General features: G+C 69.5%; 36 protein-coding genes (1 of these 36 only partly in view). 18 read left to right on the top strand and 18 right to left on the bottom strand.

The annotated features are described in order from the left end of the window. Window positions 1–177: 177 nt before the first annotated feature. The 5 genes from RN743_RS08895 to RN743_RS08875 all read right to left on the bottom strand — a co-directional run bounded on the left by RN743_RS08895 (window position 178) and on the right by RN743_RS08875 (window position 7,547). Window positions 178–1,509, bottom strand: a complete 1,332-nt coding sequence (locus RN743_RS08895; protein ID WP_310779095.1) for a TonB family protein — start codon at window positions 1,507–1,509, stop codon at window positions 178–180. A 4-nt stretch (window positions 1,510–1,513) separates the two neighbouring features. Further along, the gene (locus RN743_RS08890; protein WP_310779093.1) at window positions 1,514–3,466 is read right to left on the bottom strand and encodes a TonB family protein; all 1,953 of its coding nucleotides are present in this window, start codon (window positions 3,464–3,466) and stop codon (window positions 1,514–1,516) included. 4 nt (window positions 3,467–3,470) lie between these two features. Then, on the bottom strand, window positions 3,471–3,842 hold the full coding sequence (locus RN743_RS08885) for a BlaI/MecI/CopY family transcriptional regulator (RefSeq protein WP_310779090.1): 372 nt from the start codon (window positions 3,840–3,842) through the stop codon (window positions 3,471–3,473). Between the two features lie 234 nt (window positions 3,843–4,076). After that, window positions 4,077–7,085, bottom strand: coding sequence for a BTAD domain-containing putative transcriptional regulator (locus RN743_RS08880; RefSeq protein WP_310779087.1), 3,009 nt, complete (start codon window positions 7,083–7,085; stop codon window positions 4,077–4,079). A gap of 174 nt (window positions 7,086–7,259) precedes the next feature. Next, a complete protein-coding gene (locus RN743_RS08875; RefSeq protein WP_310779084.1) occupies window positions 7,260–7,547 on the bottom strand; it encodes a NifU N-terminal domain-containing protein in 288 nt (95 codons plus the stop codon). Window positions 7,548–7,679: 132 nt separating this feature from the next. Between RN743_RS08875 and RN743_RS08870 the strand changes: the two genes are divergently transcribed. Genes RN743_RS08870 through RN743_RS08860 form a run of 3 tightly spaced genes read left to right on the top strand, consistent with a single transcriptional unit; the run spans window position 7,680 to window position 13,629 of the window. Beyond that, window positions 7,680–10,457, top strand: a complete 2,778-nt coding sequence (locus RN743_RS08870; protein ID WP_310779081.1) for a PIG-L family deacetylase — start codon at window positions 7,680–7,682, stop codon at window positions 10,455–10,457. After that, window positions 10,448–12,253, top strand: coding sequence for a sodium:solute symporter family protein (locus RN743_RS08865; protein ID WP_310779077.1), 1,806 nt, complete (start codon window positions 10,448–10,450; stop codon window positions 12,251–12,253). Before RN743_RS08870 ends, RN743_RS08865 begins: the two co-directional genes overlap by 10 nt. Further along, a complete protein-coding gene (locus RN743_RS08860; protein WP_310779075.1) occupies window positions 12,250–13,629 on the top strand; it encodes a hypothetical protein in 1,380 nt (459 codons plus the stop codon). The genes RN743_RS08865 and RN743_RS08860 overlap by 4 nt, the downstream gene beginning before the upstream one ends. A 55-nt stretch (window positions 13,630–13,684) precedes the next feature. Here RN743_RS08860 and RN743_RS08855 read toward each other — a convergent pair whose 3' ends face one another. Genes RN743_RS08855 through RN743_RS08845 form a run of 3 tightly spaced genes read right to left on the bottom strand, consistent with a single transcriptional unit; the run spans window position 13,685 to window position 15,444 of the window. After that, a complete protein-coding gene (locus RN743_RS08855; protein ID WP_310779072.1) occupies window positions 13,685–14,332 on the bottom strand; it encodes a hypothetical protein in 648 nt (215 codons plus the stop codon). Between the two features lie 47 nt (window positions 14,333–14,379). After that, window positions 14,380–15,135, bottom strand: a complete 756-nt coding sequence (locus RN743_RS08850; RefSeq protein WP_310779069.1) for an ABC transporter ATP-binding protein — start codon at window positions 15,133–15,135, stop codon at window positions 14,380–14,382. A gap of 60 nt (window positions 15,136–15,195) precedes the next feature. Beyond that, entirely contained in the window at window positions 15,196–15,444 is a 249-nt protein-coding gene (locus RN743_RS08845; RefSeq protein ID WP_310779065.1) for a hypothetical protein, read from the bottom strand. On the opposite strand from RN743_RS08845, the gene RN743_RS08840 reads away from it, so the two are divergent. Next, window positions 15,443–16,684 carry an aminotransferase class V-fold PLP-dependent enzyme gene (locus RN743_RS08840; RefSeq protein ID WP_310779061.1) on the top strand — a complete coding sequence of 414 codons (1,242 nt, stop codon included), beginning with the start codon at window positions 15,443–15,445 and terminating at the stop codon, window positions 16,682–16,684. The two genes, RN743_RS08845 and RN743_RS08840, sit on opposite strands and share 2 nt — an antisense overlap. Window positions 16,685–16,779: 95 nt before the next feature. After that, window positions 16,780–17,172, top strand: coding sequence for a hypothetical protein (locus RN743_RS08835; RefSeq protein WP_310779058.1), 393 nt, complete (start codon window positions 16,780–16,782; stop codon window positions 17,170–17,172). 68 nt (window positions 17,173–17,240) lie between these two features. Here RN743_RS08835 and RN743_RS08830 read toward each other — a convergent pair whose 3' ends face one another. Both RN743_RS08830 and RN743_RS08825 read right to left on the bottom strand, forming a co-directional pair. Then, window positions 17,241–18,107: a MaoC family dehydratase N-terminal domain-containing protein gene (locus RN743_RS08830; RefSeq protein WP_310779055.1), complete on the bottom strand. Its 867-nt coding sequence runs from the start codon at window positions 18,105–18,107 to the stop codon at window positions 17,241–17,243. 34 nt (window positions 18,108–18,141) lie between these two features. Continuing rightward, complete coding sequence (locus RN743_RS08825) at window positions 18,142–19,305, bottom strand: acyl-CoA dehydrogenase family protein (protein ID WP_310779052.1); 1,164 nt, start codon at window positions 19,303–19,305, stop codon at window positions 18,142–18,144. A 160-nt stretch (window positions 19,306–19,465) separates the two neighbouring features. Between RN743_RS08825 and RN743_RS08820 the strand changes: the two genes are divergently transcribed. Together RN743_RS08820 and RN743_RS08815 are read left to right on the top strand one after the other, a co-directional pair. After that, window positions 19,466–20,083, top strand: coding sequence for a thiamine pyrophosphate-binding protein (locus RN743_RS08820; protein ID WP_310779048.1), 618 nt, complete (start codon window positions 19,466–19,468; stop codon window positions 20,081–20,083). Then, window positions 20,083–20,694, top strand: coding sequence for a thiamine pyrophosphate-dependent enzyme (locus RN743_RS08815; protein ID WP_310779045.1), 612 nt, complete (start codon window positions 20,083–20,085; stop codon window positions 20,692–20,694). Before RN743_RS08820 ends, RN743_RS08815 begins: the two co-directional genes overlap by 1 nt. A 15-nt stretch (window positions 20,695–20,709) precedes the next feature. Here the strand turns inward: RN743_RS08815 and RN743_RS08810 are convergent, their stop codons facing one another. After that, window positions 20,710–21,963 carry a 4-hydroxy-3-methylbut-2-enyl diphosphate reductase gene (locus tag RN743_RS08810; RefSeq protein WP_310779042.1) on the bottom strand — a complete coding sequence of 418 codons (1,254 nt, stop codon included), beginning with the start codon at window positions 21,961–21,963 and terminating at the stop codon, window positions 20,710–20,712. Between the two features lie 264 nt (window positions 21,964–22,227). Between RN743_RS08810 and lon the strand changes: the two genes are divergently transcribed. Then, window positions 22,228–24,939, top strand: a complete 2,712-nt coding sequence (gene lon / locus RN743_RS08805; protein ID WP_310779040.1) for an endopeptidase La — start codon at window positions 22,228–22,230, stop codon at window positions 24,937–24,939. Here lon and RN743_RS08800 read toward each other — a convergent pair. Continuing rightward, the gene (locus RN743_RS08800; protein ID WP_310779037.1) at window positions 24,936–25,610 is read right to left on the bottom strand and encodes an HAD-IA family hydrolase; all 675 of its coding nucleotides are present in this window, start codon (window positions 25,608–25,610) and stop codon (window positions 24,936–24,938) included. The two genes, lon and RN743_RS08800, sit on opposite strands and share 4 nt — an antisense overlap. 137 nt (window positions 25,611–25,747) lie before the next feature. Between RN743_RS08800 and RN743_RS08795 the strand changes: the two genes are divergently transcribed. Beyond that, complete coding sequence (locus RN743_RS08795) at window positions 25,748–26,872, top strand: ATP-dependent 6-phosphofructokinase (protein WP_310779034.1); 1,125 nt, start codon at window positions 25,748–25,750, stop codon at window positions 26,870–26,872. A 31-nt stretch (window positions 26,873–26,903) separates the two neighbouring features. Here RN743_RS08795 and RN743_RS08790 read toward each other — a convergent pair whose 3' ends face one another. Then, on the bottom strand, window positions 26,904–27,515 hold the full coding sequence (locus RN743_RS08790; protein ID WP_310779031.1) for a superoxide dismutase: 612 nt from the start codon (window positions 27,513–27,515) through the stop codon (window positions 26,904–26,906). A gap of 236 nt (window positions 27,516–27,751) precedes the next feature. Here RN743_RS08790 and RN743_RS08785 point away from each other — a divergent pair, with 236 nt between their 5' ends. Continuing rightward, window positions 27,752–28,897 (top strand): hypothetical protein, encoded by a 1,146-nt coding sequence (locus tag RN743_RS08785; protein ID WP_310779028.1) that lies wholly within the window; start codon window positions 27,752–27,754, stop codon window positions 28,895–28,897. A 34-nt stretch (window positions 28,898–28,931) separates the two neighbouring features. Here the strand turns inward: RN743_RS08785 and RN743_RS08780 are convergent, their stop codons facing one another. Next, on the bottom strand, window positions 28,932–29,918 hold the full coding sequence (locus tag RN743_RS08780) for an FAD binding domain-containing protein (RefSeq protein ID WP_310779025.1): 987 nt from the start codon (window positions 29,916–29,918) through the stop codon (window positions 28,932–28,934). A gap of 89 nt (window positions 29,919–30,007) precedes the next feature. On the opposite strand from RN743_RS08780, the gene hisN reads away from it, so the two are divergent. Together hisN and RN743_RS08770 are read left to right on the top strand one after the other, a co-directional pair. Further along, entirely contained in the window at window positions 30,008–30,784 is a 777-nt protein-coding gene (hisN, locus tag RN743_RS08775; RefSeq protein ID WP_310779023.1) for a histidinol-phosphatase, read from the top strand. Next, the gene (locus tag RN743_RS08770) at window positions 30,781–32,037 is read left to right on the top strand and encodes an amidohydrolase family protein (RefSeq protein ID WP_310779020.1); all 1,257 of its coding nucleotides are present in this window, start codon (window positions 30,781–30,783) and stop codon (window positions 32,035–32,037) included. The genes hisN and RN743_RS08770 overlap by 4 nt, the downstream gene beginning before the upstream one ends. Window positions 32,038–32,106: 69 nt before the next feature. On the opposite strand, the gene RN743_RS08765 is transcribed toward RN743_RS08770, so the two are convergent. Further along, entirely contained in the window at window positions 32,107–33,603 is a 1,497-nt protein-coding gene (locus RN743_RS08765) for a CHAD domain-containing protein (RefSeq protein WP_310779017.1), read from the bottom strand. Between the two features lie 21 nt (window positions 33,604–33,624). Then, complete coding sequence (locus tag RN743_RS08760) at window positions 33,625–34,746, bottom strand: aminotransferase class I/II-fold pyridoxal phosphate-dependent enzyme (RefSeq protein ID WP_310779014.1); 1,122 nt, start codon at window positions 34,744–34,746, stop codon at window positions 33,625–33,627. Window positions 34,747–34,805: 59 nt separating this feature from the next. On the opposite strand from RN743_RS08760, the gene RN743_RS08755 reads away from it, so the two are divergent. The 3 genes from RN743_RS08755 (at window position 34,806) to RN743_RS08745 (ending at window position 37,141) form a co-directional block, all read left to right on the top strand. After that, window positions 34,806–35,228 (top strand): putative toxin-antitoxin system toxin component, PIN family, encoded by a 423-nt coding sequence (locus RN743_RS08755; protein WP_310779011.1) that lies wholly within the window; start codon window positions 34,806–34,808, stop codon window positions 35,226–35,228. After that, window positions 35,225–35,482, top strand: a complete 258-nt coding sequence (locus RN743_RS08750; RefSeq protein ID WP_310779008.1) for a hypothetical protein — start codon at window positions 35,225–35,227, stop codon at window positions 35,480–35,482. The genes RN743_RS08755 and RN743_RS08750 overlap by 4 nt, the downstream gene beginning before the upstream one ends. A gap of 129 nt (window positions 35,483–35,611) precedes the next feature. Then, on the top strand, window positions 35,612–37,141 hold the full coding sequence (locus RN743_RS08745) for an inorganic phosphate transporter (protein ID WP_310779005.1): 1,530 nt from the start codon (window positions 35,612–35,614) through the stop codon (window positions 37,139–37,141). A 54-nt stretch (window positions 37,142–37,195) separates the two neighbouring features. Here the strand turns inward: RN743_RS08745 and RN743_RS08740 are convergent, their stop codons facing one another. Then, a complete protein-coding gene (locus tag RN743_RS08740; protein WP_310779002.1) occupies window positions 37,196–37,603 on the bottom strand; it encodes a DoxX family membrane protein in 408 nt (135 codons plus the stop codon). Between the two features lie 247 nt (window positions 37,604–37,850). Here RN743_RS08740 and RN743_RS08735 point away from each other — a divergent pair, with 247 nt between their 5' ends. Then, window positions 37,851–39,704 (top strand): thioredoxin family protein, encoded by a 1,854-nt coding sequence (locus RN743_RS08735; RefSeq protein ID WP_310779000.1) that lies wholly within the window; start codon window positions 37,851–37,853, stop codon window positions 39,702–39,704. Between the two features lie 7 nt (window positions 39,705–39,711). Here RN743_RS08735 and RN743_RS08730 read toward each other — a convergent pair whose 3' ends face one another. After that, window positions 39,712–42,579 carry a YncE family protein gene (locus RN743_RS08730; RefSeq protein ID WP_310778998.1) on the bottom strand — a complete coding sequence of 956 codons (2,868 nt, stop codon included), beginning with the start codon at window positions 42,577–42,579 and terminating at the stop codon, window positions 39,712–39,714. 118 nt (window positions 42,580–42,697) lie between these two features. On the opposite strand from RN743_RS08730, the gene RN743_RS08725 reads away from it, so the two are divergent. Together RN743_RS08725 and ggt are read left to right on the top strand one after the other, a co-directional pair. After that, a complete protein-coding gene (locus RN743_RS08725) occupies window positions 42,698–43,600 on the top strand; it encodes a hypothetical protein (RefSeq protein WP_310778996.1) in 903 nt (300 codons plus the stop codon). Between the two features lie 70 nt (window positions 43,601–43,670). Further along, window positions 43,671–44,914: the 5' portion of a gamma-glutamyltransferase gene (gene ggt, locus RN743_RS08720; protein WP_310778994.1), read on the top strand. 469 nt of this gene lie beyond the right edge of the window; only the first 1,244 of its 1,713 coding nucleotides appear in the window; it begins with the start codon at window positions 43,671–43,673; its stop codon lies beyond the right edge, outside the window.

Raw genomic sequence — 44,914 nt, 5'->3', positions numbered from 1 at the left:
GTGATACATCTAACAATACATCAACAACTTGCGAGTTTGCGGACGAGAACTAGCTAGCTTCCGGTCTTCAGCCGGTGGTTGGTCGCTTTAGGGCTCAGTGGCCCTGTTTCGTCGAGGGAAGCTCTCGCCCCGGGGATGGTTGCGCAGCGGGGTCCGCGGGCCCCGCTGCCTGCCGGCTTAGATCACCCGGAAGGTCACCCACTGGGAGACCCAGACGGCGGTGGGTTCACCCCGGTTGCTCGCGGGGCGGAACCGCATTTGCGCGGCGACTTCCATGGCGGCCTGGTCCAGCGTGTCGTTGCCGCTGCTCGTCTTGATCTCCTGGTTGACCACGGCGCCGGACAGGTCGACGTACAGCCACATCTCGACCCGGCCGCCGATGCCCGCATTCTTCAGATTCAGCGGATAGGCTCTCTCGAGTATCTGCTGGATCTCGCCAACATTCTGCATAACCGGGGGCGTGTCGTACGCGACGAAGGTCGGCCGCTCGGCCGGCGCGGCTCCCTCGTCCGGGCGGACCAGCTGGTTCCCTTCGACCTCGTGACCCGGGGCGGCATCGGCCGCGGGCGCGGGCGCATCCATTGGCGCCTCGGGCTGGGGGGTGCCCAGGACGAGGATGATGGCGAGCGCCGCCACGCCCGTAGCTCCCAGCGTTCTCGGAATGCGGAGCCGGGCCAGCGGTTCGGTCATGCGGCGCAGCCGCTGTTCCACGGCCGGCTTGCGCTCGGCGAAGGCGGCCGCGGCCAGCAGGGGCGCGGAGACACGGCCACCCACCGTGATGAGTGCGTCCGCGTAGTCGCGCGGGGACTCGCCCCGCTCCAGGACGCGGCGGTCGCAGTCGAACTCGATTGCCAACCGCAGCCGGGACACCTGCCACCACAGGAAGAGGTTCCACGGCATCAGCACGAGGGCCGCGACGGCCACGGCGAACAGACGGTGGTCGCCAGCGCGCTGGTGTTCGCGCTCGTGCAGGAAGACCAGGCGCAACAGCCGGTCGTCGAGTTCGGGGATCCACCTCGGCATCACGACGACGGGGCGTCGGATTCCGACCACGGCGGGGCCCCGGCCGTCCGCGATCAAGACCGGCGATCCGAGGACGCGACCCGGCGTCCACGTGCGCATCTCCAGCCGCAGGCGCCGGTACGCCCGCCCGAGGTGGAAGAGCATCCCCGCCACGAGCAAGGCCCAGACCCCGCCCGCGAACACGCTAAGCGCGCCGGTGCCGAACCACGCCGTGGATTCCGCCGCCCCGGGCGCGGCCGGCGCGGAGGCCACGACGACCGCTTCACTCAACTCCACGAGAGGAGCCCACGGCGACGCGCCGAGGCCCGGGAGGAGGCCGGGAGCGAGTAACGCCGCAAACGGGAGCGCCACCGAGCCGACGACCGCCGCGAACCAGCCCCAGCGCACCGGCTTCCGGAAGTGACCCAGCGCCCGCTCGGTCGCGAAGGCGGCCAGGGCGAGGAGTCCCGAAATCAGCAGGCAGTATCCGATCCAAACGATGACCATGTCGCTACTCCTTCGAACCGCTGTCCCTCGCACCCGCTTTTGTCGTGATTTCGATCACGCCATGTCCGGCCTTCTCTCCGTACGTCTCATGGGCGCGCGCACCTCTCACGATCGTGACATGATCGATGTCGAGCGTACCGAGTTCCGAGAGCCCCGTGGCATCGGAAATCACGCCATCGATGACGATCAGCGGATCGGGCATGTTCTCCGGGCGGGGTACGATCCGGACCTCCAGCAGGCGATCCCCGTCGGCATCGTCGAGGACCCCCGTGCGAACGATGTCTTCGATCTCGAGGCCCCGGTCGGTCGGGGGTGGCGTTCTGGAGGGGGCCCCTTCCCTCATGCGGCTCCATATGAAGGATGGGCGGTCATCCACCGGAGCATCGCTGCCGGCGGCGCCGTCCTTGGTCGTGATTTCGATCACGCCGTTGCTGGCCCGCTCGCCGTACAACTCGATGGCCTTCGGACCCTTGATGATCTCGACATGGTCGATATCGAGGGCCTGGAGGTCTCCCAGACTCGTGCCCTCGGATTGGATGACGCCGTCGACGATGACGAGGGGAGCGCCCTCATCGCCTACGGAAATGCTACGAGCGGGGGGAGTGTCCGCGTCGGCCGCAATCTGGAAGGTGACCCACTGGGAGACCCAGACGTCGGTCGGCTGGTCGCGGTTCATCGCGGGCTCGAAGCGCATCGTCGCGACGACGCGCGCGGCGGCGTCGTCCAGGATGTCGCTGCCGCTGCTCGTCTTGAGTTCCGAGTTCCGGACCATGCCGGACGTGTCGACGTAGAGCCACATCTCGACCCGCCCGCCGATTCCCGCTTCCTTGAGGTTCTGCGGGTAGGCTTGCACCAGCGCGTCCCCCACTTCCGTCGCGTTCTGAAGCACCGGAGGCCTGTCGAACGCGATGAAGGACGGCCGGTCGCCGCGCCCGATGGCGTCCTCGCCGGGCACCACCGGGGGCACCCAATCACTGGCTTCTGAGGGCGGAGTCACCGTCGCGGTGGGCGCTTCCGGCGCGTTCACGCCGCTCTCGGGCCCGGGGCAGCCGAGGACGAAGAGGACCGCGACCATGGCCAGCCCCGAGGCGCCCAGCGTTCGGAGCAGACGCATGTTGGCGGGCGGCTCGGTCATGCGGCGCAGGCGCCGTTCCACGGCCGGCTTCCGTTCGGCGAAGGCGGCCGCGGCGAGCAGCGGCCCGGAGACGCGGCTCCCGACAGTGATGAGGGCGTCCGCGTAGTCACGCCGCGATTCCCCCCGACCGAGCACGCGGCGGTCGCAGTCGAACTCGATCGCGAGCCGCAGCCGGGACAGCTGCCACCACACGACCGGGTTCCAGGGCATCAGGACGAGCGCGGTGACCGCCGCCGCGAAGAGCCGATGGTCGCCGGCGCGCTGGTGCTCGCGCTCATGGAGGAAGACGAGGCGGAGCAGCCGGTCGTCGAGTTCGGGGATCCACTTCGGCATGACGACGACCGAGCGCCGGATCCCGACGACGGCCGGCCCCCGTTCGTCGGAAATCATGACCGCGGATCCCGCCACGCGGCCCGGCTTCCACGTCCGCATCTCCGCCCGCAGCCGGCCGTAGATGCGCCCGAGATAGCCGATCATGGCGGCGGCCAGGAGCAGCCAGCCCCACCCCAGCACCGTGCCGACCGCCGCCGCGTCGAAAGCTCCACCGGCCGACGCGGCCGTTGCGGGCACTTCCGGCGTCGCGGTTGCGACCGTCAGGCCGCTCAACCCGACCGCCGGGGCGGCGGATGACACCCCGAAACCGGGAAGGAGTCCGGGCGCGAAGAAGGCAACCACGGGCACCGTCACGGACCCGGCGATCGCACCGAACCACGCCCAGCGCACGGGCTTCCGGAAGTGCCCGAGCGCCCGCTCCGAGGCGAGGGCCGCCAGGGCGAGGAGTCCCGAAATCAACAGGCAGTATCCGATCCAGGCGATGACCATGTCCCTACTCCTTCGAGCTGAGGCGTTCGTCGACGAGACCGCGCAGGTTCTCGAGGTCCTCCTTCGAGAGCGCCCGGTCCGAGACGAGGTGCGTGAGCAGCAGTTCGGGCGACCCCTGGAACATCTTCTGAACCAGCCGGCGCACCGCGCTCGCGCCGGCGCAGTCGCGCCCCACGAGCGTGTGATAGCGGTAGGCTTTCCCCTCCTGGGTGTGCCCCACGTACCCCTTCTCCTCCAGCGTCCGGAGGATCGTGAGCACGGTGGTGTAGGCCAACTCGTCGCCGAGGCCTTCCTGCACCTCCGCGACGGTCGAGGCCCCTCTCTCCCACAGCACCGCCATGAGGTCGAGTTCCCGCGTGGTGAACTTGATCTCCACGAGTCTCGTCCTTTCCCTCCCGAACCATCAGCGTCACCTGCCCCGGCCGGCCGCCATCGAGACGCCGGCGGACCGGGCGGGGCGTCGTTCCCGATTCAGCGTAAACGCGCCGGGACGCCGCTGTCAACTAGGTACGTAGTAGCAACGCGCGAGGGACGCCGATTCGGACGCGGGCGGGAAGGTCCGGGGACGGGCGGCGGGAGGCCGGCGAGTACGCCGTGCGGCAAGCCGTCGTTACGCGCGCAGCCAGTTGTGTGCGAAGCGCACGAACCAGGAGGCGCCGGCCGACCGCAGGAAGCTGCAGGCCTCGCGTTGATCGCCGGGTCCGTTCGCCGGGGAATAGGTGCCGGCCAACACTCTCAGCTTCTCGGCGCTCAGCCGGTCGATTTCGGCGGTATGGTCTGCAGCATCGATGAGATTCGCGACGGTTTCCCGGCGGTCGCGAGTCCCCATCGCCGCGGCACGAAACCAGGTCACCAGGTAGAGGTCGTTCTCCCCGACGCCGTTGGAACCATCCCCCAAGAGCTCGAGGCAGGCCTCCACCTCCCGCTGATCGTCATCGGTCATGGCCAGAAGGCCGGAGAGTGCCCATGCCTGCGCCCCGAACGGATGCCGACCCGCGTGCCCGGGACGCCGGAGTAACGGCTCCATGTAGTCCCGGCACCGAGCGTAGTCCCCCTTGAAGAAGAAGCACTGCGCCTGATTCAGCAGGGCGTAGGCCCGGGCTTCGGGTGGAGTCTCAAGCGCCTCGTCCATTTCGCGGCTGCGGCCGAGTTCATCGAGCGCCCGCTCGAAGTTGCCGAGTTCGAGCAGGACGGCGCCCAGGTTGTTGAGGTTCGCGGACTCGTGCCGGTTCTCATTCAAGGTCTCGGAGGTGTCTTCGAGCAACTGGAGGGCGTCGTGAAGCCGTGCCCCTCGCATGGCCACCCAGAACTCCGCGGCGGTGGCGGCCCTGAGGCCCTCGTAGCCGAGCCGACCGAGCCCGTGACGGTAGGTCTCGAGCACCCCGCGAGCCTCCGCGAGACCGCCTCGACCTCCAACCCTCTGGAAGAGGAGCCGAAATGCGTCGCACCACACACCCCCGTAGGCGGCGTCCTCGCGGACGATCCCGCGAAGATGCGCGCGGATCCTCTCGAAACCGGGGTGCCCGTCGAGCAGGGACTCGGACTCCGTCGCCTCGAGCACGGCCATCTGCACGGTCAGCGCGCGAAGGAGCGCCGGGTCCGTCGCCTGGCTGCGAGCTTCCACCAGATTCTGTCGGTGCAACTCCACCGTGAGGCGATCGCCCGTCGCCACGTCCGCCCGCGCCAACGCAAGCTGGACACGGCTCAGATCGTTCCCGGTGTCGGCGACCGCGGCGATCTGGTGCAGCACGCTAGTGGCCCGCCGAAACCGTCCCCGCTGAAACTCGGCCTCCGAGAGGAGGAACCCGGAGCGCAGGCGATCGGTTCCGGCTGCGGCATGCTCGAACGCCAACGCGGCGGCCTGACCCGCGACCGGCGATCGCCCTTCCCTCAAGGCCTTCTTAGCCACCTCGCAGGCCAGGCCGAAAGCGCGAGAGGACTCTCCGGCCGCGGCGAACTCGGAGGCGGCCGCCGCACGCGCGGCGAGACCTGCGGCCTCAAGGGTTAGAGCCGCATCCAGGTGAACCTCCGTTCTCTCGTCCGACGGCAGATTCCACGCGAGCACGGCGCCGGCCAGGGGGCGGCTCACGGTCCACTGGCCGGTCTCGGAGTGTAACCAGCCCTTTTCCCGGAGCCCTTCAAGGGCATCCTGACTCGAATGTCCAGTCACGATCGATTCGGCGTGCGCGCGCGCAGGGTGCGTGAGCAACGCGAGCGTCGTCGCCAGCCGCTCCTCCGGGAGCGAGAGGGACTCCAGTTGACCGCCGACGAGCGACCGAACTTCGGCAGACCGCTCGTAGGCCAATCGCCCGCCCGATTCCCGGTCGCCGGCGGTCGCGGGGCTGAAGCCGTGACGCATCCACGCCCTGAGGATGGCCCGGGCGAGAGCCGGGTTCCCTCCGGAGAGCCTCGCGCTCTCGACCGCCTGGGGACGACTCCAGCCCCTCTCGCTGGCTTGAATCGACGCCGCACACGCCTCGGTGGTGAGGGGATCGAAGGGGATCGTAAAGTCGACCAGACGCGCGGCTTCCGCCTGTCGAGCCACCGCCGGATTTGAGAAGCCAACCACCATGGCGCCCGCGAAGTCCGCGCTCCGCGTCACCTCATCGACGGCGGCCCAATCCTGAACGTCGGCTCTGATGACGATGAGCCGGTTCTTTCCGGAGTGTCGGCCCAGCTCCGAGGCCAGATTCTCTCGCGTCTCCGCAAGATCCGGCGGAAGCCACTGCACCAACCCTCCCCCTCCGCGGACGAATCGGGCGAAGTGCCGCACCACATCTTCCCGCCCAAGACCGCGCTCGCCGGCCAGGACCAACCGTACGGGCGCGGCGCGGGACGAACGGAGAGCGAGGCTAAGCTGGCGGAACTCGCCCCCTCGATCCGACATGTGCGGCTCCTGGCGCTCGCGGACTACGGGCGGGGCGGCATCGAGCTGACTCCTGGCCCACGCCGCCGTTTCCGTGAGCGTGTCGGCGCTGGCGACCCAGCCGCATTTCTCGAGTGCCCGGTAGTAGGCGAGCGCGGAGGCGTAGTCGCCTTTCATGCATAGCGCACGCATGAGGGTGCTGTGCGCGTGTTCGTCAAACTCGTTCTGTCTCACGAGCCGGAGCGCGGCCAGACACGCCTGGTCCCAATCGCCTCTCTCTTCGGCCGCTTGTTGCACGTTCTTGAGCGCCATCGCGACGAGGACGCGACAGCGCTCCCGTTCGGCGTCCAGCCAGCGCTCGAACTCGTCGGCTCCCATGTTGAGCAGGCCGGGGGCGAAATCGCCCCGGTACAGATCGATGACGGTCTCATGGTCCCTGGCCTGGAACGCTCGTTCGAAGGCATCGAGTTCGTAGCTGACCCGCTGCGGCACGAGACGGACCGTGCTGATGTCCACGGCGATCACCGGGCCGATCGACGACCGGATGTCGTAGAGCGCCTGGCTGAGCGAGTGTCGCGCCTTCCGGTCGCGACTGTCCCAGAGCAGGTCAGCGAGCTTCTCCCGCATGTGAACGATGCCGGGGTGCGCCACGAGATAGAGCAGGAGCCCCATGTGTTTCCGTGACCGCAGCGTAATCCTCGCCCCTCGTGCATCCGAGGCCGTGACCTCGCCGAAGCAGCGCAGCGTAAGCATGTTCCTCCTTCCCGTGGTGATGGACCTGGCGCCGGTGGTTCCGTCGCCCGAAAACGATCCTACGGGGAGGTATGTAGTCGGTATCAACACGTTGTACCAAAAGAAGATAAAGACGGGCGGGCGGGCTCTTCGAGGTACCTTCGTCCCCCCCCAAATGAGGGGAATGGGCAACCGTTACCGGAGTGTGCCGAGCGCTTTCAGGATGGCTTCCTCGATCTCGTCCAGCAGGTCGGGCCAGCCGAGCGTGGCGGTCTTCGTCACGGTGATGAAATTCTCGACGATGAGCAGGGCGCGGACGCCATCCACCTCGAACAGGCGCGCCGCCAGCGGGTCCTCGGCGGCGGACTCGGGATCGAAATAGCTGCGGCTCCCCTCACCGGGAAGATCGCGATCGAGCACGAACTTCGCCGCGTGCGGGTTCGGGGTTCCCTCAACCGTGATCTGGATGTCGGAGTCTGTCATCGGGTTCGGAGTCGGAGGCCGTGGAACGATCCGTTTGAGTATCGGCGGTCTGGGGTTGCTCGCAAGGCCTCCTTGCCGGGACCTCCGCCCGCGGGCACGATGCGAGCGCGGACCCTCCGACCTGGATGATCCATGATCGATCGCAGGCAACCCGGACTCGGCGCCGTCCTTTCGGTGGCGGCCCTTGCGGCCCTGGCGACCCTCGCGGGGGCTGCGGCTGCGGCGGGGCAAGCGGACCCCGCGGGCCGGGCGCCGGACCGCGTCCTCGCCTACCCGGCTCCGGTGGGAGAGGAACGGTTGGACGTGGACCGGGGGGCCATGGGGGCCTGGCACCGCATCCAGAAGCTCGCTACGACCGCCAGCCTGCTCCACGTCACCGCCCATCCGGATGACGAACATGCCGGCATGCTCACGCTGGCCAGCCGGGGGTGGGGTGCCCGGACGGCCCTCCTCAGCCTCAACCGCGGCGAAGCCGGGGCGAACGCGATCGGCCCGGAACTCTTCGACGCCCTCGGGCTGATCCGGACGCGCGAACTCGTCCTCTCCGGCCGCTACTACGGTCTGGACGACCTCTACTTCACGACGGCGGTCGACTACGGGTACTCGAAGTCCGTGGAGGAGGCCTTCCGCAGTTGGGACCGCGAGGCGGTGCTCGAGGACATGGTCCGTATCATCCGCCTCAACCGGCCGCTTGTCGTCGTGAGCCGGTTCCACGGGTCGGCGCGCGACGGGCACGGCCACCACCACGCGGCGGGGCTGCTGACGCCGGAAGCCGTGGCCGCGGCCGCGGACCCTGCGCGCTTCCCGCGCCAGATCTCCGAAGAGGGACTCCGGCCGTGGCGGGTCCTCCGCACGTTCCGCGGAGGGGTTCGCGTCGACGAACCGTACGATGTGGCGGTGAACGCGACCGGGATGAGCCCGTGGCTCGGCGACACGTACCAGCGCTGGGCCAGCCGGGGGCTCGGCCTGCAGCGTTCCCAGACGGCGGGGCGCGTGCGAACGGGCGGCGGCCGCTATTTCTACGAACGCCTCGACGGAATCGGTGACGGGACGGGGGCCGGGGCGAGGGCGGCGACGGGAATCGCCGGTTCGTTCTTCGCGGGACTCGACACGACGCTGAGGGGGCTCCCCACCCTCCTGGGCGAGGCGTCCTCTCCCGAGGCGGACTCGCTGCTCGCCGATCTGGACCGCCTTGTCGGCGCCGTGGGAGAGGCGTTCGACTTCCGCGACCCGCGGCGCGCCGTCGCCGACCTGGCCCGCGGGCTGGGATGGGTGCGGGCGGCGGTCGCGGCGCTGCCGGACGCTCCGGAGACGCGGTTTCACCTCTCGCTGAAGGAACGACAGTTCGAGGAAGCCGTGCTGGCGGCGAGCGGGACCACGGTGTCCGCGGAGCTTGCGGGCGGAGCGGCGGGCGGCGGCGAGGCCGTGCTGGCGCCGGGTCAAACGGCCGCGGTCCACGTCAGGGTCGAGGCGCCGGAGTCCGCGGAGGGCGACGGGGCCACGGCGTGGATCGCGAGCCGCGGCGGCGAGATCGTGGTGCCGCCGAGCCGGATCGCACCTCGACCGGACGGCTCGACCGAGGCGACCGAGGTCGAGGTTCCGGCCACCCCCGCCGCACCGTACTTCGGACGCGGGAACGTGTCGGAGAACCACTACCAGGTCTCGAACTCGGCGGACCTGCACCTCCCGTGGCGGCGGCCGGCGCTGGCGGCGGGGGTCGAACTCGCCATCGGGGGGCACGCCATCGTGCGCACGGTTCCGGTGACGGCCTCCGTCGCGCGCCTGCCGTACGGCTCCGTGACGCGGAGGGTGGAGGTGCTGCCGGCCCTTTCCGTCTCCCTGGCGCCGGGCGTGGGGATCGTGCCCGTCGGCGGCGACGACGATGACGCGGGCGGCGACGGCGGGTCGCCGGGGGAGCCGGCCTTGGCACCGATGGAGGTGCGCGCGCGGGTGGTGGCGAACGCGGCGCCCCTCTCCGCCGCCGTTCGGCTCGAACTGCCGCAGGGGTGGGCGACGGTCCCGGGCACTCCGGGCATCGTGGAGCACGACTTCCGGACTCCGGGCGAGATCCTCGACGCGGCGTTCGTCATCGCGCCTCCGGCCGGATGGCGCGGCGAAGCGGAGGTCGCGGCCGTGGCCCGCGCGAGGGGCGTGGACCATCGCCGGGGATACCGGACCATCGAGCACCGGGACCTGCCGCTCGCACGGCTGTGGCGCCCCGCCCGCATGCCGGTCCGGTCCGTTCCCGTCGCCGATCTGGACGGCGTGCGGGTCGGCTACGTGATGGGGGTCGGCGACGAAGTGCCGGCCGGGATCGAGGCGCTCGGCGCCACGGTCGAACTACTGGACGAAGCCGCCCTCGCGCAACTGGATGCGGCCGGCGGCGCGGACCCCGGCGACGAGGCGGCCTTCCACGCGATCGTCGTGGGCACCCGCGCCTACGCCGTGCGCGAAGACCTCGTCGAACACAACCGGCGTCTCCTGGAGTACGCCCGCCGGGGCGGGCACCTCGTCGTCCTCTACCAGACGCAGGAGTACGTGCCCTCGGAGATGGCGCCGTATCCGGCTTCCCTGCCGCGCGGAGCGGAGGAAGTGTCGGAGGAGGATGCGCCCGTCCGCCTGTTGCGGCCCGACCACCCGTTCATGGCCGCGCCCAACCGCCTCTCCGAAGCCGATTTCGACGGGTGGATCGAGCAGCGCGGCTCCAAGTTCTTCACCGAGTGGGATGCGGCGTACACGCCGCTCGTGGAGACGCACGACACGGGCCAGGCGCCGCAGGAGGGCGTCTGGCTCACCGCTCCGGTGGGCGAGGGGCGCTACACCTACCTCGCGCTCGCCCTCCACCGGCAACTGCCGTACGGCGTGCCGGGCGCCTACCGTATCCTCTCCAACGTCATTTCATGGCGCTGACCACGCTCGACTGGGTCGTCGTCTGCGTCTACGGCGCGATCGTTCTCGCCATCGGGTTCGGGTTCGCGCGGCGGGCGGGCGGCAGCGTCGAGGATTACTTCATCGCGGGCCGCTCGCTCCCCTGGTGGCTCGCGGGCACGTCCATCGCGGCCACGTGGTTCGCGACGGACGCCCCGCTCGCGACGGCCGCCCTCGTGCGCCGGCAGGGGGTGTACGGCAACTGGCTGTGGTGGTACGAGGCGGCGGGGATCCTCATGCTGACCTTCTTCTACGCGCGTCTGTGGCGGCGGGCGGGCGTGCTCACGGACGCCGAGGTCATCGAGATCCGCTACGGCGGCGCGCCGGCCCGGGCGCTGCGGGGCTTCTCCGCCGTCTACCAGGGCCTGCTCAAGAACGCCGTCGTCATGGGCTGGGTGATGCTGGCGATGGTGAAGTTCAGCCGCGTGCTCCTCGGCTGGGACCCCGCCGTGACGCTGACCGTGTGCGTCGGACTCGCGCTCGGCTACACGGTCGCGTCGGGCCTCTGGGGCGTCGTCGTGACGGACCTCCTCCAGTTCGTCGCCGGCATGCTGGGGGCGATCACGCTGGCGGGGATCGTGCTCACGCGCTTCGGCGGTCCGGCGGCGATGGCCGACGCGGTGCGAGCCGTGCCGGAGGCCCCGCCCGGCGCCCTCGATCTCGTGCCGTCCGCCGGGACCGCCTCTTCGCTCGAGATCGTCTCCTTCCTGTGCCTCATCGGCATCCTGTGGCTGAGGAGCGGACAGGGCGACGGCTACGTGGCCCAGCGCCTGTTCGCGACGCGCGACGAGCGGCAGGCCGTGAAGGCGTCGCTGTGGTTCGCCTTCGCGGGAACCGTGCTCCTCACCTGGCCCTGGATCGTGGTGGGACTCGGGTCGCTCCTCGTCTTCCCGCCGGCGGCCATGGACCCGGCGCTCGCCGCCGACCCCGAACTCGCCTATCCGATGATGATCCGGGAACTCATGCCGGCCGGGCTCAGGGGGCTGATGGTCGCCACCTTCCTGGCCGCGTTCATGAGCACGATGGACACGCACCTGTGCTGGGGGGCGTCGTACATGGTGAACGACGTCTATCGCCGATTTCTGAGGAAGGATCGCTCCGAGCGGCACTACGTCGCGGCGTCGCGGATCATGGTCGTGCTGCTCGCGGTGGTCGCCGCGGGCGTGGCCTGGCAGATGGATTCGATCCAGCGGGGGTGGATCTACATCATCGAACTCACGGCAGGGGTCGCGCTCGTCTGGCTCCTGCGCTGGTACTGGTGGCGGGTGAATGCGTGGGCTGAGATCGCGGCCATGGCCGGCTCGGTGCTCCTCGCCAACGGGCGCGTACTGGTGGGCGCGCTCGAACCCGTGCTGCCCGCCGCGGCGGTCCGGGCCGCGGACGGCTTCTACGCGCCGGAGATGGACCTCATCCGGGCGGTCGTCATCCTCGTCGCCTGCACCGCGCTCTGGCTCGCCGTCGTGCTCGTCACGCGGCCCGAGCCGGACGAAGTGCTGGACCGCTTCTACCGGCGGGTACACCCCGGCGGCTGGTGGCGCCGCGTGGCGGAACGCACCGGCGTCCGCTCGTCCGACCCGCCCGCGAGCCGCATGTGGCCGGGCTTTCTCCTCGGCGCGCTGTTCGTCTACGCGAGCCTGCTCGGCATCGGATACGTGCTCACGGGCCGGGCCGGCGTGGGCGCGCTGCTGATCGTCGTGTCGCTCGCGGCGGGGGCCGTCACGGTGCGCATCGCGCACGCGGACACCTCCCCCGGCCCGCCGTCGCGCACCTCGCCATGAACGACCCGCTCAGGATCGTCCTCGTTGGGGCCGGCAGCCGCGAGTTCGGCCCGGCCTCGATCCGTGACGTCCTCCTCAGCGATCCCCTGTGCGACCGGGAATTGAGCCTGGTGCTCGTCGACATCGACCCATCGGAACTGCCCCGCACGCGCGCGTACGCGGAGGCCGTGGCGGAGCGGCTGGGCCGGCGCGTCGCCGTGTCCGCGACGACCGATCTCGAAGCCGCCCTCCCCGGCGCCAGCGCGGTGGTCCTCGCCATTGAAATCAACCGCTACTTCTACTGGGCGCAGGACTTCCACGTCCCGCGCGCGTTCGGCTCCTCCCAGATCTACGGAGAGAACGGCGGGCCGGGCGGCCTCTTCCACGCCCTGCGAAACATGGGTCCGGCCGTCGACCTGGCGCGGGCGATGGAGGTCCACTGCCCCGAGGCGTGGCTCGTCAACTACACGAACCCGCTCACGAAGCTGTGCGAAGCCCAAAGCCGGCTCTCGTCCGTGCGCGTCGTCGGCCTCTGCCACGGCGTCTTCCACGGGATCGAGCAGATGGCGCGCCTCCTGGAACTGCCGGTGGAACGCCTCGACGCCCGGGCGAGCGGGCTCAACCACTTCAGCTGGTTCGAGTCCGTGCGGGACCGCGAGACGGGCGAGGACCTCTACCCGAGACTGCGGTGCCGCGAGCGGGAGGCGCACTGGCTCCACGACTGGGACGAGATCGCGCTCAGCCGGATCCTGTTCCGGGTCTTCGGCCGGTACCCCAGCCCCGGGGCGAACCACATCGGCGAGTACCTGGGCTGGGCGCGGGAATTCCTCGGCAGCAGCCTCCTCCAGTTCTTCTACGACCCCGTGCACGGCGCTCCGTGGGAGACGGGAGAGACCCCCACCTGGCTCTACAACCTCGGCGAGAACCCGACCGACGTGCCGGCGTTCCCCGAGGCCCCTCTCCCCCGGGTGCGGGACGACGGGCCAGACCTCGGAGGGGAGGACGAAGATCTCGCTCCGTCCGGCGAACTTGCGGTCCCCCTGCTCGAAGGCGTGCTGTGCGGTGTGGACGCGTATCTCGATGCGGTGAACGTCCGGAACGAGGGTTACGTGCCGGGCCTGCCGGATGGCGCCGTCGTGGAAGTCCCCGCCCGCGCCGATGGGAACGGCCTCCATCCCGCCGCCATGGAGCCGCTACCCGAGGGCATCCTCGCACTGCTCCGTATTCAGACGTCGATCAACCGCCTCCTCGTCGACGCCTTCGCCGAGGGTTCTCGCGGGACGCTGCTGCAGGCGCTCCTGCTCGACCCCACGACGGATTCCTACCGCGCCGCGGTCCACACCATCAACGAGATGTTCCGCCTCCAGGGAGAGGTGCTGCCCGAGATGGAGTGGTGACGCCCGGGTTGGCCGTATCTGTTGTAGCAGTTCGGACGCGCGTCCACCGCACTTCTTATGCCCCCTCTGATCTGACCTTACGACCAGTCAATTCATCCCGGTCATGTTCGTAGACGGGGGCCAATCGGACGATAGCGCGCAAGGCGTACCAACTGCCGGCCAACGCCCCTGCCAATGGGACCAGCGAGAGAGTGACGATTCCCGCCGGGGTGAGGATTACCGGCAGCCAGCCCTCGAACAACATCGACAACCATACCACGCCTACTGAGGCAGCCAAGAGGATAGAGAACATGGATCGGGCTTTCTGACCCGAGAACCGGTACTGGAGCGCTACTCCCAGCAGGGACACCAGCACCGCGGCTATACCCGCGCTCACCGCGACGATGAACGCTCCGGCAAAAGCCATCACTCCGAAGAGTGGGAGCAGGGTCGCCAGGTGGATGACCAGTGGCATCGCCAGAGTGGCGGCGGCCACCAAGCGGCTCGCGGCGTGTTCCCGGCCCGTGACAGGCAGGGAGGCGAGGAAGCGCAGGGAACCATCGATCTTTTCGCCGGTCACGTTCAGAGCCGCCGTGACGGGCAGCAACACCAGCAACCCGGCGAGCACTCCGACCGTGAGATCCGGATTCAGAGCACCCGAAAACACCAGCGGAAGCACCACGACCACACCCGTCGCCAATCCCACCTTCCACATCGGCTTCACGGTCCGGTACATGTGAAGGCGAGAGAGTCTAAGGACGACACTACGCCTCATCGCCCCGCCGCTCCCAGCAGCATCCGCTTCGCCGTCTCGCGAATGCCGGCGTCGCTCGACACCAGCGGGCCTTCCCCCGAGGGACTCAGGGCCTTCCCCTCCCGCAAGACGAGAAGGCGGGTGAACGGGATCTCGTCCAGGTCCTCGAGTATGTGCGTTGCCAGAACGATCGCGACATCAGGGAATTGCCTTGTGTAGGACCGAATGAGCTGGAGCGCGTCGTGCCGGGCCACCGGGTCGAGGCCGGCCGTGGGCTCGTCAAACAGGAGGAGTTTGGCTCCCTGGGCCAGGGCCGTGCATAAGGAGACCTTCAAGCTCTGTCCGCGAGAGAGCTCCCGGAGGCGATCGGCCAAGTGCAGGTCCAGCGCGTCGGCCATTTCCCGGGCCTTTGCCATGTCCCAGCCGGAGTAGAAGTGGGAGAGGAAATCGAAGTGCTCGCCCACTCTCATCCATCGGAGCCCCAGGAGCTCGGTGGGAACGATCGCCACCTGCTCTCGGATCGTCGGGTCCACCCCGGCCCGTTCCCGTCCCAATATCCGGACCCTGCCCGCCGAGATGACGCGGTGGCCGGACAGGATGCCAAGGAGCGTCGTCTTCCCCGCGCCGTTCGGTCCGACAAGCGCCACAGCGGCGCCGGGGCGGATCTGCAGACTGAGTGGCCCGAGCCGGAACTTCGGATAGCGAAACTCGACCCCCCGGAGGTCGACGACGCAACGGTCGTCCCCGGTTTCCGCTCTACGTGCTTCGATCATCGAAGCATCTCCCTCGATGCGCCGCAGCCAGGGCGCCGGGTTGTCGGGGGTGGACGTGTTCTACCAATTGTAGGCTGTCCATGCGCCGCAGTCGGTGGCCGGGCAGGCGAGTCGGACCCGGAACGGCGAGTCGTCGGAGCGGGGGGCCCGGTGCTGCTCGACGCAGCGCACCATGCGGGCCTCGCACCGGGGGCAGTCCGGTTCGCCGCCGGGACCGGCGTGCTTGCGGTCGCGCCGTTCGAGCGCCTGGCCTGCCTCGAAGTCGAGAAGCGGCCCCTGCTGCGGGGCGGAGGGCGACGGATCATCCATGGCGAAACAGGATATTTTGGCCGAGCCCGGATCGGCCAGCCCGGCTGCGGCGGGATCGGCCAGCTCGACCGCGACGGTAGCGGAGTCGGCGCTGCCGCTCGACGACCGCATCGACGAGTTGCGCGGCCAGTTTCCAATCCTCTCCCGCAAGACCTACCTGAACTCCAACTCCCTCGGCGCGCTCTCCCTCCGCTCCGTGCAGGAGCGCCGGCGCTTCGAGGATCTGTGGCACGAGATGGGCGCGGCCGCCTGGTATGAGATCTGGGTCGCCAAGCTCGAGGAGGTCCGGGCTCAATTCGGGCGGACGATCGAAGCCGAGGCCGACACCATCGCGCTGATGTCGAGCGTCTCGGCCGCGGTCTCCGTCGTGTGGGGCGCCATCGCGGCCAGCGTGCGGAGCACGGGCCGCAACAAGGTCGTACTCACGGAACTCGACTTCCCGACGGTCGGCCACCACTTCCTGTCGCAGCGGGCGAACGGTCTCGAAGTGGAGATCGTGCCGAGCCCCGACGGGATTCACGTCCCGCTCGAATCGATCCGCGCCGCCGTGGACGAGCGCACCGCGCTGCTCGCGACGTCCCACGTCTTCTTCACGAGCGGCAACACGCAGGACGCGGCCGAACTCACGCGGATCGCCCACGACGCCGGGGCGTTCATGCTGCTGGACGCGTATCAATCAAATGGACAGCTCGCGATCGACGCGGGAGCGCTGGGAGTGGACTTCCTCGTCGGCGGTGCGCTCAAGTGGCTGTGCGGCGGTCCGGGGATGGCATATCTCCATGTGAACCCAGGGGTTTCTATCGATCCGGTGACGCTTTCCTGGTTCGGTGTTCAAAACCAGTTCCTTTTCGACATCCGCGATGCGACGCCCCGGGCGGACGCCAGGCGCTTCGAGCTGGGGACTCCCGCCGCCGGCGTCGCGTACACGGCCGCGGGAGGCCTGTCGATCGTTCTCGAGTACGGGATTCCGACCATTCAGAAGCGTAACCGGCTCCTGGCGAACGACTTGCGGGAGAGGTTGTCGGATCTCGGCTACAGGCTCCACCAGGCGTCGGATCCGGCGGCGCGATCCGCCCTCGTCCTCGTTGATTACGACGGAGACGCGGCCGCCGCTGTGCGTCACCTGGCCGCGCGCGACGTGGTTGTCGACCATCGCGGTCCCCTGGTTCGATTCTCCCCCCATTTCTACAACACGCTCGAGGACAACGAACGCGCCGTCGCGGCGCTGGCCGAGACTTGAAGGTAAAGCGAGACGGTAAAGGAGTGCGACCGCGAGCGGTCACGCATGGGCCGCGACGGTCAAGCATGGGCCCGTAGCTGAGAAGGAGGAAACCGATGGAAGACCTCACGCGGGCAGTGGAAGTGTTCGTGTCGATCAACCTCATCGTCCTGGGGGTCTCGTACCTCCTCCGGCCGGATGCCTGGAAGGCGTTCCTCGAACACCTGCAGTCGAAGGGCACGGCCGGCAGCCTGACGGTCGCGTTCCTCGCCATGGGGATCGGATCCTTCATCGTCGCCTTCCACAACGTGTGGGGCGGCGTGCCGACGATCCTCACCGTCTATGGCTGGCTGGCGCTGGCGAAGGGCGCGTGCTACGCCCTGCTGCCCGGGGTCGCTCTGAAGGGGATGGAGACGGGACTCCGGATGGGCGCCGGTCTCTGGCGGGCTGGCGGCGTGCTGGTCGCGGCGATCGGGGTCGTCGTCCTGCAACACGCCCTGCAGGCGTAGGAAACGCCCCGCAGGGCACGAAACGCCCCACAAGGCACGGAACGCTCTGCAGGGATGAGCTCGGGCGGTCAGGCCAAGGTGGCCTGGGCGGACATCGCGAGGGCGCCCGTCTCGTCGAGCGCCCTGAGATCCGCCCGGTCCCCTTCCCGTCTTCCCTGAAGGGCGATCGTCCGGTCGACGAACATCGGCCGGCGGGCCCGGAAGCTCAGCGTCCGCAGCGGCCGCCCGGAGCGCCGGACCGCGAGATCGGCGAGGAGCAGCGCCGTGAGCGGGCCGTGCACGACGAGATCGGGATACATCTCGACATCGCGCGCGTAGGTCCGGTCGTAGTGGATGCGGTGCGCGTTGAAGGTGAGCGCCGAGAACCGGAACAGCATGGCGGCGTTCGGCGTCACGGACTCCGACCACTCCATCTCTTCGTTCGCGGCGGGAACGTCGGGCAGCACCAGCGGCTCGGCGGGCCGCTCGAGGAAGACCAGGTCCTGTTCCTCGACGATCTCCCCGTCGTGGCCCAAGATCCGGTGCTCGACCGTGACCAGCACGAGCGGGCCGCTGCGGCCGGCCTTGGGCGTGACCGATAGGACCGTCGATCGACGGCGGAGCCCGTCTCCCACCCGGACGGTCCCCTCGAACTTCAGGCGGCCGCCGGCCCACATGCGGCGGGAGAGGGGCAGCGCCGGCAGGAAGTCGCCGCGTTTCTGATGGCCGTCGACGTCGAGCTGGCTGCCCGGCGCCAGTTCCCGGCAGTACATCCAGTGGAACAGGGGCGGGAGGGGATCTCCCCGGCTCAGTGCCGACGGGTCCCGGTCCAGCGTGGCGAGCATGGCGCTCGCGAGCGCCGGGGACGCCCGGTCCAGGACCTCCTCGGTGCGTCCGACGCCGTGCGCCTCGCCCGCCATCGACGGTCCGCCCTCCGTCGCCGGTCCACTCTCCATCGACGGTCCGCCCTCCATCGCCGACCCTCCCGTCCTAGAACGACTTCGGGAGACCCAGGACATGGGTCGCCACATGCGACAGGATCAGGTTCGTGGAGATCGGCGCGATCTGGTACAGGCGGGTCTCGCGGAACTTGCGCTCGATGTCGTACTCGGTGGAGAAGGCGAAGCCCCCGTACGTCTGCATGCACATGTCGGCCGCGGCCCACGAGGCGTCCGCCGCGAGGTACTTGGCCATGTTCGCCTCGGCGCCGCAGGGCGCGCCGTCGTCGAACAGCGACGCCGCCCGCTCGACCATGAGCGCCGCCGCCTCCGTCTTCATGTGGGCTTCGGCGATCGGGAACTGGATGCCCTGGTTCTGCCCGATGGGGCGCCCGAACACCTCGCGCTCCTTCGCGTATTCCGCGGCACGCTCCACGAAGAACCGCGCGTCCCCGACGCACTCGGCCGCGATGAGCACGCGCTCGGCGTTCAGGCCATCGAGGATGTAGCGGAACCCCTTCCCCTCCTCGCCGATGAGGTTCGCCGCCGGCACACGCAGTCCGTCGAAGAACACCTCGGTGGTGGAGTGGTTGATCATCGTCTCGATGGGCCGGATCGTGACGGACTCCCCGACTTCGTCCCGCAGGTCGACCAGGAAGACGGACATCCCCGCCGTGGGCTTCGCGCTCTCCTCGCGGGGCGTCGTGCGCGCGAGCAGGAGCATGAGGTCGGAGTGTTCGGAGCGGGAGATCCACGTCTTCTGCCCGTGGATGACGTAGGCGTCGCCGTCACGCTCGGCGGTCGTCGCGATCCGGGTCGTGTCCGTGCCGCAGGTCGGCTCGCTCACCCCGAAGGCCTGCAGGCGCAACTCTCCCGCCGCGATCCGGGGCAGGTAGCGCCGCTTCTGCGCCTCGCTCCCGTGCCGGAGCAGGGTGCCCATGATGTACATCTGGGCGTGGCAGGCGGCCCCGTTGCACCCGGTGCGCTGGATCATCTCGAGGATGACGCACGCCGCCTTGAGGTCGAGTCCGGCGCCTCCGTATTCCTCGGGGATGAGCGCCGCGAGGTATCCCGCCTCGGTCAGCGCCTCGATGAACGCGGTCGGGTAGGCGCTCTCGCGGTCCCGGTCCCGCCAGTACTCGCCCGGAAAGCGCTCGCACAGGCCGCGAACGCCCTCGCGGATCGCCTCGTAGCCGTCTTCGGAACTCGTGAACACGCGGGCCGGTTTCCCTCCGGGTTTCGTCGATCGAGGGGATGGGACGGAGGGTACGGGTTGTCGGCGGTCGCCGCGATGGCTCCGGGCGGAGCGGGGCGGCATATTCTCCGCGGGACAGACCACCGGACGCGAATCCCGACCCGGATCGAGGTGGAGCAAAGTGACAGGGGACGACCCGGACATCTCGCCGCAGCCCGACGCCCACGGCTCTCACGGCTCTCACGGCTCCGAAGGCTCCCGCGGCGCCGACGGCTCCGACGGCTCGGATTGGGGGGAGGAGGTATACCGATCGCTCCCGGGCCTCGGGATCCGTCATGTCGCCACGGTGCCGGACGCCGGTCTCGGGAGGTTCCTCGAACTGTGCGAAGCGGACGCCGGAATCCGGCTCATCACGCTCACGACGGAGGAGGAGGGGATCGCCCTCGCCTGCGGCACGTGGCTCGGCGGCGAACTCGCGGCCGTCGCCATCCAGTCGAGCGGCGTCGGCAACATCGTGAACATGCTCGCACTCCCGAACGTGTGCCGGATTCCCTGTCTCCTCCTCGTGTCCATGCGCGGGGAAGCGGAGGAGCGGAACCCGTGGCAGGTCCCGGTGGGGTGCGCCGTGCCCGACCTCCTCGCGGCCCTCGGAGTGGACGTGTTCCGTCCGGAGGCCGCCTCCGGGGTGGCGCCGGCGTTTGTGGAAGCCGCCGCGCGGGCGCGGGAGGCCGGACGGCCCGCCGCGGTGCTCGTCAGCCAGCGCATCATCGGCGCCAAGTCGTTCGCGGGCGCCGACTGATGGCGGGCGCGACGCTGGACCGGCGGGCGCTCGTCGCGGGGATCCTGGACCGGCGCGGCGACGCGGCCGTGGTCGCGGGACTCGGTTCCGCCGCGTGGGACTGTCACGCGGCGGGCGACTCGCCGCTCAACTTCTACTTCTGGGGCGCGATGGGCGGGGCGGCGATGCTGGGGCTCGGAGTCGCCCTCGCGCGGTCGGACCGGCGGGTGCTCGTGGTCACCGGGGACGCGGAGATGCTGATGGGGATGGGGAGCCTCGCCACGATCGCCGCGCAGGCCCCTTCCAACCTCGCGCTCCTCGTGCTCGACAACGAGGCGTTCGGCGAGACGGGACGCCAGGCGGGGCTCACGGGGAAGAACACGGACATCGCCGCGATCGCGCGCGGGGCCGGCATTGAGACGGCCTTCACGGTCGGGGACGAGGGAGGGGAGGGGGTTTCGGGGACGGACGTCGAAGCCCTGGCGACGACCCTGGCGGCGACCCTGTTCGAGGAGGACGGCCCGGTGCTGTGCGTCGCGAAAGTCGCGCTCAGCGCCGAGCCGGATTCATATCCGCCGAGGGACGGCGTCCTGCTCCGGGCCCGTTTCCGGGCCGCGCTCGCGGGCGACTGAGCGCCGACGCGCCGGTCAGGCCCTCAGGATGCCGGAGGGGTCGTAGCCGGCGCCCCGCAGGATGCGCTCCACCGCCTCGCCGAGCTTCGAGTTCGGCGTGGAGGCGCCCGCCGTGATGCCGATGCTGATGTTCCCGTCCGGCAACCAGGCGCCCTCCGTCACCGTGTCATCGGTTCCCAGCGGCTTGTGGGTGATGCGACCGCGCACGGTATCGATGCAGGCGGCGTCCTCTATGTGATACGTCGTCGTATACAGGCTGCAGAGGTACGCGAGCTGGTTCGTGTTCGAGGAGTTGTAGCCTCCGATCACGACCATGAGGTCCGGCGGGTCCTCCATCATGTCCTTGACGGCGTCCTGCCGCTTCTGCGTCGCCGAGCAGATGGTGTCGAAGCTGCGGAAGCGGTCCGGCATCTCCTCCGGCCCCCAGCGGTCCGCGACCGCCTCGCCGAGCTTCGCCGCGATGGCCAGCGACTCGGAAGCCAGCATCGTCGTCTGGTTGGCGACGCCGACCTTCTCCAGGTGGAGGTCGGGGTCGAACCCTTCGGACACGGATTCCGCAAACGTCTGCATGAAGGACGCCCGCTCCCCTTCTCCGCGGATATAGGAACAGACCATTTGGGCCTGCTCCATGTCGCGAACGACGAGGAACTTCCCGTCTTCGTGCTTGAGGACCTGCGAACTGGTCGCCCGCGTCTCCTCGTGCCAGTACTTGCCGTGGATGACGGAGGTGAACCCGTCGCGCGCGTAGCCGTCCACCCGCTTCCATACGTTGAGCACCGAGCCGCACGTCGTGTCGACCAGAATGCAGTCGAGGGCCCGCAACGCTTCGAAGTCGTGCAGCGTCACGCCGAAGGCCGGGATGATCACGACGTCGTCGACGGTGACGCCGCTGAAGTCGAACTCCCCGGCTTCGGAAGGATAGAGGAACTCGATCTCCATCTCCTGGAGCCGGCGGTTCACATGCGGGTTGTGGATGATCTCGCCGACGAGGAGGATCCGCCGATCCGGGAACTTGCGGCGCGACTCGTACGCGTAGTCCACCGCGCGGTCCACGCCGTAGCAGAACCCGGAACTCTTCGCGAGGCGCAGAAGGATCCGCCCGGCCTGAAGCTCGAAGTCCCGCTCCCGGATGAGGGAGACGATGGCGCTCCCATACTCGAAATCGATCACCGGCTGGATCTCCTTCTTCAGACCCAGCCCGCGCCGGTAGTAGCGTTCCTCCGCGGCCGGCGCCTTGCGACGGCCCGCACTCAGTGTCTGTTTTGCCATGCCCTCAAGATGGCAAGATCCCGCGCGGCTGCCAAGCTAGCACGGCTGGCTGCCCGACCCGGGCGTACGGGCTGCCAGGCCAGGGCGGACGGCTGCCGTCTTGACGCACACCGCCCTCATCGGCAGACCTCTTACGAGCGTCGTTGTGTCAAATCGGCGGACAGTGGGGTACAGGGAGAGAAACCGGCGGGCCCGAAACCTGCACCAGAAGACGCGAATCCGACGGCCGCGCACGTCGCGCGAGGACATAGAAGCTACGCGAGCATGAGCGAAGAAAACGGACGCAAGGATAAGGCTGGCGCGCCGCCCACCGAAGACGGCGGCGTCCCGCTTGAGATGAAGGTCGCCGAGGTCGAGGGCGCCGAAGCGCCGGACCCCGCCGAGGGAGCCGAACCCGCGAGCCGGACCGAGTCGAAGCGCTTGCGGCTGCCCGTGCTCCCCCTCCGGGGCACGGTCGTGTTCCCCGCCGTGGCGGCGCCGATCGCGGCGGGTCGGGAAAAGACCATGAAGGCCATCGACCGGGCGATCGCGGGGGACAAGCTGCTCTTTGCGGTCGCCCAGATCGATGCCGAGATCGAACGGCCGGACCCCGAGCACCTGTACCGCATCGGGACCGTGTGCCGGATCGCGCAGATGCAGAAGGTGCCCGGCGGCATCCAGATGGTCATCCAGGGCGATGCCCGTGCCGCCGCCCTCGAATACGCCGAGCGCGACGGATACCTCCAGGTCGTCGCGAGAGAGATGGACGACATGGACCCGCTCGACGCCGAAGAGCGGGCCTTCGCGGCGCTCTACAAGGAGGTCCATGAGCGAGCCGCGGAAGTCAGCCGCCTGCGCGGCGTGCCGAAGGAGATCGTCGACCACCTCCTGGGCGGCGTGTCGACGCCCGGCGAACTCGCCGATCTCGTCGCCTTCTACACCGAACTCGAGGTCGAGCAGAAGCAGGAGCTTCTCGAGACCCTCTCCGTCGAGGCGCGGCTGCGCTCGCTTCTCGTGGACCTGCAGAAGCAGATCGGGCTGCTCGAGGCGCAGGAGGAGATCCGCGAGCAGGTCCAGGAGGAGTTGGGGGAGAGGCAGCGCGAGATCTTCCTGCGCGAGCAGATGAAGGCGATCCAGAAGGAGCTGGGCGAGGACATCGACTCCCAGGAGGCGAACGACCTGCGCGAGCGCATCGAGGCGCTCGAGCTGCCGGAGGAGGCGCGCCAGGAAGTCGACCGCGAGCTTCGGCGTCTCGAGCGCATCCCGCGCGAGTCGGCGGAGGCCCAGGTCGTGCGAACGTACCTGGAGATCGTGGCGGATCTCCCGTGGTCGGAGACGACCGAGGAACAACTGGACATCCCCCGCGCCGAAGAGATCCTGGAACGGGACCACTACGGACTTCAGGACGTGAAGGATCGGGTGCTCGACTTCCTCGCGGTCCGCAAGCTGCAGGAAGAGACGAGGGCTCGCGAAGCCGCCGAATCGGAGGCGGACGCCGGGGGGGGCCCGGAGACCGACGAGGAGGAGGGGACCGAGGCGTCGGGGAATAGCGGCGCGAAGAGCGAGGCGGACGCGACGGCCCCCGAGGGGTCCGAGGCCTCCGATGGGGAAGCATCCGACGAGGCCGAGGCCGACCCGGTCCGGGGGTATGAAGACGACCGCGCGGGGGAGACGCTGCTCTTCGTCGGGCCGCCGGGCGTGGGCAAGACTTCGATCGCCCGTTCGATCGCCGACGCCATGGGGCGGAAGTACGTCCGCGTGTCGCTGGGCGGGGCGCGCGACGAGGCGGACATCCGGGGACACCGGCGCACGTACGTGGGCGCGATGGCGGGCCGCATCATCGAGGGGCTGAAGCGGGCGGGGACGAAGAACCCCGTGTTCCTCCTCGATGAGATCGACAAGCTGGGGGTGTCCTTCCAGGGCGACCCCTCGGCCGCGCTGATGGAGGTGCTCGATCCGGCGCAGAACGAGTCGTTCGTCGATCACTACCTCGGGGTGCCCTTCGATCTCTCGCAGGTGCTGTTTATCGCCACGGCAAACGTGTTCGAGCAGATCCCCGGACCCCTGCGCGACCGGATGGAGGCGATCGAGTTCCGTGGCTACACGGAAGCCGAGAAGCTCGAGATCGCGCGCCGTTTCCTCCTGCCGCGGCAAAAGCGGCGGAACGGCCTGCTCCCGGAGCAGGTCGAGGTCGACGAGGGCGCGATTCGCGCGATCATCACCCGCTACACGCGCGAGGCCGGCGTGCGGCAACTCGAGCGCGAACTCGGCTCGGTCTGCCGGAAGTCCGCGCGGAAGATCGCGACGGGATCCTCGGAGGCGGCGGTGGACGCGGACGACCTGCGTGATCTGCTGGGCCGGCCGAAGGTGCATGCCGCCGAAAAGATGGAGGAGGATGCGGTCGGCGTGGCGACGGGCATGTTCTACACGCCCGTGGGCGGCGACATCATGCTCGTCGAGACGAGGGTCCTGAAGGGCAAGGAAGGGCTCGTCCTGACCGGGCAGCTCGGCGACGTCATGAAGGAGAGCGCGCAGGCCGCGCTCACCTTCGCGCGCAGCCACGCGAACGGGCTCGATCTCACGGAGGAACGGCTACGGGATCACGAGATTCACATCCATGTCCCGGCCGGCGCCATCCCCAAGGAGGGACCGTCGGCGGGCATCGCCATGGCGGTGGCGCTCGTGAGCGCCCTCGGCGACCACCCGGTGCGGCACGACGTCGCCATGACGGGCGAGATCACGCTCTCCGGACGGGTGCTCCCGATCGGCGGCGTGAAGGAGAAGGTGCTCGGCGCCGCCCGCGCCGGGATCGGCGCGATCATCCTCCCGGCGGTCAACGAGGGCGACCTCGAGGACCTCCCGGATCACGTGTGCGAGCAGCTCGACTTCCACCTCGTGGAGACGCTCGACGAAGCGCTCGCCGCTGCGCTCGCCAACGGCTCGATCGAGGAAGGGGCGCTCGCCTTCTCGGACGGCGGGCGGAAGGCCTCAGGCTAGCCGGCCGCTCCCGGTGCGGCGACGTGGTCGACGATGTCCTCGATCGCGTCGAGCATGATGTGGGGGCGTTCGATCACCAGTTCCCGCTCCGAGAACGGGCCCCAGAGCGCGGCGATCGTCGTCACGCCGGCCGCGTGTCCGGCCCGCATGTCCCATACGGAGTCGCCCACGTAGGCGGCGGTTTCGGCGGCGGCTCCGAGACGTTCGAGCGCCAGGCGGATGGGGGCGGGGTCGGGCTTGTGCGGCACGGGTTCATCCGACGTCACGATCACGTCGAAGAGCGCTTCTTCCAGCGCACACGCCGCCAGGCTGCGGGCCGTGCCGGCGCTCGCCTTGCTCGTGACCACGCCGAGCCGCACGCCCTTCTCGCGTAAACGCCCGACCGTCTCGCGGACGCCCGGGAACGAGCGGATGAGCCGTTCGTGTTCCCGGAAGTTGTGGTCGATGTAGGTCTCGACCATGGCCTGTACCTCTTCGGCCGAGTCCACGAGGTAGCCGAGCTGGGTGCGTAGCGGCTGGCCCAGCGTCCTCAGCCACACCTCGTCCGGCGGGGGGTCGTCGAAGTGGGTCCTCATCGTATGGCGCCAGGAGGCGGCGATGAGGTCGGTCGAGTCCACGAGGGTCCCGTCGAGATCGAACAGAATCGTTTCCAGCGGGCGGCGCGGTGACATGGGGAGCGAGGGTGCCGCCCCGGCGACTTAGCGTCAACCCCTGCGGCGCGTCGCACACGCCCCGCTGCGCTCGAGACGCGCTCTCGACGTGTACGCGGGGTTTTGCCCCGCGCTGCCGCAGCCCCGATAATCGGGCCATGAATGAGAAGAAGGCAGGTGGAGCGGGAACGATCAAGAAGATCGCGATCAACACCGGTGGCGGCGATGCGCCGGGGCTGAACGCGGTGATTCGGGCCATCGTGTTGAGCGCCCGCCGCCGCGGCTGGAGCGTGGTCGGCATCGAGAACGGCTACGGGGGGCTGTTGCCGGACGATCCCGGGCAGGTGATCCCGCTGGGGAGCGACGAAGTGCGGGGGATCACGCACCGCGGCGGGACGATTCTGGGAACGACCAACCGCTCGGACCCGTTCGCGTGGCCGGTGCGCCTGCCGGACGGTTCGATCGAAGAGCGCGACCGGTCCGGCGAGGTCATCGAGAGCCTGCGGCAGCATGGCATCGACGCGCTGATCGCGATCGGCGGGGACGGCAGTCTCCACCTCGCGCACCGGCTGTCAAAGCGGGGGCTTCCCGTGGTCGGCGTGCCGAAGACGATCGACAACGACCTGTGCGGAACCAGTCTCACGTTCGGGTTTCTTACGGCAGTGGAGACGGCCACCGACGCGATCGGGAAACTTCACTCCACGGCGGAGAGCCACCGTCGCGTCATGGTGGTGGAAGTCATGGGACGGGACGCCGGCTGGATCGCGCTCTACAGCGGGCTGGCGGGCTCGGCCGACGTCATCCTCATCCCCGAGATTCCCTTCGACATCGAGAGGGTGTGCGACAAGATCCGGGAGCGTGAGGCCGCGGGGCGCGACTTCAGCATCGTCTGCGTGGCGGAGGGCGCATCGCCGGCCGGGGGCGAGATGGTGACGAAGACCGTCCACGGCGGCGGGGACGACCAGGAGCGGCTGGGCGGGCTGGGCGACATGGTGGCGCGCGAGATCGCCCGGCGCACGGGGAAGGAAACGCGGTCGCTGACGCTGGGCCACCTGCAGCGGGGCGGCACGCCGACCGCCTACGACCGCGTCATGTCGCTGCGCTTCGGCGCGGCCGCCGTGCGCTGCGTGGCCCGCGGCCGATTCGGGACGATGGTCGCGCTCGATCCGCCGCTCGTGCGGGCGATCCCGCTCGCCGAAGCGCTCGCCAACCCCAAGCTGGTGCCGGTGGACGGCGACATCGTGATGACGGCGCAGGCGATCGGGGTCAGCCTCGGCGACTGACCCCGACCACGGAGCTGCTGTTTCGGGAAGGTCAGCCGGTGGCGGCGGCGTAGCGGGCGGCCACGGCGGCCCAGTCCACCACGTCCCAGAACGCGGCGAGGTAGTCCGCCCGGCGGTTCTGGTAGTTCAGGTAGTACGCGTGCTCCCACACGTCCACGCCCAGGAGCGGCGTGTCGCCCTGCATCAGCGGGCTGTCCTGGTTCGCGGTGGAGTACACGGAGAGTTCGCCGCCGCCCCCGGCCACGAGCCACGCCCAGCCGCTGCCGAAGCGGGTGAGGCCCGCCTGCTGGAACGCCGCCTTGAAATCGTCGAAGGAACCGCAGGCGTTGTCGATGGCGGCCGCGAGGTCGCCGGACGGACTCCCGCCCCCGTCCGCGGACATCGAAGTCCAGAACAGCGAGTGGTTCGAGTGTCCGCCGCCGTGGTTCCGCACCGCGCCGCGGATCGACTCGGGGACGTCGGAGATGCCGCGCAGGAGGGCCTCCAGGGAGAGGCTCGCGAGGTCTTCGTGACCGTCGAGCGCGCCGTTCAGCATGTTCACGTACACCTGGTGATGCTTGCCGTGGTGGATCTCCATCGTGCGCGCGTCGATCGTCGGTTCGAGCGCGTCGTGGGCGTACGGCAGGTCGGGCAAGGCGTGCATCCTACCTCCTCGGAATCAAGAGCCCCCGGCCGGGGGCCATAGTGACGAATGCCGGATTCTTGAATGCTCCGCCAAGGTATGCGCGCGGTGGGGACCGTGACCAGCCACTTCCGCCTCCCGCGTGCTCCCGCGCGCTGCCACGGGCCGTGACCCGCTTCCCTCCTGCTTCGTCTTTCTCCTGTCCAATGGCTCCAACCATGAGGGGAGGGACTTCAACCATGGGAGGGGCTTCAAGCATGAGGGGAGGGATCGCGGTGGCGGGAAGATGTCGTGCCCTGGCGGTGGGGCTGCTCGTACTGGCGGTCGCGGGTTGTGCGGAAGAACGAGGCATCATCGGACCGCCGCTGCCCGATCCCCCCTTCGATCCCGAGTTGGCGGCGAACTCGATCTACTCGCTCCGGTTCGCCGCGGACAACGCGATCGTGGCGCAGGTGCGGACGATCGCCGAGGTGCTCGGGCTGGCCGCGCCCCCGGCGAATCGGGCGGCCCACGCCCGGCTCCGCGGCTCCTCCGACCGGGTCGATCTTCTCCGTGCCCTCGAACCGCGTTCGCTCGAACGGGCGGTGGCGAACGTCGCAGTGCGGCGCGGACGGGGCGCGAAGACCCCGCTCTTCCCGATCAACTTCCTCGGCAAGGAGTTCATCTTCGACGCGTCCATCGACGCGTATGTCGAGTACGGCGACGGAGGCCCGGAAAACGGGGTCCGGTTCGAACTGTACGTGGTGGACCTTTCGTCCGGCCTCCCCGCGCTGCCGCTGCGGCCGTTCGGGTTCGTGGATCTCACGGACGAGAGCGACGCGGTGTCCGCGCGGCTGCGGATGCGGGCCTTCGATACGAGCGGCGGCGGAACCCGTCGCATCGCGGACTACCTCGTGGACGGCGCCTTCGCGTCCGACGCGAACGGGGTGTCCGTGAGCCTGCTCGCCGAGGGGTTCGCGGAAGACCACAACGGGCGCTTCGACTTCGAACTCGACGAGTTGCTGGAGTTCGATGACGCGGCCGGCATGACGTATGTCACGTCCACGCACCGCGTGCTCTCGGCGGAGGGGACGGAGGTACGGCTGCGGGTCGGCGGCGATCTGCCGGTGGATGGGTCGCACGCGGAACTCCTCTTTCGCATGGACATCGACGGCTCGGCCGGACGGACGCTCGTCGACCTCGCCGTCGTGGACGGGGCGCAGGCGGGAGAGATCCGTCAGGCGGGGCGGGTGGAGGCGCTCGTGGAGGGCACGGTGGAGGCGCCTGTCTTCATCGATGCCGCCGGACGGGGATTCACCAGCTCGGAGCTGGCGGCGCTCAACGAGATCCTGTTCGGCATCGACGACGTGCTCGCCTTCGCCGGCGAGGCCTACGTCCCCCTCGCAGACCTCTTCGGCTACTAGCCGTCCGTGGCAAACCCCGGCTGTGTGCGGCGCCTCAGGCAGCGGCGATCTCGTTGAGGGCGCGGCGGACGAGGACGGGGATCATGGCGCGGCGCCATTCCGGATCGACGGTGATGTTGGAGAGCGGGTGGCACTGGCGGAACGCCTGCTCGGCCACGGCCTCGATCACGCCGGGACCGAGGCGGTTCCCCATGGCGGCGTCGTCGACCTTGCCCACATGGCGGGGGTACGAACCCATCGCGGAGACGACGAGGCGGAAATCGGACACGCGGCCGTCGTCGTCGCGGCCGACGCGCACCGCCAGGTTGGCCAGCGGGAAATCGATGGCCGCGCGCGGCCGGAGTTTCTGAAACGCGACCTGCGTACCCGGGGGCGGCCGCGGAACCCGGATCGCGACGACGAGTTCGCTTCTCCCCATGGACCGGTTCCAGATTCCGTCGGATGTGAAGAATTGTCGTATCGGCACGTCGCGCGTCCCGTCCGCGTCCGCGACCTCGAGGACCGCGTCGAGCACGGCGAGCACGGGCGGCGTGTCGGCCGAGTGCGCCGCGACGCAGCGGGTGCCGCCCTTCACGACGTGGCAGAGGTCGCCGTCCTTCTTCAGACAGTAGCCGAGCGCCTTCCGCCAGAACCTCGTCTGGTTGTAGTAGGCGCAGCGCGTGTCGAGGCAGACGTTGCCGCCGATGGTGCCGACCCGCCGCAACTGCGGACCGGACACGAGCTCGGCGGCGCGCGCGAGGCTGGGGATCCGCGCGAGGACTTCCGGGTGGGTCGCGACCGAGGTCAGCGTCTCGGCGGCCCCGATGCGGATCTCGGCCTCGGTGGCGGCGATCCCCCGCATCTCCCGAACCCGGCTGAGCGCGACGAGGTGGCCGGGCGTGAACAGCCCGTGCTTCATGTTGGGCACGAGGTCGGTTCCGCCGGCGATGGGCATCGCGTCGTCGCCGTGGGCGGCGAGCAGCGATAGCGCCTCGTCGAGGGCGCGCGGCATGTGGTATTCGTACGGATGAAGCCTGAGCATGTCCGGCAACCTAGTGTCGTGTCCCGGACGCGACACTAACCTGTGGGCCGGATCGCGCTCAAACCCGAACCCCGAAACCGGAGAAGACGTTGGATCCCGATTCGCTGAGAGCATTCGCGGCGGAGCTGGCCGAGGAGTCGGGCCGGGCGATCGCGGGCATGTTCCGCCATCCCGACCTGGCCGTGGAATCCAAGCCGGACGCGTCGCCCGTCACGGTGGCGGATCGCTACGCCGAGACGCTCCTGCGCGACCGGATCCTGGAGCGCTTCCCCGACCACGGCATCGTCGGGGAGGAGTTCGGCCCGCAGAACGACGATGCGGAATACGTCTGGGTGCTGGACCCGATCGACGGGACGATCTCCTTCGTCGCGGGCGTCCCCCTGTTCGGGACGCTCATCGGACTGCTGCGCGGCGGGGAGCCGATTCTGGGCGTGATCCACCAGCCGATCACGGGCGAGCTGGCCATCGGCACCCCGTCCGGGACGACCTTCAACGGGGAGGCGGTGAGGGTCCGGGAAGACCGCTCGCTGTCAGAGGCGATGCTCCTGACGACGGATCCGGGGGCGGTCGGCCGGCACCGGGACCTGGCGGGGTTCGAGGCGCTGTGGGCGAAAACGGCGCTGTACCGGGGCTGGGGCGACTGTTACGGGTATCTCATGGTCGCGACGGGGCGGGCCGACATCATGCTCGATCCCGTCATGCATCCGTGGGACATTGCGGCGCTGGTCCCGGTGATCCGGGGCGCGGGCGGCGTGATCACGACCTGGGAGGGGGACGATCCGATCGGCGGCGCGTCGACGGTGGCGGCCGCGCCGGCGCTCCACGGAGAGGTGATGGAGATCCTGAACGGAACTGGAACGTCATGACGGGAATCAGACGCCACCCGGGGCTAGCAGCCGCGCTTATGGCCGGCCTCGCGGCGTGCGGTGGGCCGGGGTCGATCGTGGTCGACAACGCGAACATCATCGACGGCACGGGAGCCGTGTGGCCGACCGGGCGGCTCGTCGTGGTCGACGGCCTGGTGACGTGCGTGGGCGCACCGGCCGACTGCGCCGGGCCGGGGGGCGTGGAGGTGCTCGACGCCGATGGCTTCTGGATCGTGCCGGGGCTGATCGACGTGAAGGAGGCCGCGGAGGTACCGAGCAACGAGCAGGCCGCCTACCTGGCCTTTCTGCTCGGTGTTACGACGGCGGCCGTCCCGGAGATTCCGGAGGGGCCCGAGGGGGAGCCGCTGCCCCCCACCGGCAGCGATGACGCGCGCATTCCCGCCCCGCGGCCGGCGACGCCCGTCGAGGAGCCGCCGTACCCGCTCGGCCTCTTCGGTCTGGCGCTCGCCGCCACGATCCCGCTCGACGCAAGCGGGCCGCCCGGCCGCGAGCCGCGAGATCTCCAGCTTTTCGCGCGGTCGCGGGCGACGCTGGCCGACCGCGAAGCATTGATGGACTCCGCCCGCGCGATGGGGGCTCGGGGCGCCGCGTTCGCGCCGCGCCTGCTGGAGCAGGAACGCTGGGCTGCGCCCTATCGGCTTCCTCACGGGATGAACCGCCTGGTCGAGTTCGCGATGGTCACGGAGCGCATTCAGGACCGGCTCCTTCCCGACCGCACGCCCGCCGAGGCCGAACGGCTGGGTGCGGCGCTGGAGGTGCTCCGCGAGTTCGTGCGGGAGTTCCACGCCGCCGGAGGATCCGTCTCCACGGCGACGAACGGCGCGCTCGCGCCGGGGCTGGCGCTGCACGAGGAGATGGACGCGCTCGTCGCGGCCGGATTGACGGCGGAGGACGCGCTTTACGCCGCCACGCGCGAGGCGGCCCGCCACCTGGGGCTCGACGATTCGCGGGGCACCCTGGAGCCGGGCAAGCTGGGGGACTTTCTGATTCTCGAGAGCGATCCGCGCCTGGACATTTCGCTCACGCAGACGGTGTCCCGCGTGGGCAAGGGCGGGGTCCTCTACGATCCGCCCACGCTCTTCGACGCCCTGCTCGACAACCCCGGCAACCGGGTTTCGGACAATCCCGTGCGGCTCCTCATCGGCGGGGCCGCGCTCCTGCTCACGCTGCTCCTCTTCGCGCGCGGCGTCCGGCGCCACCGCCGTTCGCTGGGGCCGCGCATCGTCCCCTGACGAGTACCGGAGCCGCCTGGAGGACCGGGAGGACCGCCGGGAGGACCGCCGGAAGAACAGCCGGGCGGGCTACCAGAACGGGTCCGTCGCGGCGAACGTCCGCCAGGACTCGATGAGGCCGGGCTCCGCCTCGCGCGCCCACCGGTCGCACCAGTCGCCGACTCGCACCGCTCCCTCCGTCACGAGTGGGTCGGCCGCGGCCAACTCCTGCGAGATCCGCCGGGCGACGGACGCGTCGTTCAGGTGGCCGAGGGCGTCCTGCAGCGCCGACAGACGTCGGAGGCAGGTGTCCACCGCCGGCCCCGGAAACAGGGTCCGCGAGTAGTCGCACGCATAGCGGAGCTTCTTGAGCGCGATCCTGACCCGGTGGCGCTCCGGCTCCGTGAGGCGATCGAAACCGCTCCCCGCCTTCATCAGGCTCCGATATCTCCCGATCAGCCTGCGCCTCGCGGTCTTCAGGAGGGGCTCGTCTGCGTCCCGCACGACGAGTCCGCCGCCGTGGGCCACGCGCAGCAGGTCGAGGACGAACCGGTTGAACCGCCGTCCCAGGATCAGTTTCCGGGCCGATTCGTGGGCCGCGTCCCGCCGTTCCCGTGCGGCGTCACGAAGCCGCGGCAGCGAGGACACTGCGGGGTGCGCGTCGATCACCGGAGGCAGCGTCTCGAGCAGGAAGACGTCGAGGTCGCGCGCCGGGCCCAGCCGCTTGAGCGCCCGCCGGGCCTCGCGGTTCAGGGCTGCGGCACGGGATCCGAGATGGGGCTTGAGGAATAGCAGCGCCGAGCGCAGCCGCCGCAGAGAGACGCGCAGTTGGTGGATGCCTTCGGGATCGCCGGCCTCCAGCACCGGAGCGAGATTCCCCGTCACGTGGATGGACGCGGCCCGGACGACCTTGGCGAGCGCCCCGTCGATCGAATCCGCCGGACCGAGCTTCGATCGGGTCGCCCGGACGGCGGGCGGCGACGTGCCGAGAAGCAGATCCGTGCCTCTCGCCGCCTTGGAGCGCGTGCCGATCCTGAGGCGGCGCTTCTCGAGGAGCGCCCGCGCACCCGACAGCATGTCCCCGACCGGCCCGCCCAGCAGTTCCAACTCCAGTTCGGCTACCCGCGCCTCGCGTTCGCCGGCCGAAATCCGCCCCGTGTCCAGAGACGCCTCGACCCGAGCGTCGCCGGTCCGGACCTCTTTCTTCGTGCGCTCGATGTCCGTGAGGAAGGTGGGGTTCAGCGCGTCGGCCTCCGCGATCCCGAGATCGCCGACGGGAGCCTCCGGCGGGAGTCGATCGAGCCGCGGCGGCCCCTCAGCCCCCGTGGTGGGCGGCAAGGACGAAGTCCACTCGCCGCGGGTCAGTCCGTCCCCCTCGTCCCGCTTCAGGGTCAGTTCCCGGACGCCGCGCCCGCTCCGGATTCTGAGAGCGAAGCCGCGATGTCGGAGATGGCCCTCCGGGGTGTCGTAGTAGACCGTCAGAAGCTGTTCGCGAACGGGGCGTGTATCGCCCAGGTCGTCGAACGCCGCGGACAACTCCCGCGCCCTTCCCGTCAGCTTGACCTCGACTTCGACCGTCGCGGACACCTGGAACCCCGTGTCGTTTCTCTAGGCCACCGCGGCGCAGGCCTCCTCGAGAAGGGCCGCCACGCGGTCGAGCGCCTCGTCGAGTTCCGCGGCCGGGTTGCCGAAGCCGATCCGCAGGTAGTGGTCCATCCCGAAGTGGTCTCCGGGGACGACGAGGACACCCCTCTCGGCCCGCAGCCGTTCCGCCAGCTCCGTCGAGTTGATGTCGAGACCGTAGCGCACGTAGCAGATCGCGCCGGCATCCGGCGCCCGGTACGAAAACAGGTCCGCGCGGTCGTCCAGCCAGCGGGTGACGCGAGCGACATTGGCGCGGATGATGCCCCGGGTCCTTTCGAGCACGCGGGGGCGTACCTCGGCGCTCAGCACGCGGCGCGCCGCGACGTCCGAGAGGGTGGCCGGCGTGATCGTCGTGTAGTCCTTCCGGCTCCAGAACTCCTCGTGCATGTGCGCCGGCGCCGTGATCCAGCCGAGCCGGAGACCCGGAAGCGCATAGGCCTTCGAGAGGGAGCCGGTCACGATCACCCGGTCGTAACGGCCCCAGAAGCTGGGCGTCTCCGGGCCCTCGACCTCCGCTCCGACATAGACCTCGTCCGCCAGAATCCAGGCCCCGACCGCCTCCGCCGCCTCGACGATCTCGTCCATGGCCGCGCCCGTGAGGACGGCTCCCGTCGGGTTGTTGGGATTCGTGACGATGACGAGGCGCGTCCCCGGCGTGATGACTTCCGCGGCGCTTCCCGGCGCAGGCTGCCAGCCACGCGCTTCATCGAGCTTCCACGAGACGACGTCCGCGCCCAGTCCTCGCGCCAATCCGGGCGTCTGGCCGTAGGTCGGTTCCAGCGCCACGACCCGGTCCCCGGCCGACACCAGGCTCCAGAGCACGACATAGTTGGCTTCGGCCCCGCCGGTCGTGACGATGATGTTCTCGGGAACGGCGCCCTCGTACAGGTCCGCAATCACGGCCTTGAGCGGGTCGGAACCGTCGCTCTGTCCGTATTCCAGGCGGACGCCGCCCAGGTCCAGGTCGATGAGTTCCAGGAGTTCCGACAGCGTCAGCGGGTGCACGCCGCTCTCGGAAAGGTTGTAGTCCACGCGGTGCTCGAACGTCGACTGCCACCGCTCCATCAGGAATGGGGGAACCCGCATCCTCTCCTCCGCTTGACTTGTGCGTTTGTCACATCTCATGCGATGTGACATCATCGGCGATGCGTCTTGTTCTCGACACGAACATCATCGTTGCCGGCTTACTAAGCCCCGGGGGCGCCTCGGCCAAATTGCTCGATCACGCGCTGGCGCGGGACTTCACCCTGCTTTTCTCGGTGGCGCTGGTGCTGGAATACGAGAGTACATGCAAGGTCCCGGCGCAGCGAATCGAGGCAGGCCTGGAGGAGGACGAAGTGGGAACCTTCATCTCGGCGATGTGCGCGGTGGCGGAGCCGATACGATCACGGTTTCTCTGGCGCCCACAACTCCGGGACCCGGCTGACGAGATGGTCCTGGAAGCCGCCATCAACGGAAACGCCGACGCATTGGTCACCTTCAACCGGCGGGATTTTGAGGACGCTGCAGACAGATTTGGCATTCCCGTGTTGTTGCCGAAGCGGGCTCTTCAGTGGATATCCGGATGACGAGAAAACAGAGACAGACCAGCATCTACCCCTTGCGCCTGCCCGCATCCCTCAAGATGGCGGTCCGCGAAATCAGTAGAGAGGACGGGACCAGCATCAATCAGTTCGTGGCCACGGCCGTTGCGGAAAAAATCGCGGCCTTGAGGACGGCCGAGTTCTTTGCCGAGCGCTCTGATGGGGCCGACATCGAGGCGGCACGAAGGCTCCTGAGGCGAAGCGGCGGCAAGCCACCTCACCCTGAGGATCGCCGCTGACGTAACAGTCTCGTCACGACGCTTGCCTGCCTGTGAAACCGGCCTAGAGTTGGCGCGGGAAGCACGGTGTGCGACACCCGGGCGCGACGGCTTTCCGGTCGTCACGGCCCCCAGCCAGGCGTTGATCCATTGTTCGAAACGATTGCTCTGCTTCTGATTCTCGGGCTCGCCACCTTCGACCTCTGGGTCGGGGTCGCAAACGATGCGGTGAACTTCCTGAACTCGGCGTTCGGGTCCCGGGTGGCGCGGCGGCGCCTCATCATGATCATCGCTACGATCGGGATCCTCCTCGGCGCGTTCACATCGAGCGGCCTCATGGAAGTGGCGCGGCGCGGCGTGTTCGACCCCAGCTTCTTCACCAACGTGGACGGGACGATCATCCTGACCTCGATCCTCGCGCTCTATCTCGGGGTCATGGCGGCGGACGTCCTTCTCCTGGACCTGTTCAACACCTTCGGGCTGCCGACGAGCACGACCGTATCGATCGTGTCGGAACTCGTGGGCGCCTCGATCGCGGTCGCCCTCTGGACCACGGCGGGCGGATTCCGCGAAGCGCTGGCAGTCATCAACACCGGGCCGGTGCTCGGCATCTACACCGCCATCTTCCTCTCCGTGATCACCGCCTTCGTGAGCGCGGCCGCGATCATGTGGCTGGTCCGGATCCTGTACGGATTCGACCTGAAGGAGAGCTTTCCGCGCTGGGGCTGGCTCTGGACCGGCGTCTCGTTCTCCGCGATGTCCTATTTCGTGCTGTTCAAGGGTCTGCAGGGCGCCGCGCTTCTCGGCGAGGAGACGATGACGATGCTGCGCGAGCAGATCTTCCTGATCCTCGTCGGCGTGTTCGTCCTGTCCAGCGTGTTCGCGCTGGTGTTGCGGCGGCGACCCAGGACGGTGGTCGGCGTCATCGTCCTCACCGGTACGGGCGCGCTGTCCATGGCATTCGCCGGAAACGACCTCGTCAATTTCATCGGTCCATCGGTCGCGGCCTTCCAGGCGGTGCTCGTGGAAGGGGTCGACCTTTCCGGCCGGGTGCCGACGCCGCCGTGGGCGCTGCTGGCGGCAGGCATCATCATGGCCGTGGCGCTCATCCGGTCCCGGAAGGCGCGTCGGGTGACGGACACCGAGATCCGGCTGGCCGCCCAGAGCCACACGCCGCAGCGCTTCCGTGACAGCAAGCTGGGTACGTCGATCGCGACGTGGGGGTACTCGGGCTTCCTCTTCGCCAAGCGCCTCACGCCGCGCAGGATCCGGGAGCATATCGAGGTGCAGACCGCACCGCCCCCGCCGGATCCCCAGGATCCTCCGTACGACCTGCTGCGCGCCAGCGTGAATCTGACCGTCGCGGCGCTGCTCATCTCCATCGGCACCGCGAACAGGCTGCCCCTGTCGACCACCTACATCACGTTCATGGCCGCGATGGGCGCCTCCTTCGGGGACCGAACGTGGACGACCATCGACGGCGGCCAGCGCGTGACGGGCATCATGGTGGTGCTCGGCGGCTGGCTCCTCACGGGCCTCATCGCCGCTTCGGTCGCCTTCATGATGGCCTCGCTGATCGTGCTGACCGGGGCGGCCGGCCTGCCGATCGTCGCCGTGCTGGTCGCCGTCGGCATGTGGCGGCTCGGAAGGGTCCACCGGCCCGAGCCGGAGCACGGCTGATTCCCGGCCCGCCCGGCGCGTCGCCTCGAAACGCGCCGGGCCGGGCCAAGCGGGTCAGCCCATGCGGGCGTCGACCGTCAACTCGTCCTGGTCCATCGTGCCCCACAGAACCATGGAGCCCGCGAGAATGATGATCGAGGGATAGAAGAGGACCTGCGACCCCTCGAGGACCCAGCCCCACGGATCGAGGATCGACCGCCACACGGCGAGCGCCGTGATGAGGAGGACGACGAACGCCGCGGGGTACGCCCACTTCCTCAGCAGGCCCGCCACCACCAGCAGTCCGAGGGCGATCTCCAGGCCGCCGAACACGTTCTGGACGACCGCCTGCGTACCGATCCCGAGATAGAAGCTCTCGGCCACGCGCTGGCCGTGCTCCACGTCGGCAAACTTGTCGAGCCCCCACATCACCAGCAGCCACCCCGTGCTCACTCTCAGCAGCAACAGACCCCAGCGTTTCATGTCGGCCTCCGGTTCCGGTGTCGCGGGACGTTCCTCGTTCCTTCAAGAGTGGTTCGCCGTAAACGGGGGCGTCAATCGGGGGGGCCAGCGCGGACGTCCATCGCGGACGTCCATCGCCACAGGCGTGGCGGGTGTTTTGACGCGGGGGCCGGACGGCTAATTTTCCGGCCGGTGGGTCGGAAGCTCAAGTTTCGGGGGATCGGGACGAATGACGGTCGGTTCGAGAGGCAGGACAACGGCAGGGCTTTTGCCACGGACTGCCGGAGACGGACACGGCGAAGCGCGGCGCTCGTGGCCGGCGCGCGCGGCGCTGATCGCCGCCTTCGCGGGATCACTCCTCCCGGACCCGGGCGCGGCGCAGCTTCCCCGGCAGGGGGCGTTCGATCTCGAGAAGGGAGACATCGCCGTCGCCCTCGACCGCACGGCCTACCTCGCCGGCGAGGCCGCCGACCTCGCGGTGCGCCTCACCATCGAGGACGGCTGGCACACGAACAGCTACGAGCCGACCTACGACTACCTGATCGCGACGGAGATCGAGATCGAGGCGCCGCCGGACTGGCCAGCGGCGGAGACGCCTCGCTATCCCCCGGGCGAGATGAAGCGCTTCGAGTTTGCGCCCACCGCCATCTCCGTGTACGAGGGCGAGATCTTCATCCGGGCCGTGCTGCCGACGCCGGCGGGAGCGGCGACCGGCACGTACCCCATCCGAACGAACGTCACCTACCAGGCGTGCGACGACAAAATGTGCCTCGCGCCGGTGACTACGCCGGCCACGGTGGGACTGACGATCGACGCGGGAGGAGAAGTCGCGAACCCCGAGTTCTTCGCTGCGGCGGAAGCCGGGACGGGCGGCGGCGCCTCGCAGATCGGGGGCGCGGGACGAGGCTTCCTGTGGTTCGTGCTCCTGGGCTTCCTGGGCGGGCTGATCCTGAACGCGATGCCGTGCGTGCTGCCCGTGCTGTCGCTCAAGGTGTTCGGGCTGATGAAGAGCGCGGAGGGGGGCAGGCGCGCGCTCACGACGGGAAGCCTCGCCACGGCGGCGGGGATCGTCCTCTCCTTCCTGCTGCTGGCGGGGGCCGCGATCGGGGCGCGCGCGGCCGGGGTCGCGGTGGGCTGGGGGATCCAGTTCCAGGAGCCGGTGTTCGTTGGGGCGCTCGCGGTCGTGATCCTGCTCTTCACGCTCAACATGTGGGGACTGTTCGAGATCCATCTCCCGGGGACACTGGCGAAGGTGGGCTCGTCGGGTCCGTCCGAGGGGCTCGCGGGGCACCTGGCGACCGGCTTCTTCGCCACGCTGATGGCGACGCCCTGCTCCGCCCCCTTCCTGGGGACCGCGCTCGGCTTCGCGCTCACGCAGGACTCGGTTACGACGGCCGCCATGTTCGGCGCGATCGGCACCGGGATGGCCTCTCCGTACCTGCTCCTGGCGGCGTTCCCGGCGGCGGGGCGCGTGCTGCCGCGGCCGGGCGCGTGGATGGCGACCTTCCGCGTGGTGATGGGGTTCCTGCTCGCGGCGACGCTCGTGTGGCTCCTTTTCGTCATGTCGGGCCTGGTGTCGGCGCCGCGCGTGGCCTTCTTCGAGATTGGGCTGCTGGCCGTGGCCCTCGCGATCTGGCTCGCCAGCCGGGCGCAGCGGGGGCGGGCGCCGCGCCGCCTCGCCGGGGTCGCCGCGGCGGCGCTGACGGTCGTGGCCGTCTCCACCGTGGCCGCGGGGCGGTCCGAAGCGGGGCCCTCGACGATCGGCGTCGCGCCGGAGGACCGGCTGATCGCCTGGCAGCCTTTCGACCGCGAGCGGGCCGAGGGGCTCGCGGCCGAGGGCACCTACGTGTTCGTCGACGTGACGGCGGACTGGTGTTTCACCTGCAAGATCAACGAGACGCTCTTCCTGGAGACGGAGGAAGTGGCCGGGGCGTTCGAGCAATACGACGTCATCGCCATGCGGGCCGACTGGACGCGGCGCGACGATTCGATCAGCCGCTACCTGGCCGACTTCGGCCGCTACGGCATCCCCTTCTACGTGCTCTACCGGCCGGACCAGGAGCCGCACGTCTTCTCGGAACTGATCTCGAAGTCCGCGATCCTCGACCTGCTCGGAGACTAGCAGCCCGCTAAGTCCCTCCATTGGCCTGCTCGGGGCGAAGCGGAGTCACCACAACCTGGTGAGCGTCGAATGGATCCAATCGGCGCAGCAACACTGCGTCGCCTCGCGCGTCGAGCAACCGGTCCTCACCATCCATGCTCACCGTGAACAGCAGCCGCTCCCGGTCGATGTCCCACACTCGCCACGTTACGCCATCCTGGCCGGGAAGCCGATAATCTCTCACCCAGAGTCTCGAATCGAAGTCCGTCAGCATCGCATCGATCGGGGGCGCCACTTCGTTTGCCGGCCAGTCAGGCCAAGTGGGGAGTCCCTCCTCTATGGCCGACGGCGGGAACGGGAACCTGCCGTCCACCGCGGCCTCCATGAGCCGCCCCCTACTCTCCTCCCACTCCGACGCCTCGGAGTCTCGCCCCCTTCGCACCTGGTCTGCGGACAGCCTGACGCCGGCCGGCATGGGAATACTGGCGACCGGCACGCCGCTCCAGTCGAGTACCGAGATGGATCCCTGGTCAGTTTCGGCGACGACGAGACGGTCTGCGGTCGCCGCCTCCAATGTCCGGTGCCCAAACACCACGGGACTGTCACGTCTCGTGTCGGAGTACCGTTCGTTGCCTTGTGTCTCCGCGACCACTCGAAGTCCGCCGGCGGCATCCACCGCCACATACCGAGCTTGCTGCCAGTATCGACCTTCGGATTTCCGCACCATCGTGTTGTCGACTCTGTCGCGGAAGACCGTGCTGCCGTCTGGATGACGGGCTACCAGCCGCGGTTGAAGGCTGTTGAGCGGAACATCCAGGTAGCTTTGTGAGTGGCCAAAATCGCCATCGTGGCCAATCGACACGATACGACCCCTGTGGAAGTCGCTAAGGATGACACTCTCCGACGCGCGAACCGCCCGCCCTATGAAGCCGAATTCCTCCGGCCCCCCTCCCTCGCGCCCCACCACTCGGTGCTCCCCGGACGCCATGTCGATCATGTGGATCTCGGTGCGGTCCACCACAACGAGACCGCCGTCCGGCATGAAGAAGCCACTTCCGACGGATAGCAGCCGCTCGGAAAGATCCCTGTGCTCCGACGAATCGAAGACCGGGTCGGTCGAGGGACGACGCGGGGCGCGCTGCCGCGCTGGGGCAGCCGCTTCGATCCGGTCGAGGAACGGCGCCACGTCCAGGAGGACGATGTCGTCGCGCTGGCGGAGTTCGCGGAGGAACGGGCCCTTGTGTCCCGCGCCGTAGGTGAGGAGGAAGCGGACGCCCTCGCCGCGATGCCGGTCCAGCCCAGCCTCGATGTACGCCCAGTGCGAGGCGTTGATCGCGTCCCAGCCTCCGGGGCCCAGATCCGCGTCGAACAGGCGGGCGTACGTCCGCATGCGGATGTCGTAGGCCTCGTCGTAGGCATCCGTGTGGATCCAGCGCGGGTCGTCCGCCGCGCCCGCGGCGAGCGCCTCGGCTGAAGCGTCCGCGGCGGCCCGGTATTCCGCCCAGCCGGCGGCCCGATCCGGGTCCCGCGAATAGGCATCGAGATACGCGGCCCGGAAGTCCGACATCGGCTCGGTCCACCCGGCGGTGGGGATGACCTCGAAGTCCAGTTCGCGGGAGAGGGGGAAGAGTCCCTCCATGTACTCGGGGAAGCGGCGGACCCGCGGCTCCTCGACCGTCCCGGTGGCTTCGAACTCGGCCCATGCCCGGTCCCAGCGGTTGGGCGGGATCTCCGTCAGCCAGTAGTCAGGATCGATCTCCCGCACCAGATCGCTCACGACTTCCAGACTGAACAGCTCGCTGGTCTCGTGGCCCGAGTGGATCATCCCCAGCACGACGACCTCGTTGAGCACCGCCTCCTCTCCTGAGGCAGCCGATGATTCCGCCGCGGGCGACCGCGCAGTCGGCGCCAGTTCGACCAGCGTGCCCGAGATCTCGTTCGCCACGAACACGCGCTCGCCGTCCGGGTGCACCCGGAGGACGATGGGCTGCTCGCCGACCTCCAGCCGCTGCACGACGGCGCGGGACTCGAGGTCGATGACGGAGACGGTGCTCCCGCCCGCGTTGTTGACCAGCGCATGGCGGCCGTCCGCGGGCACCGCGACGGAGAACGGCCGGGGGCCGAGGCCCTCCGACACCCGGCCCGTGACCGCGAAGGACGCGGTGTTGATAAAGGCCACCTCGTCCGACCCGCCACAGGCGACGACGTACGTGACCTGGTCGGGCGTGAGTGCCCCGCCCGGTGGGCCGGGACACGCCTCGACCGTGGCGTCCAGCTCACCGTTCAGGAGGTCGATGACGGAGACGGATCCCGCGTCGAGGTTGGGGACGAAGGCGTGGGACCCGTCCCACATGACGTCCGCGGGATAGGGGCGATCGCCGGTGGCGTGGAACGCGCGCGGCGTGCCCTCGCGGGTGTCCACCGTCCACAGCCGGTCGGAGAACTCGGTCGTGATCCAGGTCTCTCCGCGCACGGTCCCGGGCGTGAACAGCGACGGACCCGCCCCGACGTCCCACACGGCGCCGGGAACGATCCGGCCCTCCTCGTCGAGCCGGATGAGCGTCGAATCCCGGAACTGGCTCACGAGCCAGCCGCCGTCGACGCGGACGAGGTCGAGCGGCGCGTCCCCCGCTTCCCAGCGCGCCACGACGGCGGACGCGGAGAGATCCACGACCGCGATCCCGCCTTCGCCGCTCAAGGCGACCCAGGCCGTGTCTCCGTCCGCGCTGAACCGGATGCCGTGCGGGGCGGCGCCCACGTCGATCGTCGTGACGACCCGGAAGGGCTCCTCGGTGTCGACCGGCTGCCGCGGCGACTCGGCGCAGGCGGCCGCCGCGAGCGCCGCCGCGATGGCCGCGCCCGGGAGGGCTTGGTGCGAGCACACGAATTGTCTCATCTTTGACTCCCTGGCCGGTCGGAACCGCGGTCGCGCAAGCTCGTCCGCGACCCGATGGGACGCAACGAGCGACCAGGCAGCGCGAGATCTCCCGAACCCTGGAGGACGGACGAACGGCATGTACGCCTGGAAGACGCCCTGCCGGCTCCTCTACGCGTCACTGGCAGCGCTGCTGGTGGCGCTCGGGTGCGGAGACGCCACGGGTCCCGAATCGCCCGCGGCGGGCGAGATCGTCTTCACCTCGATCCGCGAGAGGTTCATGCGCATCTGGGTGGCGAACGCGGACGGGACGGGGCAGCGGCCCCTCACGCCGGAAGGGGAGACGAACCTCGAGCCCAGCTGGACGCCGGACGGTTCACGCATCGTGTTCACGAGCTGGCTCGACGGTAACCCCGACATCTTCGTCATGGATGCGGACGGCTCGGACTGGAGGCCGGTGACGCGGGACACCGCGTATGACCGGTCCGGACGCCTGTCCCCGGACGGGAAGCGCGTAGTGTTCGTCTCCGAGCGCAGCGGGGATCCGGACATCTGGGTGATCGACGTGGACGGATCGAATCCGGTCAACCTCACCAGGAGCCCGTCGTCGTTCGACGTGGATCCGGACTGGTCGCCCGACGGCGCCCGGATCGTCTTTGCCTCGGACCGCGGCGGGGGCCGGCAGTTCTCGCTGTGGACGATGGGGGCCGACGGGACGGGGCTCACGCGGCTTCCCGCCGAGGGCGGCGCGCGTTCCCCGTCCTGGTCGCCGGATGGATCGCGGATCGTGTTCACGTCCTACCGGGACATCGGCGACGCGGAGATCTACGTGATGCGGGCGGATGGCAGCGGCCAGACCAACCTCTCGGGACGCGCCGGAGTGGACGAACTGCCGCGCTGGTCGCCGGACGGCGAGTACGTGCTGTTCTCGACCAAGCGGGACGGGAACTCCGAGATTTACGTGATGGGCGCGGACGGATCGGAGCCGGTGAACGTCACGCGTCACCCGCGCTGGGATGCCATGGCCGCATGGAGGCCGTAGTGTGCGTGCGGCGCCCGGGGTCGGGCCCCACCGTCAACCCTCAGGGGGATCAGTCAGGGGGATAAGCCGAATGATGTGCATGCGCGATGTTGCCACCACTCTCGTCCTCGCCGTCCTCCCCGTGACCGCCGCCGCGTGCGGCACCGCGGATGCGGAGAGCCTGAGAAACTCGTCAAGTCAGGAGGCCGCGATGAATGCTCCGGGGTCCATGGCGGGGCGATCCACCGTCTACGCGCCGAACGGAATGGTCGCGACGAGTCAGCCCATGGCGTCGAGCGTCGCGCTCGGCGTGCTGCGCGACGGCGGCAACGCGTTCGACGCGGCGATCGCGGCCTCGTCCGTGCTCTCGCTCGTCGAGCCGCACATGACGGGACTGGGCGGCGACCTGTTCGCGCTCTTCTGGTCCGCGGAGGAGGGGCGACTCGTCGGCCTGGACGCGACGGGCCGCGCGGGGACCCACATGACGCCGGAACGGATCCGGGCGGACGGCTACGACCGCGTGCCGGGCTCGGGGCCGGGCGCGGTGACCGTGCCGGGAGCGATCGCGGGCTGGGGCGCCCTCAACGAGAAGTACGGGAGCCGCCCGCTCGCCGAACTCGTGGCGCCGGCCATCGCGCTGGCCGAGGAGGGCTTTCCCGTCACCCCGATCATCGCGGGCCAGTGGCGGGGGCAGCTTGGCAAGCTGCAGGCGGACCCGGGAGCCGCGGCGACCTACCTGATCGACGGCGAGCGGGCACCCGAAGCGGGCGAGTGGTTCAGGAACCCCGACTTCGCGCGTTCCCTGCGCACGATCGCGGCGGAAGGCCCGGCCGCCATGTACGGAGGTGAGCTGGGCACGCGGGTGGCCGAGGGACTCGCGGAACTCGGCGGCTACCTGACGCCGGCCGACATGGCGGCGATGGAGGTGCGCTGGGTCGAGCCGCTGTCGATGGACTACAAGGGGTGGACCATCTGGGAACTGCCGCCCGCCGGCCAGGGCGTCGCCGCCCTGCAGATGATGGGCATGCTCGAGCCGTTCGACCTGGCGGGCATGGGGCATAACTCGCCCGAGTACCTCCACCACCTGATCGAGGCGAAGAAGGTCGCTTTCGCGGACCTGGCCAGGCACGTCGGGGATGCCGACCACATGGAGATCGACCCGAAGCAACTCCTCGACCCCGACTACCTCGCGTCGCGGCGGGCGCTCATCAACCCGGCCGTGGCCGCCGAGCGCGTCGAGCCCGGCGAGTTCGCGACGGCCACGGAGACGATCTACCTGTCGGTCGCCGACCGCTACGGGAACATGGTCTCCTTCATCCACTCCATCTACGGCTC

It is taken from the genome of Candidatus Palauibacter scopulicola, assembly GCF_947581915.1.
GTDB lineage: Bacteria > Gemmatimonadota > Gemmatimonadetes > Palauibacterales > Palauibacteraceae > Palauibacter > Palauibacter scopulicola.
This window is presented reverse-complemented; position numbering and strand designations above follow the sequence as displayed.

What these genes read in the sequence shown, in the direction of transcription:
- RN743_RS08895 (WP_310779095.1), bottom strand. Translation starts at nt 1,509, where the DNA reads ATGGTCATCGTTTGGATCGGATACTGCCTGCTGATTTCGGGACTCCTC.
- RN743_RS08890 (WP_310779093.1), bottom strand. Translation starts at nt 3,466, where the DNA reads ATGGTCATCGCCTGGATCGGATACTGCCTGTTGATTTCGGGACTCCTC.
- RN743_RS08880 (WP_310779087.1), bottom strand. Translation starts at nt 7,085, where the DNA reads ATGCTTACGCTGCGCTGCTTCGGCGAGGTCACGGCCTCGGATGCACGA.
- RN743_RS08875 (WP_310779084.1), bottom strand. Translation starts at nt 7,547, where the DNA reads ATGACAGACTCCGACATCCAGATCACGGTTGAGGGAACCCCGAACCCG.
- RN743_RS08870 (WP_310779081.1), top strand. Translation starts at nt 7,680, where the DNA reads ATGATCGATCGCAGGCAACCCGGACTCGGCGCCGTCCTTTCGGTGGCG.
- RN743_RS08865 (WP_310779077.1), top strand. Translation starts at nt 10,448, where the DNA reads ATGGCGCTGACCACGCTCGACTGGGTCGTCGTCTGCGTCTACGGCGCG.
- RN743_RS08860 (WP_310779075.1), top strand. Translation starts at nt 12,250, where the DNA reads ATGAACGACCCGCTCAGGATCGTCCTCGTTGGGGCCGGCAGCCGCGAG.
- RN743_RS08850 (WP_310779069.1), bottom strand. Translation starts at nt 15,135, where the DNA reads ATGATCGAAGCACGTAGAGCGGAAACCGGGGACGACCGTTGCGTCGTC.
- RN743_RS08840 (WP_310779061.1), top strand. Translation starts at nt 15,443, where the DNA reads ATGGCGAAACAGGATATTTTGGCCGAGCCCGGATCGGCCAGCCCGGCT.
- RN743_RS08845 (WP_310779065.1), bottom strand. Translation starts at nt 15,444, where the DNA reads ATGGATGATCCGTCGCCCTCCGCCCCGCAGCAGGGGCCGCTTCTCGAC.
- RN743_RS08835 (WP_310779058.1), top strand. Translation starts at nt 16,780, where the DNA reads ATGGAAGACCTCACGCGGGCAGTGGAAGTGTTCGTGTCGATCAACCTC.
- RN743_RS08830 (WP_310779055.1), bottom strand. Translation starts at nt 18,107, where the DNA reads ATGGAGAGTGGACCGGCGACGGAGGGCGGACCGTCGATGGCGGGCGAG.
- RN743_RS08815 (WP_310779045.1), top strand. Translation starts at nt 20,083, where the DNA reads ATGGCGGGCGCGACGCTGGACCGGCGGGCGCTCGTCGCGGGGATCCTG.
- RN743_RS08810 (WP_310779042.1), bottom strand. Translation starts at nt 21,963, where the DNA reads ATGGCAAAACAGACACTGAGTGCGGGCCGTCGCAAGGCGCCGGCCGCG.
- lon (WP_310779040.1), top strand. Translation starts at nt 22,228, where the DNA reads ATGAGCGAAGAAAACGGACGCAAGGATAAGGCTGGCGCGCCGCCCACC.
- RN743_RS08800 (WP_310779037.1), bottom strand. Translation starts at nt 25,610, where the DNA reads ATGTCACCGCGCCGCCCGCTGGAAACGATTCTGTTCGATCTCGACGGG.
- RN743_RS08795 (WP_310779034.1), top strand. Translation starts at nt 25,748, where the DNA reads ATGAATGAGAAGAAGGCAGGTGGAGCGGGAACGATCAAGAAGATCGCG.
- RN743_RS08790 (WP_310779031.1), bottom strand. Translation starts at nt 27,515, where the DNA reads ATGCACGCCTTGCCCGACCTGCCGTACGCCCACGACGCGCTCGAACCG.
- RN743_RS08785 (WP_310779028.1), top strand. Translation starts at nt 27,752, where the DNA reads ATGAGGGGAGGGATCGCGGTGGCGGGAAGATGTCGTGCCCTGGCGGTG.
- RN743_RS08780 (WP_310779025.1), bottom strand. Translation starts at nt 29,918, where the DNA reads ATGCTCAGGCTTCATCCGTACGAATACCACATGCCGCGCGCCCTCGAC.
- RN743_RS08770 (WP_310779020.1), top strand. Translation starts at nt 30,781, where the DNA reads ATGACGGGAATCAGACGCCACCCGGGGCTAGCAGCCGCGCTTATGGCC.
- RN743_RS08760 (WP_310779014.1), bottom strand. Translation starts at nt 34,746, where the DNA reads ATGCGGGTTCCCCCATTCCTGATGGAGCGGTGGCAGTCGACGTTCGAG.
- RN743_RS08755 (WP_310779011.1), top strand. Translation starts at nt 34,806, where the DNA reads ATGCGTCTTGTTCTCGACACGAACATCATCGTTGCCGGCTTACTAAGC.
- RN743_RS08750 (WP_310779008.1), top strand. Translation starts at nt 35,225, where the DNA reads ATGACGAGAAAACAGAGACAGACCAGCATCTACCCCTTGCGCCTGCCC.
- RN743_RS08740 (WP_310779002.1), bottom strand. Translation starts at nt 37,603, where the DNA reads ATGAAACGCTGGGGTCTGTTGCTGCTGAGAGTGAGCACGGGGTGGCTG.
- RN743_RS08730 (WP_310778998.1), bottom strand. Translation starts at nt 42,579, where the DNA reads ATGAGACAATTCGTGTGCTCGCACCAAGCCCTCCCGGGCGCGGCCATC.
- RN743_RS08725 (WP_310778996.1), top strand. Translation starts at nt 42,698, where the DNA reads ATGTACGCCTGGAAGACGCCCTGCCGGCTCCTCTACGCGTCACTGGCA.